At 60.9% G+C, this 42,023-nt stretch carries 31 protein-coding genes (1 of these 31 only partly in view); 26 read left to right on the forward strand and 5 right to left on the reverse strand.

From position 1 onward, the window contains the following. A protein-coding gene (locus tag AB3X95_RS12405; protein WP_368621493.1) for a replication initiation protein crosses the window boundary here: on the reverse strand, positions 1-292 show its 5' portion. The gene continues 1,112 nt to the left of window position 1, outside the view; 292 of the gene's 1,404 nt are visible here — the first part of the coding sequence; its start codon is at positions 290-292; its stop codon lies off the left edge, out of view. A gap of 1,043 nt (positions 293-1,335) precedes the next feature. Between AB3X95_RS12405 and AB3X95_RS12410 the strand changes: the two genes are divergently transcribed. The 3 genes from AB3X95_RS12410 to AB3X95_RS12420 all read left to right on the forward strand — a co-directional run bounded on the left by AB3X95_RS12410 (position 1,336) and on the right by AB3X95_RS12420 (position 4,211). Beyond that, positions 1,336-2,547 (forward strand): ParA family protein, encoded by a 1,212-nt coding sequence (locus AB3X95_RS12410; protein WP_368621454.1) that lies wholly within the window; start codon positions 1,336-1,338, stop codon positions 2,545-2,547. Then, positions 2,544-3,518 carry a ParB/RepB/Spo0J family partition protein gene (locus tag AB3X95_RS12415; protein WP_368621455.1) on the forward strand — a complete coding sequence of 325 codons (975 nt, stop codon included), beginning with the start codon at positions 2,544-2,546 and terminating at the stop codon, positions 3,516-3,518. The genes AB3X95_RS12410 and AB3X95_RS12415 overlap by 4 nt, the downstream gene beginning before the upstream one ends. A gap of 270 nt (positions 3,519-3,788) precedes the next feature. Beyond that, complete coding sequence (locus AB3X95_RS12420; protein ID WP_368621456.1) at positions 3,789-4,211, forward strand: hypothetical protein; 423 nt, start codon at positions 3,789-3,791, stop codon at positions 4,209-4,211. Between the two features lie 1,401 nt (positions 4,212-5,612). Here the strand turns inward: AB3X95_RS12420 and AB3X95_RS12425 are convergent. From AB3X95_RS12425 to AB3X95_RS12435, 3 genes are all read right to left on the reverse strand, one after another. After that, positions 5,613-5,999: a hypothetical protein gene (locus AB3X95_RS12425; RefSeq protein ID WP_368621457.1), complete on the reverse strand. Its 387-nt coding sequence runs from the start codon at positions 5,997-5,999 to the stop codon at positions 5,613-5,615. A gap of 11 nt (positions 6,000-6,010) precedes the next feature. Then, the gene (locus AB3X95_RS12430; RefSeq protein WP_176121515.1) at positions 6,011-6,154 is read right to left on the reverse strand and encodes a hypothetical protein; all 144 of its coding nucleotides are present in this window, start codon (positions 6,152-6,154) and stop codon (positions 6,011-6,013) included. A 266-nt stretch (positions 6,155-6,420) separates the two neighbouring features. Then, positions 6,421-6,657 (reverse strand): hypothetical protein, encoded by a 237-nt coding sequence (locus AB3X95_RS12435; protein ID WP_368621458.1) that lies wholly within the window; start codon positions 6,655-6,657, stop codon positions 6,421-6,423. Positions 6,658-7,325: 668 nt separating this feature from the next. Between AB3X95_RS12435 and AB3X95_RS12440 the strand changes: the two genes are divergently transcribed. The 5 genes from AB3X95_RS12440 to AB3X95_RS12460 all read left to right on the forward strand — a co-directional run bounded on the left by AB3X95_RS12440 (position 7,326) and on the right by AB3X95_RS12460 (position 16,090). Beyond that, complete coding sequence (locus AB3X95_RS12440) at positions 7,326-8,456, forward strand: efflux RND transporter periplasmic adaptor subunit (protein WP_368621459.1); 1,131 nt, start codon at positions 7,326-7,328, stop codon at positions 8,454-8,456. Further along, positions 8,453-11,512: an efflux RND transporter permease subunit gene (locus AB3X95_RS12445; protein ID WP_184227020.1), complete on the forward strand. Its 3,060-nt coding sequence runs from the start codon at positions 8,453-8,455 to the stop codon at positions 11,510-11,512. The genes AB3X95_RS12440 and AB3X95_RS12445 overlap by 4 nt, the downstream gene beginning before the upstream one ends. Continuing rightward, positions 11,509-13,011, forward strand: a complete 1,503-nt coding sequence (locus tag AB3X95_RS12450; protein WP_368621460.1) for an efflux transporter outer membrane subunit — start codon at positions 11,509-11,511, stop codon at positions 13,009-13,011. Before AB3X95_RS12445 ends, AB3X95_RS12450 begins: the two co-directional genes overlap by 4 nt. 146 nt (positions 13,012-13,157) lie before the next feature. Further along, positions 13,158-14,594: a basic amino acid/polyamine antiporter gene (locus AB3X95_RS12455; protein ID WP_368621461.1), complete on the forward strand. Its 1,437-nt coding sequence runs from the start codon at positions 13,158-13,160 to the stop codon at positions 14,592-14,594. A gap of 68 nt (positions 14,595-14,662) precedes the next feature. After that, positions 14,663-16,090: a basic amino acid/polyamine antiporter gene (locus tag AB3X95_RS12460; RefSeq protein ID WP_368621462.1), complete on the forward strand. Its 1,428-nt coding sequence runs from the start codon at positions 14,663-14,665 to the stop codon at positions 16,088-16,090. Positions 16,091-16,157: 67 nt separating this feature from the next. Here the strand turns inward: AB3X95_RS12460 and AB3X95_RS12465 are convergent, their stop codons facing one another. Next, a complete protein-coding gene (locus tag AB3X95_RS12465) occupies positions 16,158-17,102 on the reverse strand; it encodes a LysR substrate-binding domain-containing protein (RefSeq protein WP_368621463.1) in 945 nt (314 codons plus the stop codon). Between the two features lie 106 nt (positions 17,103-17,208). Between AB3X95_RS12465 and AB3X95_RS12470 the strand changes: the two genes are divergently transcribed. The 18 genes from AB3X95_RS12470 to AB3X95_RS12555 all read left to right on the forward strand — a co-directional run. Continuing rightward, the gene (locus AB3X95_RS12470) at positions 17,209-18,390 is read left to right on the forward strand and encodes a M20 aminoacylase family protein (protein WP_368621464.1); all 1,182 of its coding nucleotides are present in this window, start codon (positions 17,209-17,211) and stop codon (positions 18,388-18,390) included. 77 nt (positions 18,391-18,467) lie between these two features. After that, complete coding sequence (locus tag AB3X95_RS12475; RefSeq protein ID WP_368621465.1) at positions 18,468-19,655, forward strand: porin; 1,188 nt, start codon at positions 18,468-18,470, stop codon at positions 19,653-19,655. A 272-nt stretch (positions 19,656-19,927) separates the two neighbouring features. After that, positions 19,928-20,317, forward strand: coding sequence for a BON domain-containing protein (locus AB3X95_RS12480; protein WP_176121508.1), 390 nt, complete (start codon positions 19,928-19,930; stop codon positions 20,315-20,317). A gap of 527 nt (positions 20,318-20,844) precedes the next feature. Then, the gene (locus tag AB3X95_RS12485; protein WP_368621466.1) at positions 20,845-21,495 is read left to right on the forward strand and encodes a response regulator; all 651 of its coding nucleotides are present in this window, start codon (positions 20,845-20,847) and stop codon (positions 21,493-21,495) included. 254 nt (positions 21,496-21,749) lie between these two features. Next, entirely contained in the window at positions 21,750-22,286 is a 537-nt protein-coding gene (locus AB3X95_RS12490; protein ID WP_368621467.1) for a fimbrial protein, read from the forward strand. Between the two features lie 99 nt (positions 22,287-22,385). After that, on the forward strand, positions 22,386-23,150 hold the full coding sequence (locus AB3X95_RS12495) for a fimbria/pilus periplasmic chaperone (RefSeq protein WP_368621494.1): 765 nt from the start codon (positions 22,386-22,388) through the stop codon (positions 23,148-23,150). A gap of 285 nt (positions 23,151-23,435) precedes the next feature. Next, complete coding sequence (locus AB3X95_RS12500) at positions 23,436-26,003, forward strand: fimbria/pilus outer membrane usher protein (protein ID WP_368621468.1); 2,568 nt, start codon at positions 23,436-23,438, stop codon at positions 26,001-26,003. A gap of 12 nt (positions 26,004-26,015) precedes the next feature. Beyond that, the gene (locus AB3X95_RS12505; protein ID WP_368621469.1) at positions 26,016-26,636 is read left to right on the forward strand and encodes a fimbrial protein; all 621 of its coding nucleotides are present in this window, start codon (positions 26,016-26,018) and stop codon (positions 26,634-26,636) included. Positions 26,637-26,660: 24 nt separating this feature from the next. Beyond that, positions 26,661-27,350 carry a DotU family type IV/VI secretion system protein gene (locus AB3X95_RS12510; protein WP_184227030.1) on the forward strand — a complete coding sequence of 230 codons (690 nt, stop codon included), beginning with the start codon at positions 26,661-26,663 and terminating at the stop codon, positions 27,348-27,350. Between the two features lie 305 nt (positions 27,351-27,655). After that, a complete protein-coding gene (locus tag AB3X95_RS12515) occupies positions 27,656-29,026 on the forward strand; it encodes an OmpA family protein (protein ID WP_368621470.1) in 1,371 nt (456 codons plus the stop codon). Between the two features lie 210 nt (positions 29,027-29,236). Next, positions 29,237-29,770 carry a type VI secretion system contractile sheath small subunit gene (tssB, locus tag AB3X95_RS12520; protein ID WP_176121501.1) on the forward strand — a complete coding sequence of 178 codons (534 nt, stop codon included), beginning with the start codon at positions 29,237-29,239 and terminating at the stop codon, positions 29,768-29,770. A gap of 46 nt (positions 29,771-29,816) precedes the next feature. Further along, the gene (gene tssC, locus AB3X95_RS12525; protein WP_176121500.1) at positions 29,817-31,319 is read left to right on the forward strand and encodes a type VI secretion system contractile sheath large subunit; all 1,503 of its coding nucleotides are present in this window, start codon (positions 29,817-29,819) and stop codon (positions 31,317-31,319) included. 108 nt (positions 31,320-31,427) lie between these two features. Next, positions 31,428-31,910, forward strand: coding sequence for a type VI secretion system tube protein Hcp (locus AB3X95_RS12530; RefSeq protein ID WP_176111536.1), 483 nt, complete (start codon positions 31,428-31,430; stop codon positions 31,908-31,910). 141 nt (positions 31,911-32,051) lie between these two features. Then, positions 32,052-32,597, forward strand: a complete 546-nt coding sequence (gene tssJ / locus AB3X95_RS12535; protein ID WP_176369338.1) for a type VI secretion system lipoprotein TssJ — start codon at positions 32,052-32,054, stop codon at positions 32,595-32,597. Positions 32,598-32,602: 5 nt separating this feature from the next. Next, positions 32,603-33,952, forward strand: coding sequence for a type VI secretion system baseplate subunit TssK (gene tssK, locus AB3X95_RS12540; protein WP_176369339.1), 1,350 nt, complete (start codon positions 32,603-32,605; stop codon positions 33,950-33,952). Next, positions 33,949-35,283 (forward strand): type VI secretion system protein TssL, long form, encoded by a 1,335-nt coding sequence (gene tssL, locus AB3X95_RS12545; protein ID WP_368621471.1) that lies wholly within the window; start codon positions 33,949-33,951, stop codon positions 35,281-35,283. The genes tssK and tssL overlap by 4 nt, the downstream gene beginning before the upstream one ends. A gap of 13 nt (positions 35,284-35,296) precedes the next feature. After that, positions 35,297-39,262, forward strand: a complete 3,966-nt coding sequence (gene tssM, locus AB3X95_RS12550) for a type VI secretion system membrane subunit TssM (protein ID WP_368621472.1) — start codon at positions 35,297-35,299, stop codon at positions 39,260-39,262. Between the two features lie 33 nt (positions 39,263-39,295). Continuing rightward, positions 39,296-42,023 (forward strand): type VI secretion system Vgr family protein (locus AB3X95_RS12555; protein WP_368621473.1); only part of this gene is annotated, 2,728 nt, incomplete at its 3' end.

Below are 42,023 nucleotides of genomic sequence, written 5' to 3' on the forward strand. Positions count from 1 at the left end.
TCAGGTTGCGGCTATCGTAGCGCATCAGCCACTTGAAGTAGTTGAGTTCGACGTCGTACTGATCGCGTTGCTCGGGTTCCTGCGCGACGATGAAGTACGCGGCATCGAGAAAACGCCGCGCCGGCAGTCCCATGTTGACGATCTCGGTGAAGAAATCGTTGCGCTGATAACCGATCTCGCGATTGGCCTCGTTGATGCGCAATCCCTGATCGAACATGTCTTCGAACAGCGCGAGCGCCATCTGGCGTGACGTCGCTTTCGACTTGCCCTCTTCCGGATTGTCCGCGGCCATGTTCTTCATCCACTTTTTAGCTCCCGGGACTGTAAGCATGCGGTGGTGAGCTGTCAACACACAGAACCTCACCATCACAACGACGGCGGCGGTGGCCACTTTTTCGCCATTCCGCGATTTGGCACACAGAACCTCACCATCTACACAAGGAACCTCACCTTGCTAGAGGGACTTCCGCGCGGCGAAGCCTTATGGGACGGCCCATCCGACCTTCGTTTCCTGCACATGCACAACCCACCTCACCTTCGGAATTCGACGCACAGTCAAACACAGAGAACCGCACCTTGGTGGGGAATTGGTCTCACCTTGCTGCACAACGAACCGCACCTCTCAGCACAGCGAACCTCACCTTCGACACAACATACCTCACCTTTCCAGACCTAAGTCTTTGAATGAATTGAATATCGTTTTGGTATGTAGGTTTGTGGGTTTGTTCTCGGTTTAAAAAAACCTACCAACTGGGATCACACAGCAAATTGACGTGATTGCGCAGCGCAGCATGGTGAGGTCGATTGTGCGATGGCTGGGAGCTGATGGACTAGTGCGTCGCCAAGGTGAGGTTGATTGTGCTTTCACGGTGATCTGCAAGTATTGGTGACGTGCTGGGGCATGGGCTGGCCGCCTGTCGCCGGCGGAAATTAGCGGTGCTAGGTGAGGTTGATTGTGCTTTTGCGCTGCAAGCGGACGGAGCGCTCGCCGGAAGGTGGCGAGAAAACCGATAAGGTGAGGTCCGTTGTGCTGCAATTCGCCGGATTGGTCTTCGCGGAAATGAGAAAGTGCACAAATGACCTCACCCAGTGCTTAAGTTTTGCGCAAGTTCGCTGGGTCGGCTGGGCCTATTGCGAGGGAAGGTGAGGTCATTTGTGCCCTCGAGCACGCGGTATTTTTGGGCCTGTTTCGTTTCGACGACAGTTCCGCCACCGAAAACGCTGTGAAAACATGGAAATTTTCAGAAAATCTGCATTAAAACAGTAATTTAAAAAGCTATTTTCAAGTATTTCCTGTATTCTGAGGTTTCTGGAATTTTATGGATAAACCTCAGAATGGTCAGAACGAGCCAACTTCCTGCCGTAGACCGAACCGTTCACTTTGAGCAGATCAGTGAGTTCGCAGAAAAAGTCACCATTTTCACTAATGAGCTGCGTGACACGATTCTGGCACCACGTCCTCGAAAAACGGCTCCCGTTTTCAAGACCGGCGAGATTGCCGAGATGTGCAACATCTCGCACTCGCAGGTTCAGTATCTCGCAACAAAAGGCGACGGAGACCTGCCTTCGGGCACGGCGGCCGGCACGGGCCGTACCCGGACCTTCACGCTGGAAGAAGCGCGGATCTGGGTACAAAAGATTTCCGACATCTACCAGACTCCACTGGTCACTCGTCTGAAGGAACCAGACGGGAAGATCATCATCACCGCGCAGCTCAAAGGTGGTTCCGCCAAGACGACTACGACGATGTGCCTTGCCCAAGGGCTGTCGCTACGGGGGCGGAAAGTGTTGGTGGTCGATCTCGATCCGCAGGCGTCGCTCTCGGAACTGTGCGGACTGTACGCGGAAAAAGACGTGTCGCCTGAAGATACGGTATTGCCGTACGTCTACGACCAGGAAATCGAGGGCGGCCTCGAGGGGCGGATTCAGTCGACGTACTGGGATGGCATCGACGTGATTCCCGCGCATACGGAGCTGATCGGAGCAGAGTTCCATCTGCCGGCGATGCAAAAGATTCGGCCAGGTTTTCGTTTCTGGACCGTGCTTCGTCAAGGGCTCGAGCCGCTGCGCAAGAAGTACGACTACATTCTGATGGATACGTCGCCGTCGCTGTCGTACCTGAATCTGAACGCGCTGATGGCCGCGGATGCCATGGTGATGCCGATGGTGCCGGAAAACCTGGACTTCATCAGCTCGCTGTCGTTCTGGCGACTCTTCTCAGACGTGTCCAAAAGCTTCATCAAATTCGAGAAGGAAAAGAAATACGACTTTGTGTCGCTGGTGTTATCGCGGGTCGATTATGGGCGGAACTCGTCGGCGCCGATCGTACGTGCGTGGGCGCAAAGCGCGTACGAAAACTGGTTGCATTCGATCGAGGTACCGGCGAGCTCGGTGATGAGCACCGGGGCGTTGGCGTTCTCGACCGTCTTCGACATTAGCAGCAATCACAGCGCGGCCAAGTCGCTGCAACGCGTGCGGCAGCCTCTCGTCGATTACTGTCGCTGGATCGACGAGATCTATTCGGAAAAATGGAGGAACGCGCAATGAGCAATATGCGAGAACAGTTGCTGGCCAAGACGTCCGGCATTCGCAAAACTTCGTCGATCAACGAGGACGAGGTGAAGCGCAGCAACCGCACGCAAACGGCGCCCGGCCTTGCCGGCGCGCTGGCCGTTGCGCAGCTTCGCGTGCAGGAATTGGAATCGACCGGCGTCGCATCGCAACTGCCGGTTGCGGGGATCTTGCCGAACCCGTGGCAGCCGCGCCGCGTGTTCAACGAAGCAAAGTTGGCCGAGCTTGCGGAGTCGATCCGGGAAGTTGGGCTGATGCAGCCGATCGTGGTCCGTCGTGTCGCCGACGACTATCAGATCGTCGCTGGTGAACGGCGTTGGCGTGCGCACAAGATGCTGGGGCAGGACACAATCAAGGCAGTCGTCGCGGATTGCTCCGACTCGGATATGGCCGTGCTGGCGATGGTCGAAAACATCAGCCGCGACGACCTTACTGACTATGAAATCGGCGTTGCGATCCGTCGATCGGAAGCGGAGTTTCCGAATCGCAAGCGACTGGCGGAAGCGATGGGCTTGTCTCGGGCGGGTCTGTACCAGTTCTTATCGTTCGATAATCTGCCGGACTTCATCAAGAAAGATCTCGATATTCAACCGCGACTATTGGGCGGGACTGCTGCGCAAGCAATCGGGGCGGCCATCAAAAAGCACGGCGAGGATGGGGTTAGAGCGGCTCGTGAAATTTGGCCGCTGTTGGTGAGAGGCGAAATGGATCAAGGCAAGGTCGCGGCGGCAATCACTGCCTTGGCGACCAGGCAGACGATGTCGGCTGGTACCAGCGGACGCAGCATCGAGAAGTTTTTCGCGGGGCGAGAGCACGCTGGAAGCATCACGAAGGATGTCAGCAATTTCACGATCAAGATCAAGACCGGGGTGATCACCGAGGCGCAAGAAGTTCAGATACGACAGTTGATCGGACAGATGTTTCAGTCGCAGCCAAAAACGAGTTGATTTGATGTCTGGTTCGTAGTGTAGAAAGGCCCGCCAAGTGCGGGCTTTTTTTCGGCCAGCCAAAATGGTCCGAGCTTAGAGAGTGTCTAGAGTTTAGACACTCTCTAAGCTGCCACGCATCAGCGTCCATCCGAGTGTCTAGACTCTAGACACTCTTGGCGGCGGAAACCGACGTCGATATCAGAGCGCCGCCCCCGTGCGGACGAACATTCATTGCGCCTTGGGCGGTTCACGGGGAGATTCGCGTAGTAGCGCCTTCGCGGGGCAATCTTGCAAGAGCTGGTTGCTGGTCAGCTGCTGAACATGAGCGAGCTCGCCATTGGCTCGGAAATTTATGAGGCAATCCGTGAGCTGGCTTCCACCGACTCGCTGATAGGTCATATTGTCGGAGGCACAGCCAAAATCGTTCGATGGCCATATGACGGCAGGAATGGTGGGCCAGCTATCTCTCCTTTGAAAGAGAATGTTCTCCGTCAAGCCATCCACGGTCATTCTCAACCCGCGCTACGATCCGGCTATTTGTCCGCGTGCCTCTGCTTGGCCATCGACGGCTCGCTCTTGCCAATTAGAAAAATCGCTGCCCTTGAGATCGACTCGCCGCTCGCCAAACGGACGCTACAGGCTTGCCGGCAAACAGGTGAAATATCGCGGGATACGCTGACAATGCTTTTCCATGAAGCGTCGAGTTCATGATTGCCCGCCTGTCCGCAGCGAATTGGTGAATGTCGTCGACGCGTTTCACGGTCGCTCCGATGTTCGAAAGCGCCTATGGCCACGGACACGCGGCGCTCACACCAACGCCTATCGAACATACAGTCGGCGGCATTTCTGCCGGCAAATCCGTCCCATACGACTCGCGATGGAATCCGGATGGACTGACGCGCAAAGAAAGGCCGTGCATTTGGCTTCCCCTCAGCGGACAGACGGCATGAGTCAAGGTGCGGCGGGAGCCGGCCCCGCTATTACTCAAATACCGCGCTAGGGGATGTCCGCATTTGGTAGCGCGCTCCCTCTAGACTTAAGCAGATCAAACCTACCGTCAGCGGTGTTCGCATCTGATTCGAGCGGCGCAAGCTTGCCCTGGAATCACGTCCCATTGCAGATCCGCCAGTCGCCCGACGGCCAGAAGTCAATCACCAAACCTCCAACCGCTACGCATTTGACGGTTCGCGCGTTAAGCCAAACTCTGCCCGTTGTTAGTGACAAGAGACGTTCGGATAAGTAATCGCGGTCGACAAGTCTGCGGATCGACTCGCGCCCTCACCGGATGCCCGGCTCGTCGATTTGGAAGGCATGCATCGCGACCGCGCCGATCATCGTTTGGCTCAGCACTTGAGCAATGAGCTAATCGACTGCAACGGATGGTTTCCGTCTGGTCTCGTATGTCGGGGCTACTCGGTGAGCCGCTGCCGGACCACGCGGTAAGCGCGAAATCAAAATCGCAGCGCCCGGCTTATCGGCAATAAACCCGCTGGACGATGGTTGGCGGGATGAGCGGGGCAACCGCGCAAGTCATCGTGGACGGAAAGAGTCGTCGGCCGGCTCGCTCTGTGACATTGATTGGCGAGACGGTTGGGCATCACATGATCCACAACGCGAGCCACTATATATCGCCGAGCGCGTCAACAACTCGAGCTTCGACGCTTATCACAGTCGTCCATGGACAATCAAATAACATACGGTGCCTGTGCATGCGGGCAACTTCTACGAACTTAATATCGAAAAAGGACCGGGTATTAGCCAATCCGAGCGCGAACTGTCGATTCTGCAGCCGATCTTGCCAATACGAGTCTCGTGAAACATTGGGAAATGTCTTCCATATATCATAACTCCTTGTTTTAAAAGGCCTTTTTCTGCTGCTCGAAGCATTGTTTCACGCCAATCAATCAAATTGGTGCACGATACCCCGTCGCTTCCATCCATCGCGGACCAGACGCAGGAATGCACCCACGCAACCCGACGATACGTAGCATTCAATACGTAATTTGTAGCGAATGAATTGGAGGGGCTCGCGCTGACCATTCGAACGTTTCGCTGACTTGATCGATCTCGCCAAGCCGACGCCGTCGGGAAAAACACCCGGCTGCTCCGCCGTCACTTCGCCGACCCCGCCTCCTCGCAAACCCGCCCACGCTGATCGATCTGCTCGATATCCTCATGCAAGATCCGCCGGATCTTGAGGATCGCCCGCGGCGTCTGCTGCACGCTGTGCCCGGCAATGATCGCCTTCTCGGATAGCGCGCCCGCGAGATGTGCGCTGCGATAAGGAACGACGCCATCGTCGGAGTCTTCGAGCGACCCGCTGCAGCGGCACCACGCGATGATCGAACGGAAGCAAACGCGAGGGCCGATCGGGCAACTTGGAGATCGCGGATCAACGGATCGATTTCGCCCGACTGTTCGATGCTGTTCGGCGCTGCTCGCGAACGGTATGCCTTGGTGGGGTGCCGCGGTAAATATGGCGCGCTCGACGTGCGGCATCGGTGTGAAGTTCAGTAGCCGATCGAACCGCCCGTCCTCACGACCTGTTCGAGCGTGCCCTGGCTGAACCAGATCAACGTGGTGACGTTCGGCGACGGCATCTCGCTGAAATAGCGCGACGCCGGCTTCGGCCGTACCGCGGTCGGTGACGACACACCGCTATCGGCTTCGGCATTGCCATCTCCTTCGTCATCGGCATCGCCACCCGCGTCGGCGTCCCGGCGAACGACAGCCGCGACGCCGGGATGACTTCGCGCGGTTCGCGCACGCCTTCGGGGCGCCGGGTCCGGTCCGGCTGAGGTCGAGATGAATGGACCAGCCTGCGATGCATTGCGTGCCCGGCACGCCCTTGCCGGCATCGGTCGCGAGCGCGCGGCGCAGAAACAGCGCCGCAAGCTCTTGCGCCGCGTAGTTGTAATGGTCAACGGACCTGGATCTGACGATCTTCGAATGCACGGTCGCCAGCAGTGCGTTCACCGAGGAATAGAAACGCATACGCGAATCGCGCGGCCCCGGGCCACAGATCGAATCGCACGTCGCTCCATTCGCAGGCGTTGGCGGGTGTGTTCGTGATGGCCATCTGCAACGACAGTTCGGTGAGGCTCGACAAACGCCAGTCGGTATTGATTCCGCCGACGTCGAGACGGTATTGATGCAATCCTGCGGCTCGCGTTGGCAGTTGTTTCCATCAGACGGCCGGTCGACAGAATATCGCCGCGGCGCATCGCGATGGAGAATCCGGTGGACTCTACGCCCGGCAAATCGCTGGTGCAACCCATGCCGTTCGCCATAATGCGTATTGGCTCCAATGAGAAAGAATCCCGATTTAACTGATCACGGCTGCTCCTTCGGCGAACAAATTCCTTGAGACCTATAGCGTTCTTTCCGAGCGCACCATGGAATAAATCTGTATGCCCGACGTAACTCGCGAATCGATTGACGGCTAGCGCATGGATCGGCCATGATGCCCGTGACGAACTGCGAAAGGGGACAATGACGCACGCGTGACACGGGCAGCCCATCAGTGAACTGCGCGAAGTCATGAACGCCCTGTTGATCGTGCTGGAATCGCCGTCCATTCCATACAGGGCGGACTAGTGAATTTCCTCAGTGTTTCTTCGGCGTGGCGAAGCAGGTTGGCAGTTACACAGGATGCCTGATAAACGGAGCCTGAATGACGACGCATAACATTGCCGGTCCGACAGAAGGGATGCGGACCACTATGAATCCACGAGCAACCTGTAGAGCCTCGTAATCGCCGGCCCGCGAGCTAAGTTGCCGCCGGGTGTGCGACATGGGTTGCGCCAGCAGTCAGCCGAGGACGTCATGACCGCAAACCGTTCCGAAGCACCGCAGCCAGGCCGATCAGCCAGCGTCGCATTGACCGGCGTATTGTCGTGCGCGTTGGCCTGTGCGCTCGTCGTTTCGCTGTCGGGCTGCCAACGGCAGGCCGAAACACAGAGCGGCGAAACGAGGCCAGCCGTGCAGCTCGCCAGGGTCGAACCGGCCGACGCCTCCGCCATTCGCATATTTACCGGGCGAGTCGAGCAGACCAGCATCTCGCCGCTCGCCTTCGAAGTATCGGGCCGCGTCGTGCAGATCGCGGTGCTCGAAGGCGCATCCGTGAAACGCGGGCAGGTGATCGCGCGTATCGATGAAGAACCCTACAAGCTGCAACTGCAACGCGCGAACGCGCAGTATCAGCAACTGAGCGACAACCTGAAGCGTCAGGCGGTGCTGCGCAAGGACGGGATTCTGTCACAGGCTGCTTATGAGCAGCTGTCGGCTGCCACGGACGCCGCACGCGCAGCACGCGACATGGCGAGCCGCGACTTGCGCAATAGCCGGCTCGTCGCGCCATTCGACGGCCGGATCGCTCGCCGCAACATCGAGATCCAGCAGGTCGTGCAGGCTGGCGCACCCGCTTTCAATCTGGAAAACATCGGCCGTGTCGATGTCGGCGTCGATCTGCCTCAGAGCGTTGCCGAACGGCTGTTCGTCGACAAGACGCTGAGAGCCGAGGCGTGGCTGCCCGAGCGGCCGCAGAACCGCTTCCCGCTAGTGTTCCGCGAACGGACCACGCAGACCTCGCCGACTTCGGCCGCCTACCGGCTCGTGTTCTCGATCGAGGGACCGCATAGCGCCATGCTGTTACCCGGCATGGCGTTGCGGGTACAGATTTCCGACACGGCCCGGCAAGTCGCGCAAAACGACAATCAAGGCTACTTCGCGATTCCGATCGCGGCGGTGTCGATCGGCGCGGACGGTCAGCGCAGTCTGTGGCGCTACGATGCGGCGTCCGGCCGTGTGCATGCGGTGCCGGTCAGCGTGCGCGAAATTCGCAATGACGATGCGGTCGTCGCGGGTGCGGTCGCGGAGGGCGACCGGGTGGTGGCGGGCGGCTCGCAGTTCATGAAAGAGGGAATGGCGGTCCGTCCAATGGATGTGCCTCAATGAACCTCGCGCGCCCCCTGATCGAAAAGCCGTTGATCGCATGGGTTCTGACGCTGATCTCGCTGTTGGGCGGCCTTTTTGCGTACTACAACATCGGGCGGCTCGAAGACCCGAAGTTCACGATCAAGACTTCGGTCGTCGTGACGCTGTATCCGGGCGCGAGTGCGCACGAGGTCGAGCAGGAGGTGACGGACCGCCTCGAAAGCGCGATCCAGCAGATGCCGCAGGTCGAGAAGCTGACCTCGCGTTCCATGCCGGGCTACTCTGAGATCCGCGTCCAGATTCGCGATCAGTACACGTCTGCGCAATTGCCGCAAGTGTGGGACGAATTGCGCAACTCTGTGTCGGATGCGCAGGTACGGCTGCCGCCGGGGGCGGGCCCGACACTCGTGCTCGACCGCTTCGGCGACGTCTACGGGATGTTCTACGCGCTGACCGGCGAGGGCTATACGCAGGCGCAACTGTATGCGTACGCGCGCGAACTGCGCCGCCAGTTGCTGACGCTCGACGACGTGTCCGACATCGTGATCGCCGGTCAGCAGCAGGAGCAGATCTCGGTCGACGTCGACCAGTCGCAACTGATCGCGAACAATCTTTCCACCGACGACCTCGCGCAGACGCTGTTCCTGCAGAACGAGGTTCGGCCCGCGGGCCGCGAGCGCGTCGGCGACTTGTCGTTGCGGATTGCGCCGACCGGCTCGCTCGATTCACTGCAGGCCATCCGCTCGCTGCCCGTCAACAATACGCCCGGCCCGCTTCTGCTCGGCGACATTGCTCGCGTGAGCCACGGCTACGCGACGATTCCGAACCAGGTCATTCACTACAACGGTGAGCCCGCGGTCACGATCGGCATCAGCGCGCGACCCCGCGTCAACGTGGTGAGGGTCGGCGAGCGGATCACGGCGAAACTCGCCGAACTGGAGCGCGACCGCCCGATCGGCATCAAGCTGTACTCGCTTTACGATCAGCCGCAGGTCGTCGATGAGAGCGTGCGCGGTTTCATCTTCGACGTGTTCCTGTCCGTGTCGATCGTCGGAGTCGCGCTCGGCATCGGGCTTGGGTGGCGTGCTGGGATCGTGCTCGGCGTCGAGTTGTTCCTGTCGATTCTCGGCACGCTGCTCGTCATGTACGCGGCGGGGATCGAGCTGCAGCGCATTTCGCTCGGTGCGCTGATCATCGTGATGGGCATGCTGACCGATAACAGCATCGTGGTGGTCGAGGGCATGCTGGTGAGGGTGCAGCGAGGCAAGTCGCATCTCGAGGCGGCGACCGAAATTCTCAAACAAAGCCAATGGATTCTGCTTGCGTCGACCGTCGTGGGGATTCTGGCTTTTTCGGGCATCGGTCTGTCGCCGGATGCGGTCGGCGAATTCTGTGCGTCGCTGTTCGCCGTCGCTGCGATTTCGCTGCTATTTAGCTGGGTGATCGCCATCGCGCTGACGCCGCTGTTCGGCACGTATCTTTTCAAGCCGGCGGACATCATCGATGAAGACCCGTTCAAGGCGAAGCTGTACAAGCGTTATGGCGAGTTGTTGTCATGGGTCACCCGACGGCGCGTGCTCGTGGTGATCGGCCTCGTCGCGCTGACGGTACTCGCCGGCTGGGCGTTCCGTTTTGTCGAGCAGAGCTTCTTCCCCGCGTCGACGACGCCGATCTTCTATGTCGATATGCGTTTGCCGCGCGGCGCCGATATTCGCGCGGTCGTCGAAAAGAGTCGCGAAGTCGAGAAGGTGCTGCTCGAGCATGCGGATGTCAGCAACGTGCAGACGTATATCGGCTCCGGCGCGACGCGCTTCTTCCTTGTCTACGATCCGGAGACGCGCGATCCGTCGTACGCGCAGTTCATCGTCGGCGCGAAGGACCTGCGCCTGATCGACGTGATGCTTCCGGACATCGAAGCGGATCTCAAGAAGCGCTTCCCCGAGCAGCACTGGACGGTGACGCGGCCGAACTTCGGCCCCGGCGGAGGCGCGGCAATTCAGGCGCGCTTCTCCGGTCCCGATCCGGCCGTGCTGCGTCGCTTGTCGCAGGAAGCGCAGAACGTGCTGAAGGCCGACGGCCGCATCATCGCGATCCGCGACGACTGGGAGAACCCGATCAGCATCGTGCGGCCGGAATTCGACGAGTCGCGCGCGCGCTCGCTCGGCGTGACGCGCCGGCAGGTCACCGACACCATGGCTTATGCAACCGAGGGCCTGCGCGCGGGCATCTATCGCGAAGGCGATCAGTTGCTGCCGATCGTGCTGCTCTCGCCCGACTACACGCGCGGCGTCGCGGGTCTGCAGGACTTGCAGGTGTTCAGCGCCGGTCTGCGCCGTTACGTGCCGCTTGGCGATGTGGTCAACGGCTTCACGGTAGGGACCGAGGAAGGTCAGATCGCGCGCGAGGATCGGATTCGCACGATCACCGTATCGGCGAACCCTATCTATGGGCAGAACAGTGTCGACGCCTTCAACCGCATTCGCTCGGGCATCGAGGACATCAAGCTGCCTTCGGGCTATCGCTTCGAATGGGGCGGCGAGCACGAATCGTCGACGCGCGCGCAGCAAAGCCTGTTCCGGCAACTGCCGCTCGGTTTCATCGCGATGGCGCTGCTCGTGCTGATGATGTTCGGACGCCTGAAGCCCGCGCTCGTCGTGCTGCTCGTCGTGCCGATGTCGATCTGCGGCGTGACGATCGGTCTGCTGCTGTTCCGTGGCGCGTTCGGCTTCATGGCGTTGCTCGGTCTATTGAGCCTGATCGGCATGCTGATCAAGAACGGCGTCGTGCTCGTCGAAGAAATGGATGCGCAGGTCGCCGCCGGCGTACCGCGCATGCAGGCGGTGACCCACGGTGCGATGAGCCGCTTGCGTCCGGTGATGCTGTCGGCCGGCACGACGGCGCTCGGCATGGCGCCCCTGTTGTGGGACCCGTTCTTCAAGGACATGGCGATTACGATCATGTCGGGCCTTGCTTTCGCCACCGTACTGACGATGGTCGCCGTGCCGGCGCTGTACTCGATGCTGTTCTCGATCAAGCAGGCGGAATGGGAGCCGGGCCGACACCCGGAAGCAAAATGATCCGCGCGCGCCACTGTCTTTTCGCCGTCGCGGCGCTGCTGCTCGAAGCAGGTTGTTCGGGTTCGTTGCAGCTGGAAAAGCCCGCCGCGTTTCCGCCGCAGTATTCCGAGGCCCAACCGGACGCGGCGACCCCGATGTCCGCGCAGGATCTCGCCGCATGGTGGACCCAGTACGACGATCCGACGCTGAACAAACTGATCGAACTCGCGCTCGCGCGCAACTTCGACATCGCCACCGCTTACGCGCGCGTCGATCAGGTGCAGGCCGGGATTCGGTTGGCTCGCTCGCAACTGTTGCCATCGCTCGGTGCGAGCGTGAGCGGCGCAAGGTTTCACGGCGGCGAGACGCAGCTCGAGTTCGCGCAGTTCCTCGGCATCACCAATACCGATGCGCAGTTCTTCCGAGTAGGCCTGCAGGCGCAATGGGAGATCGATCTGTTCGGCCAGGGACGCTCGCGGCTCTCGGCGGCACGGGAGCAGGTACGCGCGGCCGCGGGCGATGCGGAAGCGGTGCGCCTGAGCGTGGTGTCGGGTGTCGCGGATCTGTACGTCACGTATCGCGGCCTGTTGCGTCAGCGCACGATCCTGTTGCAAAGCCGCGCGATCGCGGACGACTTCGTCGACATCGCCGAAAAGAGCTTTACCGCGGGCCTCGTGATGAGTACCGACATCGAAGCGGCGCGCGCTGGCCGTGCGCAGGTCGATGCGCGTTTGCAGGACTTGGAGAACGGCATCGCTCAGGCGCGGCTGAATTTGCAGAATCTGTGCGGCGTGCAGCCAGCGGAGTTCGCGGGAATCCTCGATGAAAGCGACTCGCTGATGACCGCGCTGCCGCATATCGAGCCCGGCCAACCCGTCGATCTGCTGATGCGGCGCCCGGATCTGATCGCGGCGCAGGCCCGCGTGAATGCGGCGGTCAGACAGTCGGATGTCGCGCGACTCAACTACTGGCCGACCATATCGCTAAGCGGCATGCTCGCGCGCAACGGTTGGGAGTTCGCAGGTCAAAACCTCGGGACCAGCACGTTCTGGCTATTCGGCGCGGCGATGGCGATGCCGCTGATCGACTTCGGCGCGCGGCGCTCGCAGGTGGAGTCGTCGGATGCGCAGGCGCAGCAGGCGATGTTCAACTACGAAAAGACCGCGCTCGGCGCATTCTATGACGTCGAGCGTGCGCTGGCGCGTTTGAACCGGCAGGACGAGTTGTTCAACGCGCGCAATGAAGAAGTCGCGCGTCGTACCACTCAGCTGAACCAGGTGCGACGTCGCTACGAGCTCGGCGATATTGGCCGCGTCGATATCGATCAGGTGCGGGTTGCGCTGCTCGAAAGCCAGTCGTCGCAGGCGAGGGAAGAGGTCGGCAAACTGCAGGCACAGTTCGCGCTGTTCAGAGCGATGGGGGGCGGCTGGTTGGCCAATCCGCCAGTCGCTGCGAATCCACAAACGCCGACGGGGCCCGCGGCCGCCGCCGGGAACGCACCGGCGCCGGCGTCACAATGAGCGACGACGAGGCACCGCAAACGCACGAAACATTCGCAAGGCCGTTGGCTTCAGTCGGGAGGACTAACAGGAGATGCGCAACGTACGCGCACCTGCTCCGCGTAAGTCCCTTTCTGGAAGAAATCAGCTTCTCTGAAGGGTGAACGATGGCAACCCAGGTCGAGACGAAACTGTCGTTACCCGCATTGACCGCGATGGTCGTCGGCTCAATGGTGGGCGCAGGGATATTCTCGTTGCCGCGCAATTTCGCACGCGCGACCGGACCGTTCGGAGCCGTCATTGCATGGTGCGTGGCGGGCATCGGCATGTATGCGCTGGCGCGCGTGTTCCAGGCGCTCGCACAGCGCCGGCCCGAACTCGATGCCGGCGTGTTCGCCTATGCGCGAGCGGGCTTTGGCGATTATGCGGGCTTTCTATCCGCATTCGGCTACTGGATGGCCGGCTGCTTCGGCAACGTGTCGTACTGGGTGCTGATCAAATCGACGCTCGGCGCTTTCATCCCCGTCTTCGGCGAGGGCAATACGGCGACCGCGATCATCGTGTCGTCGGTGGGCATCTGGCTGTTTCATCTGGTGATGCTGCGCGGTGTCCAGCAGGCCACGATGATCAACACGATCGTGACGGTCGCGAAAGTGATTCCGATCGTGCTGTTCATCGTGATACTGATCGCGCTGTTTCGCGCCGACATGTTTCATGCAAATCTGCGGGAAGGCAACGATCAGCTCGGCAACGGCCTGTTCTCGCAGGTTCGCGCGACGATGCTCGTCACCGTCTTCGTGTTCGTCGGTATCGAAGGTGCGAGCGTGTACTCGCGCTACGCGAAAAAGCGCTCGGACGTCGGCGCCGCGACGATTGCCGGCTTCGTCGCCGTGCTGTCTCTGCTGGTGCTGGTGACTCTGCTGCCTTACGCGAGCTTGCCGCGCGCCGATCTCGCGGTGATGCGCCAGCCGTCGATGGCCGCGGTACTCGGCGCGCTGCTCGGCCCATTCGGCGTCGTGTTCATCAGCGCCGGTCTGATCATTTCGATCCTTGGCGCATACCTCGCATGGTCGCTGATCTGTGCCGAGGTGCTGTTCGCCGCTGCGCGGCTCGAGACGATGCCGCGCATCTTCGCGCGACAAAACGAGCGCAAGCTGCCGGTCGCGGCGATCTGGCTCACGAGTACCGTGGTGCAGTGTTTCGTCGTCAGCACGTACTGGTCGACCGATGCGTTTGCGCTGATGCTCAATCTGACGAGCTCGATGGCGCTGATTCCGTATTTCCTCGTGGCTGCATACGGCATCAAGGCTGCGCGTCGCGATAGTGGACAGAATGGCGGCACCTTGAGCGGTGCGTTGCGCACCGAGTATTTCGTCGCGATGTTCGCGACGTTCTATACGGCCTTTCTGCTGTTCGCGGGCGGCCTGAAGTTCCTGATGCTATCGGCACTGCTTTATGCGCCCGGTACGGTGCTGTATGTCTTGGCCAAACGCGAGCGCGGCATGCGGGTGTTTTCGAAAGTCGAGTGGGTCATCTTTGCCGTCGCGGCCTGCGGCGCGATTGCCGCGCTGATCGGCCTCGCGACCGGCACGATCGTCATCTGAGCGGTCGATCATCGTAGTCGCGCGAGCGCGGCTCGATCGGAACGTGTTCGCGGGAGAGCGATCGCAGCATGGACAAGCGCGTCAGACTTTCAGCGCCGGGCCTGATGGCGATGGTGATCGGCTCGATGGTCGGGGTGGGCGTCTTTTCGTTGCCGCAGGCGCTCGGCAAATATACCGGCGTCGTCGGGTCGTTGATCAGCTGGACCATCACCGGCTCCGGCATGCTGATACTCGCGCTGATCTTTCAACGGCTCGCATGGCGCAAGGCCGAGCTCGACGTCGGCGTCTATACATATGCGCGCGTCGGGTTCGGACGCTATACCGGATTTCTGTCGGCGTTCGGCTACTGGTGCGCCAGCTGTCTCGGCAACGTGGCCTATCTCGTGCTGATCAAGTCCGCGCTCGCGATCGTCGTACCCTCGTTCGGCGCCGGCAATACGTTTAGCGCGATCGTCAGTTCCTCGCTGATGATCTGGGTGTTTCATTTTCTGATTCTGCGCGGCGTGAAGGGCTCGTCGATTGCGAATGCGTCTATGACGGTCGCCAAGTTGCTCGCGCTCGGACTGTTCGCGGTGCTCGTGCTGTCGAGCGTCGAGTGGCGGGTGTTCGTCGCGAATCTGTGGACCGGTCCCGAGCCGTCGGCGACCGGTCTTTTCGATGAGGTGCGCAAGACGATGTTGGGGACGGTCTTCGTGTTTCTCGGCGTCGAAGGCGCGAGCGTTTATTCACGGCACGCGCGCGAACGGAGCGACGTCGGCGTCGCGACCGTGCTCGGCTTTCTATGTGTGCTTGCGTTGATGGTCATGGTCACGTTGTTGTCGTATGGCGTATTGCCGCTCGAGCAGCTGGGTACGCTAAAAAATCCGTCGATGGCTGGCGTGCTGAGCGCCGCGGTCGGTGCCTGGGGCGCGGTCGTGGTCAAGCTCGGCCTGTTGATATCGGTACTCGGCTCCTATCTCGCATGGACGCTGATCGCCGCCGAAATTCTGCACGCGGCGGGCAAGAGCCGTACGATGCCCGCGTTTCTCGGCCGAGAAAACCGCAACCACGTACCGGTCGCCGCGCTATGGATGACGAGCCTCGTGATCCAGGCGTTTCTGATCGTGACGCTGTTTTCGAAAGAAGCGTTCACGCTGGCCAAGGAGTTCACGACATCGATGAGCCTGATTCCATATCTGTTCGTCGCCGGCTATGGATTGAAGCTCGCCGCGAGCGGCGAATCGTATGCGGGGCAGCCGTGGTCACGGCGCATCGATTTCATGCTCGCGCTGATGGGGTGCGTCTATGCGCTCTTTCTCGTGTACGCGGGCGGCCTGCATTATCTGTTGATGTCGACCATGCTTTACACGGCGGCGACTGCATGGTTCTACATCGCCGAGCGTCGCAAGGGAAAACGGCCTGTGTTTACGGTGCTGGAACGCTGGCTGTTCATCGTGGTTCTGCTTACCGCGCTGGTCGCGTTCGCCGATCTCGTGCGCAATCATTTCGGGGCTTGAGCATTTCAGTGCCGCTCGCAGGTGACGGCGGTGCTCGGGAGATAGCTTGCTGCGCGCGCCGCGGGGCTCACATCAGCGCGGCCTCGCGAATGCAGCGAATGAAATAGTCGGCCGGGCGCGTGTGAATCGCGCCTTCGCGCTGCATCAGATGCAATCTCGCAGTGCGCGACGTTTCAACGAAATCCAGCCTTTTCATATGCCCCGTCGAGTTCACGAGTTCGAGCGTGTGCGAAGCCCAGGCCATCACCGCGTCGATGCTGAGTGCGAGGCTGTACATCAGCGATTGCGACGTGCAGCGAGTGATCCGGCTCGGCACTGGCAGGCCCTGACGGTTGAACAGATCGGCGACGAATTGCGGATAGTCGTCGGTAGTGTCGGAGTGGACCCATTCGACATCGCACAGATCGGCGAGCGAACTGGCCTTCGCGAGCGCGCCGTTCGCGCGCACTGCGAACGCCAAGGGATAAGACAGCAGTTCCGAACATTCGATCGACGAATCGGCGGACGATTCGGTCGCCGCGGCGAGCGCGAAATCGAGCGAACCCTGGCGCAACCGATCCTGTAGTTTCGTCGCGTGAAACTCGAGAAATTCGACTGTGATGTGCGGCATATCCAGGCGAAACCGTGCATAAGCATCGGGCAGCAGCGTAAGTGCCGCGAGCGGCGTCACACCGATCGTCACGCGGCCTTCCTGCGCGCCTCGCTCCATCGCCATCTGCTGCTCGGCGCGCCCGAGTTCCCCGACGATCAACCGCGCATGCCGCAACAGAGATTCCCCGGTGCGCGTAAGAACGACGCCATTGACGCTACGGCCGAATAACGACATGCCGATATCGGTTTCCAATTCCCGAATGGCTTTGGTAACGGCTGGCTGACTGACGAATAGCGCCCGCGAGGCGCCGACGATCGTGCCATGATCCGCGACGGCGACCAGTGCGCGCAATTGATGAAGCTTAATTGCCATTAACCTTATTACCTCAGGGTAAATACCATAACTAACGGTTATTGGCATAAAACTTTATCATGTTTTTATTCGCCGCCGCTCTCGTAGACTGCCTCTCAATTCGCGCTGAGCTTGATCCAGCGCGTGTCACACGGGTCTGTCAGAGGAGACGGCGTTGTCCCATAACATCAATATCGATCCCACAATTCGCGAGCAGGCGGCCGAATTCGTCGAATTGCGCCGGCGCATTCATGCACATCCGGAACTGGGATTCGAAGAAGTCGAAACGAGCCGGCTCGTCGCCGAGAAACTCAAGGAATGGGGTTATCAGGTTACTGAAGGCATCGGTGGTACGGGGGTGGTCGGCCGTCTGAAACTCGGCGACGGCACGCGCGCGATCGGCATTCGCGCGGACATGGACGCGCTGCCGATCATCGAGGACACCGGTCTGCCGTATGCGAGCCGGGTGCACGGCAAGATGCATGCATGCGGACACGACGGACACACGGCAATCCTGCTGGCGGCCGCGCATTACTTTGCACAAACGCGGCGCTTCGACGGCACGCTGAACCTGATCTTCCAGCCGGCCGAAGAGGGGCAGGGCGGCGCCGTGCGGATGATGGAAGAGGGTCTGTTCGAGCGCTTTCCGTGCGACGCGGTCTACGCACTGCATAATGCACCGGGCGTGCCGGTCGGCATGTTCATCGTGCAACAGGGCGCGATGGCGGCATCGGCCGATCTGGTGACGGTCACACTGACCGGCAAGGGCATGCACGCGGCGATGCCGCATCTGAGCCGCGATCCCGTGGTGGCTGCCGCGAGCATCGTGATGGCACTGCAGACCATCGTTGCGCGCAACGTGCCGCCGGCCGATGCCGCGGTGCTGACCGTCGGTGCGATCCAGGCCGGCACCGCGCACAACGTCGTGCCCAACACGGCGACGATCCTGCTGACCGTGCGCACGCTCAGCAACGAGGTCCAGCAACTGATCGAAACGCGCTTGCGCGAGATCGTCGAGAGCCAGGCGGCCAGCTTCGGCGTCAGTGCGCACATCGACTATCAGCGGGTCACGCGCGTGCTGATGAATACCGCTCAGGAGACCGCGCGAGCTCGCGAAGCGGTCGCCGCGGTGGTCGGCGCACAGAACATCTTGCCGCTGCCGCCGGGCATGATGGGCGGTGAGGACTTCTCGTGGATGCTGGAGAAAGTGCCGGGCTGCTACGTCGCGCTCGGCAACGGTCACGAAGGTCACGGCAGCTGCATGATCCACAACCCCGGGTACGACTTCAACGATCAGGCGCTGCCGATCGGCGTCGCCTACTGGGCCGCGCTCGTCGAGCAATACCTCTCAGCCTGAACTTCGCCAATTCGCGTTTCGCCGACCCGGCGTGCTGCCGGGCCGGTGGCCAGACTACGTCCATATCGGGGATTCACATGAAATATAAAAAGACCGTTTGCGCCGCGGCCGTGGCGCTGATGTCTCATGCGGCCTGGGCCGACTCGTACCTGCAGCAGTGGCTGTCAGCGTGGCCGTCGATGGAAAGCGCGATCCAGCAGAACGGCGTTCAGCTGTACGGCGCCGTCGACATGGGTCTGAACTTCCAGAGCGTCAGCGGCACCTCGAAGTGGCAAACGCAGAGCGGCGGCGTTCATACGTCGCAATTCGGGTTGTTTGGCCGCGAAGATCTCGGCAGCGGCCTGAAGGCGGAATTCAACCTCGAAAACGGCTTCATGGCGAACAACGGCGCGTTCGGCACCAGCAATACGCTGTTCGACCGCGCCGCATGGGTCGGGCTGAACTCGGCGACATGGGGGGTGGTGCGCCTCGGCTTGCAACCGACCGCGAACCTGCCGGAAGTCATCGACCCATTCGGCGAAGTGACGACGAACTCGGTTGTCGCGTGGCTCGCCGGCGGTGCGGTGCAGACGCCGAAGGGCGTCGGCTACAACGCGGACCTCGGGCCGGGTTCGAGCCAGGTGCTGGTGCGCGCGAGCAACGCGGCGACATGGACCACGCCGCGGGTGATGGGCTTCGGCGCGACGTTCCTGTATGCGTTCAACAACCAGGCCGGCGTGTCACCGAATGCGTCGAACCAGGGCGTGGTCGCATCGTGGACGAACGGCACGTGGTACCTGTCGGGTGCCTACAACCGCGTCTGGAGCTCGCCGGTCGAAACCTCGGCGGGCAAGCAAACCGTGCGCAACGATATCTACGGGGTATCTGCGATCTACGACGTCGGCAGCTACGTGCTAACGGCCGCGTTCGCGCAGGTGGCGCCGAAGCTCGCGGGCAACGGCATCGCGCGCTCGTACATCGTCGGCGCGACAGTGCCGTGGGGACGTCACGCGGTGCGCGCGTCGGTGGTCTATCGCGATACATCGGGAGTGCGTGACAGCGCCGGCGATCCGGCGAAGGACTCGGCGCTCGGCGCGATGCTCGGCTACGACTACTCGCTGTCCAAGCGCACGTCGCTGTATGCGCGCGCGGGCTTTATCCGCAACTACGGGATTTCGAGCGTGATTCTGAACAGCAATCCGCTGCCGCTGCAAACAGGGACCGCGTCGCCTGAACTGGGCACGACGCCGATGACGGCGTCGCTCGGCATCTATCACCTGTTCTGAATCGAGACACGGCGAAGGGTTTCCGCGCGCATTGCGGGGGCGATCGCTCGGGGTCATCTACAGCGTCGGCGTGACGCTGTTCGGCGGCTTCGCCCCGGTCGCGACGACGTTGTTGATTCGGCGCGACGGGCAGTGCCTATGCGCCGGTCTGGCATATGAGCGCGTGCATACTCGTCAGTCTCGCCGCGCCGACCGTATTCGACGAGCGCATTACCGATTAACGGCCGGAGTCGTCGTCGATGTCATCCGGCCATAGACGACAGGAGAACAAAATGAACGCACGGAAATGGGTGAAGCTGGTTGGCGCGAGCGCGGTCGTATTCGCTTGCCTGAATACGCACGCGCAACCGCAAGCGGGTGGGTCGGTTCCGACGGCGCAAGCGGAGGCGGCTTCCTCGCCAACCGAGGGCGAGATCAAGGCAGCCAACCGGCAACTCGTGCGGGACGTACGCCGCGCATTCAGAAACGCGCGAAGTCAGGGGCTGCGGGCCAGCAACATTACAGTGCGCGCGAATAACGGCGTCGTGACGTTGACGGGCAGCGCGCCGACCGCGGACCAGGTCGATCTCGCCACCAACATTGCGAAAGGCGTACCCGGTGTTCAGTCGGTGACGAGCCGCGTCGCGGTGCGCAAGGAATTCAGCACACGGGGCAGCAACTAGCGAGGAATCGCGACGGGTCCGACTGGGGCTAGATGTTGACTCGAAGCACGACGTTGCTCATCGCCCAGTCATTGCTGCTTCTTGTGGAACGCTCGACGTACTTGCCGCTCGCAAGTGTGTCTGGAGAGCACCTTGAGCCAAGCACTCCTTGTACCTATGACGCATATAGGAATTCTCCGATTTTTTTCCTGTTAGCGCCCCGTACAATCCGGCTAAGTTGAAGGCGGGAGTCTTTTAAATTCTCGCCGCTGAGCGGGGCGCATTGCGCTATCCCGTCTTCATGATGGTCCATGTCAGGTTGCATGCGAAAAATTACCTTGTTTCCACCAAAAGCGCACCGACCTGCTCAGCGATTTCAATTGATTCAAATAAACAGTGGCTCGAAAACCTCCGACGAGTGGCATGGGCGAGATATCCCCGCGCCCTTCCCGTCATGTAACGGCGTGAAATGACATCGTACTTTGGTAACAAAGCATGCAGGTGTGTCGGCAGGAGAAAGGTATTCACCAGCGTGGTATGGAGTGCGAGTGAACAAAATCAGAGTGGCTATTGCCGACGATCATCCATTCATTCTCCTCGGCGTCGAGCATCTTCTCCAGCGTTGTCCGGATATTCAGGTCTGTTTCAAAAGCGAAACGATTGGCCAGCTTCTCCAACTATTGGCTGAAGTACCAGTCGATGTGCTCGTGTGCGACTACGAATTCGAAGGCGATCCGTATGCCGATGGTCTCAATCTTCTTGACCGCATCCGGCGTGTCGCTCCAACCTTACGAGTAGTGTTCCTGAGTACGCACTCTTCCACGCACATCATTTCGGCTGCGCTCGATGCGGGGGCGGCCGGCTTTGTCGGTAAGGGGCCGGAGGGCTTTGTCAGCCTTGCCGCTGCCATTCGTGCCGCCAAAAATAAGAGCGTCTTTCTGCCTGATTCCATTGCGAACAAGATGTTGCGCGCAACGGCGCGCGCAGCGGAAGGCGGATCTTCTCTCAATTTGCTATCTAAAAATGAGTCGACAGTCGTGCGAATGATCTGCGACGGCATGTCGATCGCCACAATTGCCGAGCGGCTCAATCGCAGTCCCAAGACCGTCAGCAATCAGAAGAACGCTGGCATGAAGAAACTGGGTGCCAGAAACGACGTAGAACTCGTCACGATCGTGCGCGAGTGGTCCTGCTCGTAGCTATTGCCGCGATCCTCAGGCGGATTCTGTAGTTCTCCTAGCGCCTTTCCCTACCGTATGGCGGTCCTGACATCGACTCAGTTCGAGGAATCGACACGCCGTTTGTCGGCTGTCCCATATGGTATTTCATTTTGGGTATCGGCCCATTAACACCGATCTTCTTCAATGACATCATTCCTCTGCCTTGACGATCGCTGGGGAGCTCCGGCTTCACAAGGGTGTGTAGTTTTGAAATAGCAACAAAGAGGAATCTCATGAAAAAACAAGTGACGCAACTCATGATCGCGGTGGCCGGCCTGTCCGTCGCGCCGATGGTTTTCGCTCAAGCCGCACCGGGCACAGGTCAGGTAACGTTCAACGGCGAACTGATCGACGACACCTGCGTGATTGACGCCGGTGACGACGACAAGACGGTCACGCTGCCTACCCTGTCTACCCAGTCGCTGGTTGCAGCTGGCCAAACCGCCGGCTCCAGGATGTTCGAAATTTCGGTGTCGCAGTGCCCGGCAACGCTGACCAATGTCGCGGCGCATTTCGAGACCACGAACATGGACCCGGCTACGCGTAATGCCATTAATCAGGCAAGCACTTCGCCGGCTTCCAATGTCGAAGTGCAATTGCTTGACAGTGATGGCAATACGCCAATTCTTCTGGGTAGCACGGGTTCGTTCGTTCCTGTCGCGAGCAACGGCACCGCAACAATGAGCTACGGCGGCCGGTACTACGCAACGAACAAAACCACGGCCGGTAACGTGACGGCTGTTGTTCGCTACACGTTGGCATATCAGTAAGCCAGTCCAAGCCGAATGGCATCGGGTTGCGCTTCTTCTCTGAAGGCAACCCGAAGTGACATTCCAATTATCGGTCGCGTGGAGGAGCGAGTGTCTTCAATGAAATTCTCTAGATATCTGATTGCGGCCATCGCGTGCAGTGTCGCGTCGTTTGCTGCACAAGCTGCTATCACCATTACCGGTACGCGAGTTATTTATCCGGCGCAAAACCGTGAAGTCAACGTTCGTTTGAACAATGTTGAGAGCCGCCCGGTCCTGGTCCAAGCGTGGCTGGACGACGGCGATGCGGCAGCTGCGCCGAATGAAATCAAGGTGCCGTTTACGTTGTTGCCAGCCGTATTTCGAGTCGAACCTCACCGAGGTCAGGCTTTGCGCATCATGTTCGCGGGCGGCGACCTGCCGGTTGACCGTGAAACAGTCTATTGGTTGAACGTTCTGGAAATTCCGCCGAAGCCTAAGGACGCTGATGACCGGAACATGATTCAGCTCGCGTTCCGTACGCGTATCAAGATGTTTTACCGGCCCACATCGTTGCTCGATGACCCAACGGCGGGGCGAGCTCAACTTAAGTGGCATGTCGAGTCGGATGACAAAGGTCACAGGGTCGTTCGTCTCGACAACCCATCGCCCTACTACATTTCCGTCGGCATGGCGGAAGTAGAGACGGCAGGCAAGAAAGTCGCTCTTTTGCCCACTATGGCACCTCCGTTCGGGCACGTTGATCTCCATCCACAGGAAGGAAAGCTGGATATCAAAGCTCCTGCCACGGTTTCCTACACAGTTCTGAACGACTTCGGCACAGCGATCAAGGACTCGGCGGTGGTGGTAGGAGTGCAAAACGCGGAAGCGCAAAAGAATCAATAATTGGAATACGGTATGTCGGGCGTGCGGAATAGTAAGACGGCGGTTGCAACAGTATTCACTAATGTCCCTTTCCGATTCCACCCACTGGCGTGGGCGGCAATCGTAGCGTCGGGCTGGGTCTTTTCCGCGAATTCCGCGGTCGCCGCATGTGCGCCGGATTCGGGCGGGGCGACGCCGCCCAGTGACTGCTCGGCGTCCGAACTGCCGCAGCAGGCAGTTGGTGCCAACGTGGAAGCTGCGCATACAGATGCGTCATCTGACGTGCCGACATCGAATGCGCCGTCTGTGGAAGCTCCGCAAGAAGTCGAGTTCAATCCCGCGTTCTTCACGGGCAACGTCGCCGATCTGTCGCGCTATACGCGAGGTAATCCCATTGCTCCGGGTGTTTATCCGGTCGAACTACTCGTCAATGGTAAGAAGCGTGGACGCTTCGATGTCGTTTTTCAGGCAGTGCCGGACTCGGATATCGCCAGGCCCTGCTTCACGATATCCAGCCTGGACCGGGCTGGCGTAGATACTGAACGCGTGATCCAACGGCTAACGGAAACCGGAAAGGGCTACGTCGACGATACAGATGAGTCATCGCAATGCGTGCCGCTGGCGGAAGCCATACCAGGATCGCTGGCATCGTTCAACACCGCCGATCTCCAACTCGATTTGTCGATTCCACAGATCGAACTGCGCAAGGAGGCTGCCGGTTATGTCGATCCATCCCGTTGGGACAACGGGATCAACGCAGGCTTCGTGCAATACAGTCTCGCCAGCTATACGACTCACCAGAACAATGGGAGCGGAGACTTCAGCAGTGCCTACCTCGGTCTGCAAAGCGGATTCAACGTGAACGGCTGGCGTTTCCGGCAGTGGGCCACGGCAAGCTTGCAGAACCGGAGTCCCGACGCGCATTGGCAAAGTGTCGCGCTGTTCGCGCAGCACGATGTCACGGCGCTTAAGAGTCAATTTACGATCGGCGACAGCTCGACGAGCGGTGACGTCTTCGACTCGTTCAACGTGCGTGGCGTCCAGCTTTCGAGCGACGACCGCATGTTGCCGGATTCCATGCGCTCCTACGCGCCGGTTGTGCGTGGCGTGGCCGATACCAATGCACGCATCATCGTCCGTCAGAACAACGTCATCGTGGCGGAGACCAGCGTACCGCCGGGACCATTTGAATTGAGCGACCTGCCGGCTACCGGCTATGGCGGCGACCTTCAGGTCACTATTGCAGAATCCGACGGCCGCCAGCGGACTTTTCTGGTTCCGTTCGCGTCAGTCCCGCAGTTGTTGCGGCCAAGTGTTTCACGTTTCAATCTGACGACCGGTGTCTATCGCGATACCGTGCTGGATAGCCATCCGTGGGTGGCGCAGGCGGTTTATCAGCGCGGCCTGACAAACCTGTGGACCGGCTACACCGGTGCACAGTTTGCGGAAGGTTACTGGGCAGGGCTAGTCGGTGTCGCGCTCAATACGCCGCTCGGCGCATTCGCGTTTGACGTAACCGCGGCCGGAACGAATATTCCCGGCATGTCGGGTGGTCGTCCCGGCTACAGTACCCGGATCAGCTACAGCAAGCTTCTTCCGGGGCCGAACACGAATTTTTCGGTTGCGGCTTACCGCTACTCGACCGCACGCTTCTATAGCCTGCGTGACGCAATGTACGCGCGATATGGCTCGCGAGACATCACGGGTCAGTACGACTACCGCACGCGCAGCCGTCTGCAACTGAACGTCAACCAGCCGATCGGCGAGTCTAGTTCTTTTTATATCGCCGGCAGTTCGCAGAACTACTGGGGCGCGTCGAAGGGCTACGATCTGCAATATCAGGTTGGCTTCAACAGCGCGTACAAACGGGTGTCCTACTCGCTGTATGCGCAACGCACGCGCCTGCAAAACTCGAAGATCAGCACGCAGGTGGGCTTGAACCTGACGATTCCGCTCGGTAAGGTCGACTCGAACGAGCATCGTATGTTCGACTATCTGACCACCAACGTTGCGCGCAGCTCGAACGGGGACAGCACGATCCAGGCCACTGCGTCGGGCAACACGACCGGAGCCACGCCGATCAACTACGGTGTCAACGCATCGAGGATCGTCGCCGGTGACAATCGAACCGTTTCCGCAGGCGGTTACGCGATGTATCGCGCGCCGTTCGGTACGTACAACCTCAATGCATCGATCAGCAATCAGACCCGTCAAGCCGCATTCAACGCCGACGGCGCGGTCGTCATTCACAGCGGCGGCGTCACGCTGAGCCCGCCACTCGGTCAGGCGTTCGCGCTTGTCGAAGCGAAAGGCGCAGAGGGTGGCCGGATTATCAATGGCCAGGGCGCGCGAATCGACGGCCACGGCTATGCGGTGGTGTCTTCGTTGACGCCATACCGGGTCAACACGGTCGCGCTGGATCCGAGCGACGTGCCGCTCGACGTTGAACTGGGCAACACGAGTGAAGAAGTCGTGCCGCGCGCGAATTCGCTGGTGAAGGTGAAAATTGCGACTACGCAGGGCACACCCATCTTCGCGGAGGTCATGGATCGGGAAGGCAAAGCCATGCCGATGGGCGCCGAGTTGTTCGATGAATCCGAGAAATCGGTGGGCATCGTCGGTCAGGGCGGTCTCGCGTATCTGCGCGGCCTCGAGCACGAAGGCAAGCTGCTGGTGCGCTGGGGCAGCCGCGCAGCGGAGCAGTGCGTGATGCCGTACACGGTGCCAGCCGACGACAAAGCGGACAGCAGCCCTCACGCGGGAATCGTTGCGCGCATCAAACTGAGCTGTGATCCAGCGCTTGTCTGGTCTGCGCCTGCAAAGCCCGTCGCGCGGCGGTCAGCGGGCGCGGCGCTTGTCAGTTCGCTTCGCTGAAGGCGAAGGCCGATGCCCGGTCAGCGCCAGCGCTCCGGCTCAGATGATTCCGCCGACAGTGGAGGTCAGAAAATGAAAAATATTTGCAGATACTTTCGAATTGCCGGACCAACTGCCGGGTTAATCGCGAGTGCGCTGTTGGGATCAATTTGCGTACATGCGCAAGGATCGCCTTCGGTCACGCTCAACTTTAGTGGCACCTACAACGCGACGACGTGTTCGCTGGTCAGTTCGCCCGACATGACGGTCACATTGCCGAGGCTCTCGACGCAATCGCTGCCGAGAGCCGGAGTGGCGGATGGCTCAAAGGTCTTCACCATCACGATCCGATGCCCAAGCGGCGAGACGGGTGCGCGCGTGTATTTCGAGAGCGGTTCGTCGACCGATCCCAATACGGGAAATCTGGACCTGCAAAACGCGGGCGGCACGACATCGGCAAAGAATGTACAGGTCATGCTGGCGAATGCGGACGGATCGCGGATCAAGGTCGGCGACCGATCCACGATGAAGGTCATTCCGATCACGTCCACGGATCCGACGCCGGTGGATTTCATTGCCAGCTACTACGCAACGGGTCGAGCCACGGCTGGCACTGTGAGTACATTCGTCACCTATGTCGTCGAAATGCCCTGAGGGTGCTGGCGCGCATACCTTTATATGATGTTTGATTCAACGGTCGCGCTGATGCGAGCGACAGCGTTGCATGCGGCACTGCTGTCCGACGGCGCGCAAATGCCGGCTGTTCCTTTTTGGCGCGCGCGTTGTAGCACGTTGATCGAAACGCTACAGCAGCAAATGCAGGATCGAAACTTTCCGCCAACGGATATCCAGGAAGTCAGCCTCGCACAGTGCGTTCTGCTGGATGAGCTGACGTTGCATGCATTGCCTTCCAACCAGCACGAAGAATGGTTGCGTGACCCGTTGCAGAGGCGTTTTCATGGCGTGCGCGATGGCACTGCATTGGTTTGGGAACGGATCGAAACGGTGGTGGATGGCGGCGGCCGAGATCTCGCCGGACTCGAGTTCTACAGCATGTTGCTGGGGCTGGGCTTCGACGGCGGACGCAGAGACGCGAACGCATATCTGGAGCGTGCGAGATCAGAGTTGAACTGGCATAGATCTGATACGGCGGTGTTGTCCACACCCGACGCACCGAAAACCGCCATGACACCGTCCCATTCGATTCGGCCGGCGGACATATCACGCATCGCACTTTCGCGCAGGACCGCCGGCGTGCTCATTGCTGGCGCGATTGCCGTCGCGTCACTATGGACGGCGCTGGACGTTAGCCTGGACGTTGCGATAAGTGATCTACCTGAATCATCGTCCCCGCAGAGTACGCAATGATTTCCGCAAACAGCTACCGAGCGGCGCTGATCTGGGTCGCTGTCTCCGTTGCCGCCCTGATCTGGCTGTGTTTGCCGCTTGCTCTTCAACCGTCGTGGCCCGTTGTGCTTAGCCTTGTTCTGGTGACGGCGGTGGGCACGGCGGTATTGCCAACTTGCGGGCGATCGAAGCCGACCCACGAGGACCAGCACGTTCAGACCCGGAACATGCGCGAGTTATCGATCGTTCTTGTCGCCGGGCCGCATGCCGGTGCGTTGTTTGCGCGCGATGGCCAAGCAGCCACGCTGCGCCGAAGCGTTGATGCCGTGTGGTTTCATGTCACGTCCCCCGGGGCGCTGTCCAGCGTGCTGGTCACGGTGATGGAGTCGTATCACCGTCCGCCGGATGCTGTGTTGATGCCCGTTGTTCCCGACGCTGAGTGCGACGACGCGGTGATTCGCCGCGAATTTACCCGCTGGAAGCATGAAATCGCCGCAAGCACCGCTCCCCGGGCGTTCGTATTACCTTGCTATCTCGCGATCTACGCTTATCTCGGCGCGAATCGCGACCGCGCAGTGGAACCGGTCTGGTTCGGCGATGCAATCAGTTTGTCGACAACGCCACCCGCGACCGCAACCGCTCGGCAACATGCGCAAGCACTCAGGCAACAGCTGGACGAGGCATGGCTCGCGGTCGCACAGCCGCAACGTGCGTCGCGTGCCGGCTTGGGACACGCAGTGTTCGACTGGCTAGAAGATGCGGCGCTGTTGTCGATACTTTCGTCGCTCGCGAACACCGCGCCGCTCTCGCTGCGTGGCCTGCTGTTGGCCGATATCGGACACCCGCCGATGCGTCCCGGCGCCTGGTCGCGATGGCTAACCGGCAAAACCACGCTGCGGCCGCCGCTGATGACGCCGAAGGCGCAGCCGCAGCCGCTGTCTCTGCCCTTACTCACGACCATCGTGCGGAACGAGAGCGTCCGGTTCTCGAAGAGCGAGCGGGGCCGACCGTACTCCGCAATGCTGCACGCAGTGGCTGCGTCGGCCGTCGTACTGATGGTATCGGTTGGTGTGTCAGCATGGTCGAACAGCAGGTTGGTCGCGCGAGTCGCCAACGACCTCGAGGTCTACACGCATATACCCACAGCCCGTGCGGACGCGAAGCGCGAGCGATTCGAAGCGTTGCGCAGGCATTCCGCCGAGCTGGCTCGCTATGCGAGCAACGGTGTGCCGACGGGACTCGGCTGGGGACTGTATCGGGGCAAGCGGTTGCAAGTCGCGCTTGAACGCGTGACCGCCACATCGCATTCCCCATCGATTCCCGCGCATTCGCCGCCGTTCGCTGTGACGATCGACAATTTCCTGTTGTTCGACAGCGGCAAGACGACGCTGAAGCCAGGTGCAGAGCCGAGACTCAAAGGCGTTCTCGATCTGATTCGCGCCAATCCCGACAAGCGGATTCTCATCGCGGGTCACACGGACAACACGGGTCCCAGCGTCGCGAATCAGAAGCTGTCCGAGGCACGCGCACAGGCCATCCGCGATTGGTTCGTCAACACTGCTTCCTTGCCCGTGACACGTTTCGCCATTCAGGGATATGGCTACACGCGGCCGATTGCCAGCAATGAGAATCGCCAGGGCCGCGAGATGAATCGTCGTGTCGAAATTACCTTTATTCCCGATTCAGGCACGCAATAGAAGTACCCGTCGCGGGTATCTTTCCAAGTGCCTGCACTCGTGGCACGTCAAACCCGTCATTCGTTCTTTGCAATCGAGACCGAATTTTGGGCAACCGCCCATATCGTCACGCTGCTTCGAGACATAACATCACCGGATAGCGTATTTCCTAAGTGAAAACGAGCGGTGCCACCGCTTCTTATTTTATTTGAGCGATAACCTCAGCGCACTATGTCGGCTTCTACCAGTTCTCAAAAATTCATCGCACGTAATCGTGCTCCTCGCGTCCAAATCGAATACGACGTCGAAATTTACGGTTCCGATAAGAGAGTCGAGCTCCCGTTCGTGATGGGCGTCCTCGCCGACTTGTCGGGCAAGCCGCTCGAACCGTTGCCCGCCGTCGGCGATCGCAAGTTCTTCAATATCGACATCGAGAACTTCGACGAGCGAATGAAGGCCATGAAACCGCGTGTCGCGTTCGCGGTGCCCAACACGCTGACGAACGAAGGTCAGCTGATGGTCGATATCACGTTCGAAAGCATGGACGATTTCTCGCCCGCAGCCGTCGCGAAGAAGGTTAACGCGCTCGCGCAACTGCTGGAGGCGCGTACGCAACTCGCCAATCTGCAAACGTATATGGATGGCAAGAGTGGCGCGGAAAATCTGGTCAGCAAGGTGCTGAGAGACCCTGCATTGCTCGAAGCGCTTGCCAAGGCGCCGAAACCGGAAGCGGCAACCACCGGCGAGCCGGTGACCGACGAATGATCTTTGCTTTCCGCACGAAAGCACAGCCTGAAACAATGGGGAAATGATGGCCGAACTTCAAGCGAATACGCGCGCCAAGGCAACGGCGAGCGTGACCAATCAATCCGATTTCAATGCACTCCTGTCGCGCGAATTCAAGCCCAAAACGGAGCGCGCGCGCGAGGCTGTCGAGGGGGCTGTCCGAACGCTCGCTCAGCAAGCGCTGCTCACATCGGCAACGGTGTCGGACGACGCCTACAAAAACATAGAGTCGATTATTGGGGAGATCGATCGCAAATTGTCCGAACAGATCAACCTGATTCTTCATCACGAAGATTTCCAGAGTCTTGAAAGCGCATGGCGTGGACTTCACCACCTCGTCGCGAACACGGAAACGGATGAGAAACTGAAGATACGCTTCATGGACGTGTCGAAGGACGATCTGCGCCGCACGATGAAGCGCTATAAAGGGATTGCGTGGGACCAGAGTCCGTTCTTCAAGCAAATCTACGAGGAAGAGTACGGGCAGTTGGGTGGCGAGCCGTACGGCTGTCTCGTCGCTGACTACTACTTCGATCACACACCGGCCGATGTCGACCTGCTGGGCTCGATTGCAAAGGTGGCGGCAGCATCGCATGCGCCGTTCATTAGCGGCGCGGCGCCGTCCGTGCTGCAGATGGACTCGTGGCAGGAACTCGCGAACCCACGCGACCTGACGAAGATCTTTACGCAAAACCTCGAGTACGCGCCTTGGAACTCGCTGCGCAGTTCCGAAGACGCGCGTTACATCGGCCTTGCAATGCCGCGTTTTCTTGCGCGTCTGCCGTATGGCGTCAAGACTAATCCGGTCGACGAATTCAATTTCGAAGAGGCGACCGACGGCGCGGATCATCAACGCTATGTATGGTCGAACGCGGCCTACGCAATGGCGGTGAACATCAACCGTTCGTTCAAGAACTACGGCTGGTGCACGCTGATTCGCGGCGTGGAAAGCGGCGGTGTGGTTGAAAACCTGCCGTGTCACACGTTCCCGACGGATGACGGCGGGATCGACATGAAGTGCCCGACGGAAATCGCGATCTCCGACCGCCGCGAAGCGGAATTGTCCAAGAGTGGCTTCATACCGCTCATCCACCGCAAGAACACTGATTACGCGGCGTTCATCGGTGCGCAATCGTTGCAGAAACCGGTCGAGTACCACGATCCGGACGCAACTGCTAACGCGAATCTATCGGCGCGTCTTCCGTATCTGTTTGCATGCTCGCGCTTTGCGCATTACCTGAAGTGCATCGTGCGCGACAAGATCGGCGCATTCAAGGAGCGCGACGAAATGCAGCAGTGGCTCAATGAATGGGTCATGAACTACGTCGACGCCGATCCCGCGAATTCGTCGCAGGAAACCAAGGCACGTCGACCGCTGGCGGCGGCCGAAGTGGTCGTCGAGGACGTCGAGGGAAATCCTGGATATTACCAGGCGAAATTCTTCCTGCGCCCGCATTTCCAGCTCGAAGGTCTGACGGTTTCTTTGCGTCTCGTCGCGAAGCTGCCGCTCGTGAAGGAAGCCGCCTGATCCGGCGTCTACCGCTTATGCGGTGATTGAGCGACGGACAGGCGCTCACTAAATATGCCTGGCTTTCATTGAGCAACTCAAAACTAACGTGTACCAAGGAGTACTTTTATGGCGCAAGACATCTTTCTCAAGATTAACGGGATTGATGGTGAGTCGGCAGACGCTAACCACAAGGATGAAATCGACGTTCTGAGCTGGGGGTGGGGCGTTACGCAGCAATCGAATATGCACGTTGGTTCCGGCGGTGGCGCCGGCCGGGCAACGGTCGAAGACTTCACGTTCGAGCATTTCATCGATCGTGCAACGCCCAATCTGACGCAATACTGCCTGACCGGTAAGCACATCGATGAAGCGAAGCTGGTCGTGCGTAAAGCCGGCGGCAATCCGCTCGAATACATTAAATTCACGATGAGCGACGTGCTGGTTACCTCGGTGCATCCCTCCGGCGTCAGCGACAGCGAATCACGTCCCCGCGAAACGGTGAGTCTGTCCTTTGCTCGCCTGAAGCAGGAATATGTGGTGCAGAACGCGCAAGGCGGCAGCGGCGGTGCGATCACGGCGACCTTCGATATCAAGAAGAACAAAGCCTAAAGTCGCACAGATTCCTGAATCCTGACACCCCCACTCTTTTGTCCGGTGGACAGTGTCAAGACTGTTAGCCAGGATGCCGGGCTGGATGCAGGCATCCTGGTTCATTCAGGACTACGTGCGAGACCTCCTTGATACCGTCAGATGGTTTCGATCTTTCTTTCTCGCTTCGCGATATGGCTGAGCATCGGGGGCTGGCTAGCCCTAAGCGGGGTGAGCGCATGGCTGTCCGGGTGCGCTGGCGCGCCGGCTCCCGTTATCAAAGAGCGAACGACCCTCCGGCTTCAGATCGCGGCAAACGAGAACGTCAATCCGAACGAGTGGGGAACGGCGGCGCCGATCCTCGTGCGAATCTACGAACTGAAGTCACCCACCGCGTTTCAAACCGCCGACTTTTTCACGCTGCAAAGCGACGACAAAAAAATCCTTGGCGACGACGCGCTGATCGTCGACGAATTCATTCTGCGTCCCGGCGACACCCGCGAGATCGTCCGCAAGTCGAATGCCGCCACTGCCGCAATTGGCGTGCTGGCCGGCTACCGGGATCTCGGGAAATCAGTCTGGCGCGCGGTGTACCGGTTGCCAGTCGCGCCCGACGCCGCATGGTACAGGATGGCTCTTCCAGACAAGGAACAGAAGCTGACGATCCAGCTTGACCAGCGCACTGTTTCGATTTCAAAGTCAGACTAATTTCGATGAGTTGGTATAGCAAAGTTGTTTGGAGCGAGGGCCTTTTCCTGCGCCCGCAATTGTTTCAGCAGCAGGAACGATATTTCGAGTCGTTCGCGCATCGCCGCAGTGCGCCGCTGAGCCCGTTTTTCTGGGGCTTCAGCCGTTATGAAATCGATCAGGAATCGCTCGCGTTCGGCAAGCTGGTATTCAAAAGCGGGCTCGGCGTATTTCCGGACGGCACGCCGTTCGAGGTGCCGGGTCTGACGCAGCCTCCGCCCCCACTGACGATCGGACCGGAACATCAGGAGCAGGTGATTTACCTGGCGATCCCGCTTCGCCTGCCGAATACCGAGGAAACCGCCTTCACCGAGCAGAGCGGATCGCTGGCCCGTTATCATGCGTACGACACGGAACTGCGCGACAGCAATGCGATCGGCCAGGGCCCGAAGCCCGTCCAACTGTCGAAGCTGCGCCTGCGGCTGTTGCCCGAGAAAGAGCTGACACAGTCCTGGATCGGTGTTGCGCTGACGCGCGTGAAGGCGCTGCACGCGGACGGCGCCGTGTCGCTGCACAGCACCGACCACATTCCGCCCGTGACCGGCTACGGCGCGAATCCACTGCTGCGCGAATGGGCGATGCAGCTGCACGGCCTCGCGCGACTACGCGCCGACGCGCTCGCCGCTCGGCTGTCAGGTGCGGATGGCCGTTCGGGCGCGGCGGCCGAAGTGGCCGACTATCTGCTGCTCCAGGTGCTCAATCGCTACGAGCCGCTGCTCGAACATATTTGCCAGCTCGAGGAAACAGCGCCGGTAAACCTGTATCGCGAGCTCGCGCTTTTTGCCGGCGAGCTTTCGACCTTCGTGCGTCCACAAACGCGTCGTCCGCGGCCGGCTCCAGGCTATGACCACGCGCAGCTCTACAGCAGTATCAGGCCGCTCGTCGAGGAGGTTCACTATCTGTTGAACCAGGTGTTGATTCGCGGTGCGCAGCCGATTGCGCTTACGGAGCAGGCGCACGGCATCCGCACGGCCGCCATGTTGCCGAACGAACTGGCAGGCTATTCGAGCCTCGTGCTCGCGGTGGGCGCGCAGATGCCTTCCGAATTGCTGCAGCAGCAGTTTCTTGCCCAAACGAAGATCAGCCATCCACAGCGCCTGCCGGAATTGATCCGTTCGCACCTGCCGGGTCTGACCATAGCCGCGCTGCCGGTTCCTCCGCGCCAGATTCCGTTCAACTCGGGCTTTATATATTTCGAACTGTCGCGTACCGGACCGTTCTGGGAGCAGATTGCAAGGCACGGAGGGCTTGCCATGCACGTCGCCGGACACTTCCCGGAACTCAAGCTTGAACTGTGGGGCGTGCGTCAAAAATGAGTACCGGCGCATACGGGGATGATGCGTTCGACTTTCTGCTGAACCCCGAGAACTCCGCTTCTGGCCAGAGCCAGCCGTCTGGATTGCCCGCTGGCCGTCCCGCAACCGCGGCCGCCGCCAATCAGGAACCGGTCGTCGATGCGACCGCCTTCGATCCGCCGGAAGAGGTGCAGACGCGTCTCGAGCGCATGAAGACCGCGCGCAATCCGTTGCGTGAAGCCGCGCAGCCTTTGTTGCGCATGCTGGCGGACATGCCGGCTTCGCTCGATTCGTTGGCCGCGGTCGCGAGCTTGCGCTCGCTGCTGGTGCGTGAGGTCGCCGCATTCCAGAAGGTCTGCGACAAAGCAGGTTTGCCGTGGAAACATGTGGCGGCTGTTCGTTACGCGCTGTGCACCGCGCTCGACGAAGCCGCCAACCGCACGCGTTGGGGGAGCGGTGGCATCTGGGCCGCACGGGGTCTGTTGCTGAACTTCGAAGGAGAAGTGGACGGTGGCGAGAAGTTCTTCCTGCTGATCGGCCGCATGGCAACCGACCCCCAGGAGTACATCGACGTACTCGAGGTGCTGTATCGCATTCTCAGCCTGGGATTCGAAGGACGCTACAGCGTTGCCGCGGACGGTCCACGTCATCTGGAGCAGATCCGGCAGCGAATGCTGACGCTCATCAGCGGCACGCGCGACACGCTGCGGCTCGAACTGTCGCCGCATTGGCGCGGCGAGGAGCCGGGCAGGATGCGGCTGCTGAAAAGCGTGCCGGTCTGGGCGACGGCGGGCGTCGCCGCGCTATGCGTGTTCTCGTTGTTCGCCTGGTACGAGTATCGGCTTCTGGCGCAAAGCAATGCGCTGCAAGCAAAGATTCTCGCGATCGGAGTGCCGATCAAGATCGCGGCTCCGGTCGTTCACGAGCGCTTGCGCCTGTCCGTTCTGCTGAAGGATGAGATTGCTCGCGGCCAGGTCCTGGTCGAAGAGAACGAGCGCAGCAGCCGGGTCGTGTTTCGTGGCGACTACGTGTTTCTTCCGGGGCAAAGCCGCATTCGCCCGGAACTGGATCCAGTGCTGAGCAGGGTTGCGCAGGAGGTCGCGCGGGTCGGCGGCCATGTCACGGTGACCGGTCACACCGACAACCAGCCGATCCATACGGCGGAGTTTCCCGACAACCGGGTGCTATCGGAACAGCGCGCGGCGTTCGTCGCCGATGTATTGAAGGCGCACGGCGTGCCTGCCAATCGCATCCTGGCCGTCGGCAAGGGCGATGCACAACCTGTCGCGGACAACACTACAGCGGAAGGTCGTTCCCGCAATCGACGCGTGGAAGTCTTCGTCACGCACTAAAGGGAAAGCCTTGATGTCTTATTTGAACCGCTTATCGAAACTGGTGCTGACGCGCCAGACGCTGGTGTTCGCCGCGATCCTCGTGGCGGCTGTGGCTGTCTGGTTCGTGGGGCCTTTCATTGCTTTTGGCGACTACCGGCCGCTCGACAGCGTGTTCTCGCGCGCGCTGTCGATCGTCGTGCTGTTGTTGCTGCTGCTGTTCTGGCTGCTCGGCTGGTCGCCGGGCGTCATCGGCGTCGCGTTGCTGTGTGTCGCGCTCTGGTATTTCGGACCGATACTCGCGTTCGGCGAAGCGCATCCGCTCGGCACCACATGGTCTCGCGTGCTGCTGATCTCGGTGCTGCTTGCCTGCTACGCGATCTATGGGCTGTATCGCCTGTGGCGGGCAGTGCGCAGCGACGACGTGCTGCTGCAGCGCGTTCTGAACCCGTTCACGAAGAAGTCGGCCGCGACCCCTGTCGCACGAGACGAAATCCGTGCGCTTCACGCGGTCGTCGCGAAGGCCATCGACAAACTCAAACGCATGCGCGGCGGACCGGCGGGGCTGCGTCGTCTGCTCGAAAGCCAGCGCTATCTGTACGAACTTCCGTGGTATATGGTGGTGGGCTCGCCGGGGGCCGGCAAGACGACGTTGATCCTGAACTCGGGTCTGGATTTTCCGGAGGCGGAGCAGATGGCCGCGGCGTCGCTGAGAGGCCGCGTCGAAACTGAGAATTGCGACTGGTGGTTCGCGAACGAGGCGGTGCTGATCGATACCGCTGGCCGTTATACGGTTCAGGACGCAGCATCGCAAGACGCCGCGAAGATCGACGTCAAACCGGAAGACCTGAAGAGCGCGAACGAGGCCGAATGGCGCGGCTTTCTCGGACTGCTTCGTAAGCGGCGCCCGCGCGCGCCGATCAACGGAGCGCTGCTGGCCGTTTCGGTCGAAGAGTTGTTGACGCGCCCCGCGTCCGAACGAAAGGCGCTCGCCGCGTCGATGCGCGCGCGGCTTGGCGAACTGCGCCAGCAGTTGGGGATTCGATTCCCCGTCTACGTAGTCGTCACGAAGCTCGATTTGCTGCCCGGCTTCGGGGAATATTTCCAGTCGTTGACAGCGGAGAGCCGCGCGCAGATTTTCGGCTTCACACTGCCTTATCAGGAGGAGCCGGAACAACACGGCCGCGACACATTGCGCGTGGCCTGCGCGGCCGAGATGCGCGAGCTGGAGCAGGGACTCGAAGACAGCATCAACACGAGGCTGCAAGAGGTGTACGAGGTCGATCTGCGCAAGAAGCTTTATGCGTTGCCGTCTGAATTTCGTAGCCTGTGCGCGGAACTCAATGAACTGCTTGCGCTGGTGTTTCTCGATTCGAAATACGACGACACACAATTGAACAGCGCGCTGCGCGGCGTCTATTTCACGAGCGCGGCGCAAACTCACGAGGCCGTGTCCGCCGACGGCACCACACTGTTGCAGCGGCTGCGTCGCGGGCTTGCGGGTTCGTTCGGCGCCGCGCCGAAAACGGTCTCGCCGTCATCCGGTGGCGCTACGCCTACCGCCTATCGCGGCTATTTCTTGCGCAATCTGTTTCAGCACGTGATCCTGGCCGAAGCGCATCTGGTGCGGCCAAACCTGTACTGGGAAATCCGCTTCCGCGCGTTGCATGTTGTCGGGCATCTGCTCGCGATCGTCGTCGCGGTGTGGCTAATCGGTGCACTCGTCGTTAGCTTCGGCAATAACCGCGAGTATCTTGCCGCGATCGACGCCAAGGCCAATGGGCTCGCCGCGCGGGTCCTGTCGCAGCGCAAGGCGCCGCAGCCCGGGGCGATGGGGTCGATGCTGTCAGCGTCGCGTGACCTGCCGCAGTTCGACGGCATCGAACTCGACAGTCCCGGTCCCGCATGGCGCTACGGGCTGTACACGGCGCCTGCCATCAGCGCCGCCGCCGGCGAGACCTACGACGGTCTGCTGAAACAGATGTTGCTGCCGCAAGTCATCGGCCGGCTCGAAACGGTGCTCGATACACAAATCGGCGCACAGGACGCGGACGGCGTTTATCGCACGCTGACGGTCTACCTGATGCTGTTCGACCGCTCGCACTACGACGCGAAAGCGATCAAGGCCTGGGTGCTCGGCGACTGGGAGCACGCCAACAGCGTCGCACCGCTCGGCGAGCGCAGCATGATGGCGCGACACCTCGACGCGCTGATCGGGGAAGGGGTGCCCGCGGTGCCGGCAAAACCGGTGAATGCGCAGCTAGTGCGTCGCGCGCGCGAGTTCCTCGGCCGCAATCCGGTGTCCGGACGGCTCTACGAACGCGCGATGAACAGCATGGCGCCGGAGGCGCCCGAGAACGTCACGCTGCTGAGCGCCGCGGGTCCGCAAGCCACTACCGTGTTCGTGCTGGCCAACGGCTCGACGCTCGCGCGAGGCATCCCCGGTCTCTATACCTACGACGGCTATCACGCGGTATTCAACAAGCGCCTGCCGGAATTTCTCGAGCAGGCGCGCAAACAGGACGCGTGGGTGATGGGCGAGGCCGATACATCGACGCGGTGGCGGCACATGGCAAACGGCAACGCGCTGCGCAAGGACAAGCTCGCCGACGATATCCGTCGCCAGTACTTGACCGACTATGGCAACTATTGGAGCCAGTTTCTCGACGACGTGAGACCGGTGTCCGTCAGCGAAGGCACGCTGGCGCCCGATCTGCAGACGCTGCGCACGCTTGCCGCGCCGGATTCGCCGCTGGCGAGACTCGCGCGAACCGCCGCGCGCGAGACGTCGCTGTCGGTCGCTGACGGCGCGGACGAGCCGTCGGCCGCCGGGAGTGCCATCAACGTGATCATGCGTCGCTCGCAGGCGGCGCGCGCCGCGAGCGCCGTGGCCGCAACCGCCACCATCGGACAGCTCGCGCAGCAGAAGATGGAACGTGAACTGGTCGACCGACGCTTTGCCGCGCTGCGCGAAGTCGTGACCGGCCAGGCCGATAGCGGGAGCGCGCTGCCTGGCGGCAGCGGCGTGCTGCAGCTGGGCGGCGTCATCGGGCTGATCAACGAGCAGTACACGCGATTGACGACCGCCGGCGATGTGCTTGCCACCAACAGCATGCCGCCCACGGACGACCTCGGCGCCACGATGCAGCTCGAGGCGCAGAAGCTTCCGCCGCCGTTTCGCGCCGTGCTCGTGGGCCTCGCGTCGCAGTCGATGCGCAAGGTGGACCGCAACGTCGGCTCGCTGCTGACGATGCAGGTCGAATCGAGCGTTGGCGCGCAATGCCGCCGTGCTGTCGAAGGCAAATATCCGTTCGTCGCGAGCGTTCAGGAAGTCGACATCGACGATTTCAACCGCGTTTTCGCGGCCGGCGGCCTGCTCGACGACTTCTTCCACAAGACGCTTGCCAGCCGTGTCGATACGAGCATACGGCCGTGGCGCTATAAGCCGGTCAGCCCCGGCATGCCGCCCATGCAGGGACCGAGCCTCGAACCGTTCGAGCGCGCCGCGGCGATCCGCCAGACATTTTTCCGCGATCCCGGCGCGACCCGGATGTCGTGGAATGCGGGCCTCAAGGTCGTGTCGCTGGACCCCGAGATTACCGATCTGCTCATCGACGTCGACGGGCAAAGCCTGCGCTATGCGCACGGCCCGGTCACGACATTCCCGATCACATGGCCGGGGCCGCGCGGCGGCTCGATGGCCGGCCTCACCGCGAATCCGCGCGTGCGTCCGGACACGTCGACCGTGATGACCGAGGGTCCGTGGGCGCTGTTCCGTCTGATCGACCGGGGTCGTGTGACGTCGACATTGTCGTCGAGCCGCTCGGCAGTGGACTTCAATTTCGACGACCGGCACGCGGTTATCGAACTGACGTCGGGCGGGCAGTCGGGACCGCAACTCACCGCGTTGCTGCGGGATTTTCGTTGCCCTGGCAGTGGAAACACGCTGGCAAGGCGAACGGACGCGTCGTCAGGCACCGCATCGTCCAATGAGCTGTAGCGCCTTTTCGATAAAGTGAACTTAGAGGAGTGCATGTCAAGTAATCCCTTGAACGCGATAGGTGTGCAAAGCCGCGCAGTGACCGTATCCAGCGCGGCGATACCGAGGTGGCCGGCTCAGAGCGCGGACGGACTGACGCAGCCGGCGCTGCAGTTCATGTCACTGAAGGGCAACGAGCATCTCGGCAAGCTGTTCGAATATGAACTGCTGTTGCGCACGCCCGACGATTACACGGTGCCGCTTGCCGTCAGTGCCAACCTCGATCTGAAGGCGCTGCTAGGCAAGGAAATGACCGTCGCGATCGACCTCGAGCCGAGCGCCGATCCCGAAGCGGCTCAGCGCGAAATCACCGGACTCGTCGCCGCCGCGCAATACCTGCGTCGGGAAGGCCGCTACAACGTCTATCGTGTCGTGCTGAAGCCCTGGCTGTGGCTGGCCACCTTGACGACCGACTACAAGATTTTCCAGAACAAGACGGTCATCGAGATCATCGACGAGGTTCTGAAGGACTATCCGTATCCGGTCGAAAAGCGTCTCGACGTCAGCCGCTATGCGCTCGAGGGTGAGAGTCCGACGAACGAGCCGCGCGCGTTCCAGGTCCAGTACGGCGAGACCGACTACCACTTCATTCAACGCCTGATGGAGGAGTGGGGCATCTACTGGTTTTTCGAGCATGCCGACGGCAAGCACCGGCTCGTGCTGTGCGACCACATTGGCGCGCACCGCCAGTCGCCGAACTCCGCATACCGGACGCTCGCGTTCCAACCGCAGAACGGCAAGACCGACATCGAATACATCAGCGCGTTTTCGACGGCGGAAGTTTTGTGCACCGGTCACTATGTGACGAGCGACTTCGACTTCACGCGTTCGCGTGCCGACATGCGAGCGATCAATCAACAGCCGCGCGATACCAGCTGGAACCTGCTCGAGCGCTACGACTGGCCGGGCGACTACACCGACGGCAACCACGGTGAACTGCTCGCGCGTACGCGCATGGAAGCGCTGCGCGCGCCGGGCACGCGAGCGCAAGGCGAAGGTAACGTGCGCGGACTCGCGTGCGGGCAGACGTTTGGGTTGACCCGCTACGACCATACGGCTGCGAACTGCGAATACCTCGTGATCGGTACGAAACTCGCCCTGATCGGTACGCCGGATGAATCGGGTAGCGGTTACGAGTACACGTGCAGCAACAAGTTCGACGTACAGCCGACGAGCGAAGTGTTCAGACTGCCGCGGGAGACGTCGAAACCGATCGTCAGCGGGCCTCAGTCGGCTGTCGTCGTGGGTCCCGAGGGCAAGGAATTGTGGACCGACGAATTCGGTCGCGTGAAGGTCCGCTTCGTCTGGGACCGCTATGGCCGCAACGTCGAAACCGACTCCTGCTGGGTCCGTGTAAGCCAGGCGTGGGCCGGTCAGGGTTTCGGTGGCATCTATATTCCGCGCATCGGCCAGGAAGTCATCGTCGATTTCTGGAACGGCGACCCGGATCGTCCGCTGATCACCGGGAGTCTGTACAACACGGTGACGCGTCCGCCCTATGAGTTGCCAGGCAACGCGACGCAAAGCGGTTTCATGAGCCGGTCGATGGAAGGGGGCTTGCAGAACTACAACAGCATTCGCTTCGAGGACAAGGCGGGTGCCGAGGAATTCACGGTGCAGGCTGAGCGGGACATGAACCGCCTGACGAAGCTCAACGAATCGCACGTGATCGGTGCCGACTACACGATCGGCGTGGCCGCGGCGCACAGCATGACCGTTGGGGCGACTTCCAGCACGGTCGTTGGCGGCAAGTATTCGATGAGGGTGAAGAATGTTGCCTTCCATTCCGTGGATCTTGGACAGTTCGTTTCGATCGGCGGGCTCGACGAGACTGCGGTTGGGGGCGCCTCCACTCTGACGGTGGGCGGGGCACGTACGGTCACGGTCGGTGGCGCGTCAACGCACGCGGTGGGCGGAGCCTATTCGCTGTCGGCTGGAGGGGTGCTGTCCATCGTGTGCGGCAAGTCGTCGCTGACGATGAACAAGGATGGCGAGATCAAGCTCATCGGTAAGTCGATCCGCATCCAGGGTGACACCCGTGTTGTGGTGCAAGGCACGCCGCTGGACCTCAACCCCGGTGACATGGAATGCGGTAGCGCAGTGACGGTGCCGGTTCCTTTAGTGGTGCTTGATGCGCTGGACGTTCCAATTATTTCGCCGCCGCCTTCGGAGGAACCACTTCCGACGATAGATCCGCTTCCGACGGAAGAACCGCCGCCTTCGGAGGAGCCGCCACCGTCGGAAGAGCCGCCGCCGTCGGAGGAGCCGCCGCCGTCGGAAGAGCCGCCGCCTTCGGAAGAGCCGCCACCGTCGGAAGAGCCGCCGCCGTCGGAGGAGCCGCCGCCGTCGGAAGAGCCGCCGCCTTCGGAAGAGCCGCCGCCGTCGGAAGAGCCGCCGCCATCGGAGGAGCCCCCGCCGTCGGAAGAGCCGCCGCCGTCGGAGGAGCCGCCGCCGTCGGAAGAGCCGCCGCCTTCGGAAGAGCCGCCGCCGTCGGAAGAGCCGCCGCCGTCGGAGGAGCCGCCGCCGTCGGAAGAGCCGCCGCCTTCGGAAGAGCCGCCGCCGTCGGAAGAGCCGCCGCCATCGGAGGAGCCACCGCCATCGGAAGAGCCGCCGCCGTCGGAGGAGCCGCCGCCATCGGAAGAGCCGCCGCCTTCGGAGGAGCCGCCGCCTTCGGAAGAGCCGCCGCCGTCGGAAGAGCCACCGCCATCGGAAGAGCCGCCGC

Source organism: Paraburkholderia sp. BR13444, from assembly GCF_040948755.1.
In the GTDB taxonomy this organism is placed as follows: Bacteria; Pseudomonadota; Gammaproteobacteria; order Burkholderiales; family Burkholderiaceae; genus Paraburkholderia; species Paraburkholderia youngii.

Coding starts and splice junctions, on each gene's coding strand:
- AB3X95_RS12410 (WP_368621454.1), top strand. CDS start 1,336: ATGGTCAGAACGAGCCAACTTCCTGCCGTAGACCGAACCGTTCACTTT.
- AB3X95_RS12415 (WP_368621455.1), top strand. CDS start 2,544: ATGAGCAATATGCGAGAACAGTTGCTGGCCAAGACGTCCGGCATTCGC.
- AB3X95_RS12425 (WP_368621457.1), bottom strand. CDS start 5,999: ATGCCGCACGTCGAGCGCGCCATATTTACCGCGGCACCCCACCAAGGC.
- AB3X95_RS12440 (WP_368621459.1), top strand. CDS start 7,326: ATGACCGCAAACCGTTCCGAAGCACCGCAGCCAGGCCGATCAGCCAGC.
- AB3X95_RS12445 (WP_184227020.1), top strand. CDS start 8,453: ATGAACCTCGCGCGCCCCCTGATCGAAAAGCCGTTGATCGCATGGGTT.
- AB3X95_RS12450 (WP_368621460.1), top strand. CDS start 11,509: ATGATCCGCGCGCGCCACTGTCTTTTCGCCGTCGCGGCGCTGCTGCTC.
- AB3X95_RS12455 (WP_368621461.1), top strand. CDS start 13,158: ATGGCAACCCAGGTCGAGACGAAACTGTCGTTACCCGCATTGACCGCG.
- AB3X95_RS12460 (WP_368621462.1), top strand. CDS start 14,663: ATGGACAAGCGCGTCAGACTTTCAGCGCCGGGCCTGATGGCGATGGTG.
- AB3X95_RS12465 (WP_368621463.1), bottom strand. CDS start 17,102: ATGCCAATAACCGTTAGTTATGGTATTTACCCTGAGGTAATAAGGTTA.
- AB3X95_RS12475 (WP_368621465.1), top strand. CDS start 18,468: ATGAAATATAAAAAGACCGTTTGCGCCGCGGCCGTGGCGCTGATGTCT.
- AB3X95_RS12480 (WP_176121508.1), top strand. CDS start 19,928: ATGAACGCACGGAAATGGGTGAAGCTGGTTGGCGCGAGCGCGGTCGTA.
- AB3X95_RS12490 (WP_368621467.1), top strand. CDS start 21,750: ATGAAAAAACAAGTGACGCAACTCATGATCGCGGTGGCCGGCCTGTCC.
- AB3X95_RS12495 (WP_368621494.1), top strand. CDS start 22,386: ATGAAATTCTCTAGATATCTGATTGCGGCCATCGCGTGCAGTGTCGCG.
- AB3X95_RS12505 (WP_368621469.1), top strand. CDS start 26,016: ATGCCCGGTCAGCGCCAGCGCTCCGGCTCAGATGATTCCGCCGACAGT.
- AB3X95_RS12510 (WP_184227030.1), top strand. CDS start 26,661: ATGATGTTTGATTCAACGGTCGCGCTGATGCGAGCGACAGCGTTGCAT.
- tssB (WP_176121501.1), top strand. CDS start 29,237: ATGTCGGCTTCTACCAGTTCTCAAAAATTCATCGCACGTAATCGTGCT.
- tssC (WP_176121500.1), top strand. CDS start 29,817: ATGGCCGAACTTCAAGCGAATACGCGCGCCAAGGCAACGGCGAGCGTG.
- AB3X95_RS12530 (WP_176111536.1), top strand. CDS start 31,428: ATGGCGCAAGACATCTTTCTCAAGATTAACGGGATTGATGGTGAGTCG.
- tssJ (WP_176369338.1), top strand. CDS start 32,052: ATGGTTTCGATCTTTCTTTCTCGCTTCGCGATATGGCTGAGCATCGGG.
- tssK (WP_176369339.1), top strand. CDS start 32,603: ATGAGTTGGTATAGCAAAGTTGTTTGGAGCGAGGGCCTTTTCCTGCGC.
- tssL (WP_368621471.1), top strand. CDS start 33,949: ATGAGTACCGGCGCATACGGGGATGATGCGTTCGACTTTCTGCTGAAC.
- tssM (WP_368621472.1), top strand. CDS start 35,297: ATGTCTTATTTGAACCGCTTATCGAAACTGGTGCTGACGCGCCAGACG.